Origin of the sequence: Piscinibacter gummiphilus, from assembly GCF_002116905.1 — a bacterium.
GTDB lineage: Bacteria > Pseudomonadota > Gammaproteobacteria > Burkholderiales > Burkholderiaceae_C > Rhizobacter > Rhizobacter gummiphilus.
On record NZ_CP015118.1, the window covers coordinates 113,014 to 168,791 of the forward strand.

Genomic DNA, 55,778 nt, shown 5'->3' on the forward strand with positions numbered 1-55,778 from the left:
GGTACGTCGCGAGCTTCTCCTCGTGCAATGCGAGGCGGCGGCGCATCTCCTTCTCGAGCCCCACCGGCCCGATCGCGGCCTCGGCGCGCAGGCGCACCATCAGCTCGTCGCGCAGCGGCTTCGGGTCGTCGCCCGCGAGCACCCACCGCTTGAGTTCCTTGCGGCCGGCCGGCAGCAGCTCGTAGTTGCGCTTGCGGCCGCGGCTCTGCTCCACCGCGGTCGACTTCACCCAGCCCGCCTCCTCCAGCCGCGCCAGCTCGCGGTAGATCTGCTGGTGCGTGGCCTGCCAGAAGAAGCCGATGGACCGGTCGAAGCGGCCGGCGAGTTCCAGGCCCGAGCAGGGACGCTCGGCCAGCGAGGTGAGGAGGGCGTGAGGCAGCGACATGGAGGTTCGGCGGCAGGGAAAGCCCGGGGTGCGGCGATTATGCAACTGCTTGCAATAAGCCCGGCGCGGTCCTAGACTTCGGCAAATTGCAACCGGTTGCATAAAGGACGCCGACCATGGACCGCTACCCCCACCTGATGAAGCCGCTCGACCTGGGTTTCACCACGCTGCGCAACCGCGTGCTGATGGGGTCGATGCACGTGGGCCTCGAGGAGGCGCCCCGCGGCTTCGAGCGCATGGCGGCGTTCTACGCGGAGCGCGCGCGCGGCGAGGTGGGCCTGATCGTCACGGGCGGCATCTCGCCGAACGAGCAGGGCCGCCCGGCACCGGGTGGCGCCATGCTGGCGACGGAAGAGGAGGCGAACCGCCACCGCGTGGTGACGCAGGCCGTGCACGCCGAGGGCGGCAAGATCGCGATGCAGATCCTGCACTTCGGCCGCTACTCGTACCAGCCGTCGCAGGTGGCCCCGAGCGCGCTGCGCGCGCCGATCAACCCGCACGTGCCGCACGCGCTGACCACCGAGGAGGTGTACGCCACCATCGACGACTTCGCCCGCTGCGCCGCGCTCGCGCAACACGCCGGCTACGACGGCGTGGAGGTCATGGGCTCCGAGGGCTACCTGATCAACGAGTTCATCGCCGCGCGCACGAACCACCGCGACGACGAATGGGGTGGCGCGTACGCGAACCGCATGCGCTTCCCCGTGGAGATCGTGCGCGGCGTGCGGGAGCGTGTGGGCCCGAACTTCATCATCGTGTACCGCCTGTCGATGCTGGACCTCGTCGAGGGCGGCTCCACGCTCGAGGAAGTGATCCAGCTTGCGCAGGCCATCGAGGCGGCCGGCGCCACCATCCTCAACACCGGCATCGGCTGGCACGAGGCCCGCATCCCCACCATCGCGACGAAGGTGCCTCGTGCGGCCTACGCGTGGGTCACGCAACGCGTGATGGGCCGGGTGGGCATCCCGCTGGTGGCCACCAACCGCATCAACACCCCCGAGGTGGCCGAGCAGCTGCTGGCCGACGGCGTGTGCGACATGGTGTCGATGGCGCGCCCGCTGCTCGCGGATGCGTTCTTCGTGCGCAAGGCGCGCGAGAACCGCGCCGACGAGATCAACACCTGCATCGGCTGCAACCAGGCCTGCCTGGACCACACCTTCGGCGGCAAGATCACGTCGTGCCTCGTGAACCCGCGGGCGTGCCACGAGACCGAGATGCCGGTGACGCCGGCCGCGACGCGCAAGAAGATCGCCGTGGTGGGTGCGGGCCCGGCCGGCCTGGCCTTTTCGGTGACGGCCGCGGAGCGTGGCCACGACGTGGCGTTGTTCGATGCCGCCAGCGAGATCGGCGGGCAGTTCAACATCGCGAAGCAGGTGCCGGGCAAGGAGGAATTCCACGAGACGCTGCGCTACTACCGCAGACAGCTCGACGTCCACGGCGTGCAGCTGCACCTCGACACCCGCGTCGAGGCCGACCGGCTGCTCGCCGGTGGCTACGACGAGATCGTGCTCGCGACCGGCGTGACCCCGCGCGTGCCCGACATCCCGGGCATCGACCACCCGAAGGCCGTAGGCTACCTCGACGTGCTGCGCGACGGCGCCGAGGTGGGCGCGAACGTGGCGGTGGTGGGCGCGGGCGGCATCGGCTTCGACGTCACCGAGTACCTGATGCACCTGGGCCGGAGCGCCAGCGTGGCGCCGGACAAGTTCTACGCCGAATGGGGCATCGACACCACCTACGCGCAGGCGGGTGGCATCCGCGAACCCGAGATCGAGTCCGCACCGCGGAAGGTCCACTTGCTGCAGCGCAAGTCATCGAAGGTGGGCGACGGACTCGGCAAGACCACGGGTTGGATCCACCGCACGTCGCTGAAGGCGCGGCGCGTGGCGATGACCTCGTCGGTCACCTACGAACGCATCGACGATGCCGGCCTGCACGTCACCGTCGAGGGCCAGCCGGCGGTGCTGCCGGTGGACCACGTGGTGATCTGCGCGGGCCAGGAGCCCCAGCGCGAACTGCTCGGCGCGCTGCAGGCGGCCGGGCGCGAGGTGCACCTCATCGGCGGCGCCGACGTGGCTGCCGAACTCGATGCCAAACGCGCGATCCTGCAGGGCACTCGCCTCGCGCTGTCGCTGTGACGATCCGTCCACCAGGAGAAGACATGACCCCCGTCCCTCACCACGTCCGTCCCGCCGTCGCCAAGTCGCTCGAGACCTGGCACCACCTCGTCGCCAGTGGCGACATGGCCGGCCTGCCGCCGCTCGTGCGTCCCGACGCGGTGTTCCGCTCGCCGATGGCGCACGCGGCCTATGAATCGGCGCCCGCGCTGGTGCTGGCACTGTCCACGGTGATCAAGGTGTTCGAGGACTTCGAGTACCACCGCCAGCTGGTGGCCGACGACGGCCTGAACGTGGTGCTCGAGTTCAGCGCGCGCGTGGGCGACAAGAAGCTCAAGGGCATCGACCTGATCCGCTTCGACGAGGAGGGGCGCATCGCCGAGTTCGAGGTGATGGTGCGGCCGCTGAGCGCGCTGCAGGCGCTGGGGGCCGAAATGGGCGCCCGCCTGGGCCAGCAGCTGCCGGCCTTCAAGGCCAAAGCCTAGAACGACCCGAACACCGTCCCGAGGCCGATCACGGCCACGAGGGCCAGCAGCGCCCCCACGATCGCGACCATCACGATGTCGAAGTAGCTCTCGCGGTGCGTGCAGCCGCACACCGCGAGCAGGGTGACCACCGCGCCGTTGTGCGGCAGCGTGTCGAGCGTGCCGGCGCCGATCACCGCGACGCGGTGCATCAGGGCGGGGTCGATGCCGTTGGCGTCGGCGATCTGCAGGTAGGTGCTGCCCAGCGCGTCGAGTGCGATGGTCAGGCCGCCCGAGGCCGAGCCGGTGAGGGCGGCCAGCAGGTTCGTGGACACCGCGAGTGACACGAGCGGGTTGCCGCCGATGCCCAGCACCGCGTCGCGCACCGAGATGAAGGCGGGCATCGCCGCCACCACCGCGCCGAAGCCCACGAGGCTCGCGACCGACAGCACCGGCAGCACCGACGCGTTCGCCCCCGCGCCCACGGTGGCGCGCAGCGCGGGCACGTTGCGGAAGGTCAGCGCCACCTGCACCACGATGGCCGCGCACAGCGCGACGATCACCGACCACACGCCGCCGAGCGAGCCCACGGTGATGCCGCCGAAACGCACCTCGGCGAGGTACGAGGTGTCGAGGCGGGGCAGCACCACCATGGACATCAGCAGGTTGACGACGACGACCACCGCGATGGGCAGCACCGCGACGGCGATGCCCGAGCGCGCGGAGCCCGCCTCGCTGTGCGCCATCTCGGCGGGGTCGAAGGTACCGGCGGTGTTGGCGCGTTCGCGCACCACGGGGTCGTCGGCGGCCTGGGCCGGGTGGTCGGCGCCGCGCTGGCCGAAGCCTTCGCCGGCGCGGCGTGCGCGGCCCTCGGCCCGCTGCAGCCACAGCAGGCCGAAGCCCAGCATGATGGCCGACGCGACGATGCCGAGGCCCGGTGCCGCGAAGCCGGTGGTGCCGAACACCGGCATCGGGATGGCGTTCTGGATGGCCGGCGTGCCGGGCAGCGCCGACATCGTGAACGTGGACGTGCCGAGCGCGATGGCCGCGGGCATCAGGCGGCCTGGGATGCCGGCCGCGCGGAACAGCGCCTGCGCCATCGGGGCCAGCACGAAGAAGGCGACGAAGAGGCTCACGCCGCCGTAGGTGACGAGCGCGCCCGCGACCACCACCGCCAGGATCGCCCGCTTCGGGCCCAGCACGTCGGTGAGGAACGCGGCGATGGACTGCACCGCGCCGCTGTCGTCCATCAGCTTGCCGAAGATGGCGCCCAGCAGGAACAGCGGAAAGAACTGCGCGACGAAACCGGCGGCCGAGCCCATGAACGTGATGGTCCAGTGCGCGAGCAGCGGTTCACCCGCGAACAGCGCGGCGATGACGGCGGCGGCCGGCGCGAGCACCAGCACGCTCCAGCCGCGGTAGGACAACCAGATCAGCAGGCCGAGGCCGAGGAGGATGCCGAGGAGGCCCATCGTGTCACACCCCTTTCAGGAGGTCGTCGAGGTCGAAGGAGGAGCGGTGGCCCACGTCGTCGCCGTGGTCGGCGAGGAACCGGTCCGCCGACCGCCGGCCCTCGTCGCGCAGCTGGCACAGGAAGGCCCACTCGGCGATCATCTTCGACGACTCGCCGAGGTCGGCCAGCACGGCGGCGTTCATGGCTCCGGCCGAGGTGCCGGAGATGCCTTCGATGTCGATCCAACCCGCCTCCAGCAGGCGGTCGAGCACGCCCCACGTGAACGCACCGTGCGAGCCGCCGCCTTGCAGCGCGACGTCGACGGGCACCGGGGGCCGTTTGCGAGCGGTCATCGTGCGGGTCCTCCCCCGTGGACTGGACGGTGCAGTCTACTGCCGGGTCCCGCGGACAGGCCAATACGCGGATGCGCGCATGGGGCATTGCAGGCGTAAACAAACTTTCCTCCGGTGCTTGACGGTGTAGTAAAGACTATTTACGATTCGCTTCCGCTCGAACCCGTGCCGCGCCTTGCGGTGCACTCCGGCGCCCCCGCGGTGCCGGCCTCCGTTCCAGATCAAGAAACCCGTGGAGCATCGCTCCGGGGAGGAAATCGGCCGCGACGATTGGGCGGCACCGGAACCCGTCACCGGAAACATTCGACCCGAGCCCGTCCGGCACGCCCCGCGTGCCACAAGGCGCGGGTGCGTCCAGCACCGTCGAGGGAGGCGCGGCGTGCCGCGCCCCGTCACGATGCCAGGGTCCCACAGGAGTAGAAGCATGGCGATCATCCAGCGTGTCACCGTGAAGCAGAACGAGCGCGGCGTGGTGCTGCGCGATGGCGATGTCCACCGGCTGCTGCCGCCCGGGCACCACTGGCTGGTGTCGTGGCGGGGGGCGCTGCGGGTCGATCGGGTCGACGTCGCCGGTTCCCCCGACGTGCCGCCCGAACTGGCCGCGTGGCTCGCCAGGGCCCGTCGGCACCCGGCCGACGGACTCGCGGACGTGCTGCAGGTGCTGGTGCCCGACCACGCAGCCGGCCTGCTGCGCGTGGACGGCACCGTGGTGCGCCGGCTCGCGCCGGGCCCGCACGCCTTCTGGCGGCTCCGCCACGAAGTGGCCGTTGACCTCGTCGACCTGCGCCTCCAGTCGATCGACGTTTCCGGGCAGGACCTGCTGACCCGCGACCGCCTGCCGTTGCGCGTGGAGCTGTCGGCGACGTGGCACGTGGCCGACCCCGTCTGCGCGGTCGCCCAGCTGCACGACCCTGTGGCGCACCTCCGCCGTGAACTTCAGTTCGGCCTGCGCGCGGCCGTGGGCACACGCACGCTCGACGAGTTGCTCGAGGACCGCTCCGCCCTCGACGATCTGGTGGCCGGCCACGTGCGCGGGCGCCTCTGGGCGCACGGCGTGGTACTGGACACCGCGGGGGTCAGGGGCTTCGTGCCGTCCGGGCTCGCGGGGGTCAGCCCGTGAGCCCCAGGCGTGCGCGCAACTGACGCACTGCCGCCGGGATCGGCGCGATCACCGGCACGTGGAACCGCGGCTGCAACGCCCGGGCGGCCTGCCCGAGCGGACCGCCGCCGATCACCACGGCCTGGGCGCCGTCGAGGTCGATGCAGTGGGCGACCTCCCGCGAAAGCGCCTGTTCGAGCGCGCCTGCGTCCGACGCCAGCTCGCGCGGCGCCCCCGGGGTGAGCCGGGTGCCGGTGTACTGCGCGAGCAGGCCCAGTTCGCCGATGCGTGCCTCGATGAGGTCCACGAGGTCCGGTGTCACCGTCGCGATGCCGAAGCGGCGGCCGCCTTCCGCGGCCTCCATCAGCGAGGCCTCGCAGATGCCCACCGCCGGCACGGGAGACATCGCGCGGATCTCCGCGAGCCCCGGGTCGCCGAAGGCGCTGACGATGACGCCGTCCCAGCCCACGCCCGCCCGCCGCCAGCAGCGCGCCACCTCCTCGCGCGCCTCGGCCATGTCGGCCTCGTCGACGATCATCGGCGCGCCGCAGCGTGCCGTGCTGCCGAAGACGGTGACACCGGCCGGCATCTCGGCCGCTGCGATGTCCACCATCATCGCGGTGGTCGCTTCCGACGTGTTGGGGTTGATGAGCAGGATCGACGTCATCGGCCCGGACCTCAGAACGAATGCCGCAGGCCGAGCGACGTGACGTTCTGGGTCACCCCGGGCGCGCCGTTGCCGTAGAACTTCTGGCTCGCGTTGCCGTCGTTGTGCAGCGACACGAGGTTGGCGAAGAGGGCGGTGCGCTTGGACAGCGCGTAGATGCCCTGCAGGCGCCAGAAGTCGGAATCGTCGCCCGTGCCGCGCTGGTCGCGCGCGACGTAGTCGGCGGTGACGGTGAGCGCGGGCAGTGCGTCCCAGACCACGCCGGCGTCCCACGCGCGGGCCTTGGGCAGGCCGAGGGCCTCCGGGTCGCTGTCGGCGAAACCGGCGTGCAGGCGCACCTTGCCGATCTGCCAGCTGACACCCACGGCCGTCTGCGTGTCCTCGCGGCCGGCGGCGTTCTTCGCCTTGCGCCAGGTGGCGCCGATGTCGAACGGGCCGAACACCTGCGTGGCGCCGAGTTCCACGGTGCGTCCCGACGAACCCTCGCCGGGCGCGGCCAGGGCCTGCAACGTGAAACCGCCGAGCGTGGGCGAGACGTACTTCGCCGCGTTGTCCACCAGGTCGCTGATGTAGCCGAACTCGCTGAACTGGAACACCGTGTACCCGCCACCGATGAAGTAGCGGCTCATGATGCCGTCCTCGAGGTTCCACTGGCGGCCGAAGGTCAGCTGGCCGAAGCGCGTGTCCTTGAGGCCCACGAAGCTGCCGCGGTTCCAGAACTTCGCGTTGGCCTGTGCGCCGGTGTCGATCGCGATGGCCGACTCGAAGCCGAACACGGCCGAGAGCCCGCCGCCGAGGTCTTCCGTGCCGCGGAAGCCGAGGCGCGAGTTGGTGACCTTGCTGTTGTCGATGCGGCGGTCGGTGCCGAGTTGCGGAGCGGCCGGCGTGCCGGTGTTGACGTTGGTGACGTTGAGCACTTCGACCGCGGCGATGCCGTAGACGGTGACTTGCGACTGGGCGTGGGCGGCGCCGGCCAGCAGCAGGACGGAGAGGGAAAGGGCGGTGCGTTTCATGGGAGCGGTTCCGGCGCGGTTCACAGGGGCAGGTCGCCGGCCGGACGGCCCAACCACTTGACGGACAGCTTGTCGATCTCGCCGCTCTTGCGGGCCTCGAGGATGATCTGGTTCAGGCGGTCGCGCAGCGCCGTCTCGCCCTTGTTCACGCCGATGAAGTTGGGGCTCTCCTTGAGCAGCAGCTTGAACTCCACGTTCAGCTGCGGGTTCTGCGCCATGATGGTCCCGGCCTCGGCGGCGCTGGTCGCGATCACCTGCACCTGGCCGCTGACGAACGCGGAGACGGTGCCCACGTGGTCCTCGAACCGGCGCACCTCCGTGCCGGCGGGGATCATCTTCGCGAGTTCGGTGTCGGCCATGGCCCCGCGCGTGACCGACACGGTCTTGCCCGACAGGTCGGCCCACGACTTGATGGCCAGCGACTTCGGCGCGAACACGGCCTGGAAGAACGGCGAGTACGCATGCGTGAAGTCCACCACCTGCTCGCGTTCGGGCGTCTTGCCGAGCGTGGAGATCACGATGTCGGCCTTGCGCGTCTGCAGGTACGGGATGCGGTTCGAGCTGTTGACCGGCACCAGTTCCAGCTTCGCGCCGAGTTTCGCGGCGACGTGGTTGGCCATGTCGATGTCGAGGCCCTGCGGCTTCAGGTCCTTGCCGACGAAGCCGTAGGGTGGGTAGTCGGTGGGGATCGCGATGCGCACGGTCTTCGCGCGCTGGATGGTGTCGAGCGCGTTCTGGGCCTGGGCCAGGCCGGTGGCGGCGAAGGTCGCGCAGAAGGCCAGGCCGAAGGCGAGGCGGCGGAAGGTCGGGGTCATGGGCAGGCTCCTTGGAAGGGGTTGACGCCAGGATTTCAGTTTTGGTGCGAAAGTGAAAAACACTTTTCACTAGAAGTCGCCGTTTGCAAACCCCGTGCCACCGCTTCCTGGCAGCGCGTTTTCAGATTGAGCTCATAGGTGAAAAGCAGTGATCGGCGCCGCACGGCCCTCACCGTCGCCTCGCGCCCCACCGGTGCATCACGCCCCGGTGCAGGGCGTCACAGCTCGTCCAGCTCCTCGTGGGCGAGTTCGATCGCGGCCAGGCGCTTGCGGGCCGCGGGCCCGGCGGCCTCGATCACCAGCGAGGCGAGCAGGTCGCACAGCGCCATCACGGCGACGTGGTTGTCGAGCGGCCCGGGCCCGGCGCACTGGCATTCGACGGACCAGGTGGCGGTGGGGCAGTCGGGCGACAGGGTGTCGCTGATGAACAGCAGCTGGGCGCCGGCCCGGGTGGTGCCGTCGATCACGGCGGCCATCTGGCGGGTCTGGCGACGCATCCCGAAGACGATGACGCAGTCGCGCGCGGACAGGCCGGCCAGGTGTTCGCCCAGCGTTTCGCCGGGCCCGGGGATGGCGACCACGCGTGGCAGCACCTGGATGATCTGCCAGCGCAGGTACACGGCGAACGCGTGGCTGCTGCGGCTGCCGAAGATCAGCACCTGGGGCGCGTTGACCAGCGCCTTGACGATGGCCTGCACCTGGGCGGGCGGCAGCCGGTCGAAGGTCTGCTGCAGGTTCTGCTGCGACTGCTGCAGGTGGGTGGCCACCACGCTGCCGCCTTGCCGCGCCGACGAGGCCGCCTGGAACAGCGGCGAGCCCGACTCCCGCTCCTCGCGCACGTGGCGGCGCGCATCGTCGTAGTTCACGTAGCCCAGGCGGCGCACGAAGCGGCTCACGGTGGCGTTCGACACCCCGGCAAGCGACGCGAGTTCGCTCGCCGCGTAGCTGGCCAGTTCACCGGGGAACTCGAGCACGAAGTCGGCGAGCCGGCGTTCGGTGGACGGCAGCCCGTCGAGCTGGCTGCGCACGCGGCGGACGAAGGATTCGGGTGGTCGCATGGAGGGGAGAGGGTGGGCGCCGGCGCCCATTGTGGCCCGGGTCGTGGCCCAATCACCCCAACCCGAAGGAAACCCATGGACCTCCAGACCCTCCAGACCGAACTCCGGCAATTCGCCATCGACCGACGCTGGCCGCCGTTCCACACCCCGAAGAACCTCGCGATGGCGCTGATGGTGGAGGCCGCCGAACTCGCCGAGGTGTTCCAGTGGATGACCCCCGAGGAGTCGGTGGTGGCCTCGCTCGACCCCGCGACGAAGGAGCGCATCGGCGACGAGGTGGCCGACGTGCTGCTGTACCTGGTGCAGCTGGCCGATCACACCGGCATCGACATCGAGGAGGCCGTCGCTCGCAAGCGTGACAAAAACACGCGGAAGTACCCCAAACCCGGATGACGTTCCGCGATGCGGGCGAACCGCTGTTCAGCCATCGGAGGTTTCCCGGAGGGGTGTGATGTGGTTCACGTGTTCACGTTCCACTTCGCAGGGAGGCGTCCGATAACCGGAGACACGGCGAGAGGGAAGCTCGCTGATCCAACAACGCGTGTCCCCGGGGTCCTCCAATGTTCAAGAACGTCTCCATCCGCAAGCGACTGGGCCTCGTGCTCGGCGCCATCCTGCTGCTGTCGCTCGTGACCAGCGTGTTCTCGGTGCTGAAGCTGCGCGAGCTGGGCACCCACATCGACGGCATCGTGAAGGACCAGCTGCTGGTCGAACGCGCCGCCTCCGAATGGCTGATGCACACCACCTCCGGCGTGCAGCGTGCTGCCGCGATCGCCAAGAGCAGCGACACCGCGCTGGTCGACTACTTCGCACCGCACACCGCCGCGGCCGTGAGCCGCACGACCGAGCTGCAGAAGACCATCGAGGACCACATGGACTCGCCGGAGGAGAAGGCGCTGTTCGACAAGGTGAGCGAACTGCGCAAGGGCTACCTCGCCGCGCGCCAGACCGTCGCCGACCTGAAGAAGTCGGGCGACGCCGAAGGCGCGGGCCGTGCCTTCAACGAGAAGTTCGAGCCGGCCTCGAAGGAATACGTCGCGGGCGTGAAGGAAATGGTGGCGGCGCAGCAGGAGCAGCTGGACGCCGCCGCCGCCCGCATCGACGCCCTGCGCGCGCAGACCACGACGCTGCTGATCGCCAGCAGCCTGGTGTCGCTCGTGGTGGGCGTGGTGCTCGCGCTGTCGCTCTCGCGCAGCATCCTCGTGCCGCTGCGTGACGCCGAAGCCGTGGCCCGTGCCATCGCCGACATGGACCTGAGCGGTTCGTCGAAGGGCGCGCACGCCGACGACGAGACCGGCCGCCTGCTGAAGGCCCTCGACGCGATGCGTGTCGCGCTGCGCCAGTCGCTGCAGCAGGTGCGTGGTGTGGTGGACGGCATCTCCACCGCCAGCACCCAGATCGCCACCGGCAACCAGGACCTGAGCACCCGCACCGAACAGACCGCCAGCAACCTGCAGCAGGCCGCCAGCAGCATGGAGCAGCTGACGGTGACCGTGCGCCAGACGGCCGACTCGGCCCGCACGGCCAACCAGCTCGCGGCGTCCGCCGCCGACGTCGCCTCGCGCGGCGGCCAGGTGGTCTCGCAGGTGGTCACGACGATGGAAGAGATCAACGCCAGCTCGCGCAAGATCTCCGACATCATCGGCACGATCGACGGCATCGCCTTCCAGACCAACATCCTCGCGCTGAACGCCGCGGTGGAAGCCGCCCGCGCCGGCGAACAGGGCCGCGGCTTCGCGGTCGTGGCCTCCGAGGTGCGCACGCTGGCCCAGCGCTCGGCGCAGGCGGCCAAGGAAATCAAGGGCCTGATCTCGGCGTCGGTGGAAAGTGTCGAATCGGGCTCGAAGCTCGTGAACGAGGCGGGCGCCACGATGGGCGAGATCGTCGCGAGCGTGCAGCGCGTGACGGACATCATCGGCGAGATCAGCTCGGCCACCAACGAGCAGAGCATCGGCCTCGGCGCGGTCAACGGCGCCGTCACCGACCTCGACCAGATGACCCAGCAGAACGCCGCGCTCGTCGAGGAATCGACCGCCGCCGCCGAAAGCCTGAAGGACCAGGCCGTGAAGCTGTCGGGGGCCGTGGGCACCTTCCGTCTGGGCGCCTGACGCGTCAGACATCCCCTGTCTTGACAGGGGTGGTGGGGCGCCCTGAAACTGAACACATCGGTTCAGTGAAGGAGCGCCCCATGAGCACGACCGCAGCGACGACGATCACCACCCCGCGCCTGGAAACCCGTCCGGCGCGGCCGTGCGTGGTGATCCGCAACCGCGTCACGATGGCGCAACTGCCGACCGACCTCCCGCCTCTGCACGGAGAGCTGGCGCGTTGGCTCGGGGCGCGCGGGCTGGCACCGTCGGGCCCGCCGTTCTTCCGCTACGCGGTGATCGACATGGACGACCTGATGACGATCGACGTCGGCTTCCCGGTGGCGAAGGCCGTCGAGGGCGACGGCCGGGTGCTCGCGGACACGATCGCGGCCGGTTCCTACCTCGTGGCCATCTACCACGGCCACCCGCAGGGCCTGATGCGCGCCACCGGAGAGTTCCTCGACTGGGCCGGCGCCCACGGCATCGTGTGGGACAAGCAGCCCGAGGGCCGCGGCGAGGCCTGGCGTTCGCGCATCGAGTGGTACCTCGACGACAACCGCCCCGACATGAACACGTGGGACACCGAACTCGCGTTCCTGACGCGCTGAGCATGCGACCCCCGCGGTGCTGCATGCACCGCGGCACGGCGTCGCCGGTTCGGGTGCCCTGATTGCATGCACGGCCTGCGCGTGACGCGCAGGCCGTGCAGCGGCACAAAGCGGCGAAATCGTCCGCACCACAAGCACTTGGGAAATACATCGCCGAAAAGCGACGGATTGGCACGGTGCATGCAGAAGCCTCCATGTCTTCTTCCTGGAGGTTCCCGATGTCCCCGTTGTTCCGCAAGCAGCTCGCCCCGTGGCTGCTCACCGTCCCCGCGCTGCTCGGCGCGGCCTTCGCCGCGCAGGCCGAGACCGTCGCCCGCTACGGCATCTCGATGGCCGACATCCCGCTCACCACGGGCCAGCCCGACCGCGGCGCCGGTGCGTACCAGTTCACCGGCCACACGATCTACGACCCGCTGATCGCGTGGGAAGCCAACATCGGCACCCGACCCGGCAAGCTCGTGCCGGGCCTCGCCACCGAGTGGAAGGTGGACCCGAAGGACAACAAGGTCTGGCGCTTCACCTTGCGCAAGGGCGTGAAGTTCCACGACGGCTCCGAGTTCAAGGCCGACGCCGTCGTCTGGAACCTCGACAAGGTGCTCAACGACAAGAGCCCGCAGTTCGACGCCAAGCAGAGCGCCCAGGTTCGCCCGCGCATCCCGTCGATCGCGTCGTACAAGGTGGTGGACGCCTACACCGTCGAGATCGTCACGAAGGACGTCGACGCGCTGTTCCCGTACCAGCTGCCGTGGTTCCTCATCGGCAGCCCCGCGCAATGGGAGGCCCAGGGCCGCGACTGGGCCAAGGTGGCGGTGAAGCCCTCGGGCACCGGCCCGTTCAAGCTCGACAAGCTCGTGCCGCGCGAACGCGCCGACCTCGTGCGCAACGCCGCGTACTGGGACAAGGCCCGCCTGCCGAAGACCGACCGCATCGTGCTCATGCCGATCCCGGACGCACTCACGCGTGCGAACGCACTGCTCAACGGCCAGGTCGACCTGATCGAGACGCCGCCGCCGGACGTGCTGCCGCAGCTGCAGTCGCGCGGCTTCAAGCTCGTGCAGAACGTGACGCCGCACGTGTGGCCGTACCACTTCAGCACGCAGCCGGGCTCGCCGTGGACCGACATCCGCGTGCGCAAGGCCGCCAACCTCGCGGTGGACCGCGAGGCCATCGTCAAGCTGCTCAATGGCCAGGCGTCGGTCGCCAAGGGCCAGCTCGACAAGACCAGCCCGTGGTTCGGCAAGCCGTCGTTCGACATCAAGTACGACCTGCCCGCCGCACGCGCGCTGATGGCCCAGGCCGGCTACACGAAGGCCAACCCGCTGAAGGCGAAGGTCATCATCGCGCAGGGCGGCACGGGCCAGATGCTGTCGCTGCCGATGAACGAGTTCATCCAGCAGAGCCTCGCCGAAGTGGGCATCCAGCTCGAGTTCCAGGTGGTCGAACTGGAGACGCTGTACCTGCACTGGCGCAGCGGCGCCAAGGCCGACATGAACGCCGGCAAGGGCATCACCGCGATCAACCTCGGCTACGTCACCGCGGACCCGTTCTACGCGCTGACCCGCTTCGCCTACAGCAGCTACGTCGCGCCCAACGGCGTGAACTGGGGCGGCTACGAGAACAAGAAGGTGGATGACGCGATCGACAAGATCCGCACGAGCTTCGACGTGAAGGTGCAGGACCAACTGCTCGCCTCGGTGCACCAGCAGATGGTGGACGACGCGCTGATGCTGTGGGTGGTGCACGACACCAACCCGCACGCGCTGTCGCCGAAGGTCAAGACCTTCGTGCAGGCGCAGCACTGGTTCCAGGACTTGACCACGATCGGCATGTGACCCCCGAGTCGGACGAGCCACGACGATGATCGCCTACCTCCTCAAGCGCGTGCTGTACGCGCTGCCCATCGCCCTCGGCGTCACCGTCGTGTCGTTCGCGCTCGTGTACCTCGCGCCGGGCGACCCGCTCAACGCGATCGCCCCGGCGGACGCGCCGGCCGAGGTCATCGAGGCACTGAAGTCCCAGTACGGGCTCGACCGCCCGCTGCCTGTGCGCTACGGCCTGTGGCTCGCGCGTGCGGTGCAGGGCGACCTCGGCGCCTCCATCGCCACCGGCCGCGCGGTGGCCGCCGAAGTGCTCGGTGCGCTGTCCAACACGGTGCTGCTGGCCGGCGTGGCCGCGGCCGTCGGCGTGTTCTTCGGCTGCGTGCTCGGCGGCATCGCCGGGTACCGGCAGGGCGGGGTGGTCGACCGCATCGCCACCGCGCTGTCGGTGGTGGGCGTGAGCATCCCGCACTACTGGCTCGGCCTCGTGCTGACCATCCTCTTTTCCATCCAGCGCCCGTGGTTCCCGGCCATGGGCGCCGGTCCCGGCGGCTCGGGCGAATGGCTGTGGGACCTCGAACACATCCGCCATCTGGTGCTGCCCGCGGCCACGCTGTGCGTGATCCCGATGGGCATCATCACACGCACCGTGCGCGCGCTGGTGGCCGACACGCTGAACCAGGAGTTCGTCGTCGCGCTGCGGGCCCGGGGCCTCGGGCCCTCGGCGGTGTTCCGCCACGTCGCGCGCAACGCCGCGCCCACCGTGCTGGCCGTCGCCGGCCTGCAGGTGGGCTACCTGATGGGCGGCTCCATCCTCGTCGAGACGGTGTTCGCGTGGCCGGGCACCGGCTTCCTGCTCAACACCGCCATCTTCCAGCGCGACATCCCGCTGCTGCAGGGCACGATCCTCGTGCTGTGCCTGATCTTCGTCGCGATCAACCTGCTGGTGGACATCCTCCAGCCTCTCGTCGACCCGCGCATGGGCCGGGCCTGAACCATGTCCGCAGTGCACCCCATGACCGCCTCCGTTTCCCTCTCGTCCGCCGCGGCGCCCAGCCGCAGCTACTGGGCGCTGATGTTCCGCCAGCTGCGGCGCGAGAAGCTCGCGATGGCCGCGGGCCTCGTGCTGCTGCTGATCGTCGGCGCCGCGGTGTTCGCGCCATGGCTCGCACCGGCCGACCCGTTCCAGGCGAGCATGCTCAAGCGCCTGCAGCCCATCGGCACCGAAGGCCACTGGCTCGGCACCGACGAACTGGGCCGCGACATGCTGTCGCGCCTGATGTACGGCGGCCGCCTCTCGCTGCTGCTGGGCGTGATGCCGGTGCTGATGGCCTTCGTGATCGGCACGTCGATCGGCCTGTTCGCCGGCTACGTGGGTGGCCGCACGAACATGCTGATCATGCGCACGCTCGACGTGTTCTACGCGTTCCCGTCGGTGCTGCTGGCCGTGGCCATCGCCGGCGCGCTGGGCCCCGGCATGAGCAACAGCCTGATCGCGCTGACCCTCGTGTTCGTGCCGCAGGTGGTGCGCGTGGCCGAGAGCGTGACCACGCAGGTGCGCGACCTCGACTACGTGAACGCCGCGCGCATGAGCGGCGCGGGCCCGCTGTCGATCATCCGCGTTCACGTGCTCGGCAACGTGCTGGGCCCCGTGTTCGTGTACGCCACGGGCCTCGTGAGCGTCAGCATGATCCTCGCGTCGGGCCTCTCGTTCCTCGGCCTCGGCGTGAAGCCGCCCGAACCCGAGTGGGGCCTGATGCTCAACACGCTGCGTTCGGCCATCTACCTGAACCCGTGGCTCGCCGCCTTGCCCGGCGTGATGATCTTCGTCACGTCGATGGCCTTCAACCTGCTGGCCGACGGCGTGCGGTCGGCCATGGACATCCGCCGATGAACACTTCCCTTGCATCCGCCGACCGCGGTGGCCCCGCGCAGCCGCTGCTGGTGGTGCGCGACCTCGACAAACGCTTCGCCGTGCGCGGCTCGAAACGCCAGCAGGTGCGTGCCGTCGACGGCGTGAGCTTCACCGTCGCCAAGGGCGAGACGCTCGGCATCGTGGGCGAGTCCGGCTGCGGCAAGTCCACCACCGCCCGGCTCATCGCGCGGCTGATGGACCCCGACGGCGGCGAACTGATCTTCGATGGTGAGGGCGTGGGCCAGTTCGGCGGCCTCGCGCTGAAGGACTTCCGCCAGCAGCTGCAGATGGTCTTCCAGGACTCGTTCGCGTCGCTGAACCCGCGGATGACGATCCTCGATGCCGTGGCCTACGGCCCGCAGGTGCACGGCGTGCCGAAGGCCGAGGCCATCGCGCGTGCGCGCGGCCTGCTGGCCCGGGTGGGCCTGTCGCCCGACCAGTTCGGCTCGCGTTTCCCGCACGAGCTGTCGGGTGGGCAGCGGCAGCGCGTGAACATCGCGCGGGCGCTGGCCTTCGAGCCGCGGCTGCTGATCCTCGACGAGGCCGTGGCCGCGCTCGACAAGTCGGTGCAGGCCCAGGTGCTCAACCTGCTGCAGGACCTGAAGGCCGAACGCGGCCTCACCTACCTCTTCATCTCGCACGACCTGCACGTGGTGCACTACCTGAGCGACCGCGTGATGGTGATGTACCTCGGCCGCGTGGTGGAGACCGGCCCGGTGGACCGCATCTTCGGCGCGCCGCGCCATCCGTACACGAAGGCGCTGCTGTCGGCCGTGCCGTCGATGGACCCGGACCACCGCACCACCGTCTCGCCGCTGGCCGGCGACCCACCGAACCCCATCGACCCGCCGAGCGGCTGCCGATTTCGCGACCGCTGCGCCCATGCGCGCGACCTGTGCGCGAGCGCCGCGCCGGTGTTGCGCGAGTCCACCCCGGGGCACTGGACCGCGTGCCACTTCGCCGAGGAGCTGCTGGCATGACGACGTCCCCGATCCTCAGCGTGCGCCACCTGGGCGTCGAGTTCACCGGCCAGCGCCGCGCGTCCGCCATCACCGACCTGAGCTTCGACCTCGCCCCGGGCGAGGTGCTCGCCCTGCTGGGTGAGTCGGGCTCCGGCAAGAGTGTCACGCTGCGCACGCTGCTGCGCCTGCATCCCGCGGCCACCACCCGCATCACCGGCGAGGTCCACGCCGACGGCCAGGACGTGCTGGCGCTGAAGGGCCGCGCGTTGCAGCGGTACCGCGGCGGCACCGTGTCGATGGTGTTCCAGGAGCCGGGCCTCGCGTTCGACCCGGTCTACACGGTCGGCGACCAGATCGCCGAGGCGGTGCGGGCGCACGAGGCGGTGGACCGCCGCGCGGCCCGCCAGCGCGCGCTGGAGATGCTGGAGCGCGTGCAGATCCCGCAGGCGAAGCGCCGGCTCGACGCGTACCCGCACGAGCTCTCGGGCGGCATGCGCCAGCGGGCGATGATCGCGCTCGCGCTGTCGTGCCGTCCGAAGGTGCTGCTGGCCGACGAACCCACCACGGCGCTCGACGCGACGGTGCAGATCCAGATCCTGCTGCTGCTGCGCGAGCTGCAGCGCGAGATGGGCATGGCCGTGATCTTCGTGACCCACGACATCGGCGCGGCCGTCGAGGTGGCCGACCGCGTGGCCGTGATGTACGGCGGCCGGCTGGTGGAGGACGACACGGTGGCCGGGGTCGTGCGTTCGCCCCGGCACCCCTACACCGCGGGCCTGCTCGGCTCGGTGGTGGGCCACGGCCAGCGCGGGCAGCCGCTGCCCACCATCGGCGGCTCGCCGCCGGACCTGGCCGCGCTGCCACCCGGGTGTGCGTTCGCGCCGCGCTGCGCGTCGGCCTCGGCCCGCTGCACGGCCGAGGTGCCGCCGCTCGCCCGGGACGGCGGCGGGGCGTACGCCTGCTGGTTCCCACGCCTGGCGGCCTGAGCGGTGCATGCGCATTCCCGCTGATTTCCGCAGGAGTGCCCGAACTTGCATGCACGGAATCAATCCCGAGTGCCCCGCGGTGCGATGCACAAATTTCAAAAATGCCTTCTGCATCATCGGCTTGCGAAATACATCCAGGGGATGATCCACTCGGGCAACTTGCATGCAAAGATTCGTCCGTCATGCAGTCCGACAGCAGTGCCCCTTTGCCCCTCCGACCTCGTGGTCGCCTGACCGACGAGGTCGGCGAGCGCCTCGCGGAGGACATCGTGCTCGGCCGCCTGGAACCCGGCAGCCGGCTCGACGAGGCCATGCTGGCCACCCGCTACGGCGTGTCGCGCACCCCGGTGCGCGAGGCCCTCAAGCAGCTGGTGACCACGGGCCTCGTGGTGTACCGACCGAACCGCGGCGCGTCGGTGGCGGCCATGACCCCCGAGCAGCTCGACGCGATGTTCGAGACCATCGGCGAACTGGAAGCCGCCTGCGCCCGCCATGCCGCCGTGCGCATGGACGAGGCCGAGCGCCGCGAACTCGCCCGCCTGCACGCCGAGACGCGGCAGGCGCTTCAGTCGAGCGACGTGGACGCCTACGACCGGCTGAACCAGGAACTGCACCTGTGCCTGCTGCACGGCTCGCACAATCCGGTGCTGGTCGACACGGCCAAGTCGCTGCGCGCGCGTGTGGCGCCGTTCCGCCGCACGCAGTTCCGCAACGTCGAGCGCATGGCCGAATCGTTCGCCGAACACGTGGCCATCGTCGAGGCCGTGCTGGCGCGCGACGCCGTCGGCGCGTACCGCGAGATGCGCAACCACCTCTTCTCCGCGCGCGGCGCGGCCGGCCGGCTCGCGCCGGCGTGGACCGCACCGCGCGACGCGTGATCCCCCCGATTCCAACTCCGAGACAGCACCCATGAAACCCATCCTCGGCACCCGTGGCGCGGTCGTCGCATCGCACAGCCTGGCCGCGCAGGCCGGGCTCGACATCCTGCGCGACGGCGGCAACGCCATCGAGGCCACCATCGCGGTGGCCGCCACCCTCGCGGTCGTGTACCCCCACATGACCGGCATCGGCGGCGATGGCTTCTGGCTGCTGCACGAACCCGGCAAGGACATCGTCGGCATCGACGCCTGCGGCCGTGCCGGCAGCCAGGTGACGCCCGCGCTGTACGGCGACGCCGCCAGCATCCCGTGGCGGGGTCCGCTCGCGGCCAACACCGTGGCCGGCACCGTGTCCGGCTGGGGCGCGGCCTACGCGCACAGCCGCGACGTGTGGGGCGGCAAGCTGCCGCTGTCGCGCCTGCTCGAATCGGCGGTGGCGTATGCGCGCGACGGCTTCCCCGTCACGCACAGCCAGGAGGAGAACACCCGCGCGAAGCTGAAGGACCTGGTGAACGTGCCCGGCTTCGCCGACCACTTCCTGCGGGACGGCCAGGTGCCGGTCTACGGCGAACGCCACCGCTTCCCGGCGCTGGCCGCCACGCTCGAACGCATCGGCCAGGCGGGCACCGACGACTTCTACCGGGGCGAACTCGCGAAGTCCATCGCCGCAGACCTGCAGGCCGCCGGCTCCCCGCTGGTCGCGGCCGACCTCGCCGCGCATGCGCCGGAGATCGTCGAGGCGCTGTCGGTCACGCTGAAGGACGGCACCCGCGTCTTCAACCTGCCGCCGCCCACGCAGGGCCTCGCATCGCTGCTGATCCTCGCGATCCACGACCGCATCCGGCAGGAGGGCTGGAGTCCCGACAATGTGGAAGGCATCCATGCGCTGGTCGAGGCCACGAAACAGGCCTTCATCGTGCGCGACCGTGTGGTGACGGACCCGAACACGCTGCCGTCCACGCCGGCCTCGTGGCTGACGGACGAAGCCATCGCGAAGCTCGCGGCCGCCGTGCCCGTCGACAAGGCCAGCCCGTGGCCCGCGCCGGTGAGCGATGGCGACACCACGTGGCTCGGTGTCGTCGATTCGGAAGGCCGCGCGGTCAGCATGATCCAGAGCATCTTCTTCGAGTTCGGCAGCGGCGTGGTGCTGCCCGGCACCGGCATCTGGTGGCAGAACCGCGGCTGCTCGTTCGACCTGAGCCCGGGCAAGCTGCGTTCGCTCGCCCCGGGCCGCAAGCCGTTCCACACGCTGAACCCGGCGATGGCGCAGCGCCCCGACGGCAAGCTCGTCGTGTACGGCACGATGGGCGGGGAAGGGCAGCCGCAGACGCAGGCGGCCGTGCTGTCGCGCCTGATGTACGGCGGCCACAACGTGCGCACCGCCGTGTCGGCGCCGCGCTGGCTGCTGGGCCGCACGTGGGCCGAACAGAGCACCACGCTGAAGATCGAGCGCCGCTACGGCGACGACGTGGTCGAGCGGTTGCGCGCCCTGGGCCATCCGGTCGAGGTGGTCGCGGAGTTCGACGAGCGCATGGGCCACGCGGGGGCGCTGATCCGCCATCCCGACGGGTTGATCGAAGGGGGCGAGGACCCCCGCAGTGACGGGCAGGTGGCCGCGTGGTGAGTGCAGTGACCGTGAAGAAGTCTCCGGGGTTCAAGTTCGACGGTTTCATGAAGGGCATGGTCATCGCGGTCGTGCTGGCCTTCCTGTGGCCCACGCCGGGTGCCCATGGCGGGGTCCTGCATCCCGAGTTGCTCAACAAGGTGGGTGTCGCGCTCGTCTTTTTCCTCAACGGCCTGTCGCTGAGCCTGCCCGCGATGCGCGCGGGCGCGGCGAGCTGGCGCGCCCACCTGCTGATCCAGGGCGCCACGTTCGTGCTGTTCCCGCTGATCGGCGTGGCCGGCGTGTGGGCCTCGCACGGCCTCGTGCCGCACGACCTGCAGCTCGGCTTCTTCTACCTGTGCGCGCTGCCGTCCACGGTGTCGTCGTCGGTGGCGCTGACCGTCGCGGCGCGCGGCAACGTGCCGGTCGCGGTGTTCAATGCCACGCTCTCGAGCCTGATCGGCGTGCTGGTCACGCCGATGTGGATGGGCTGGATGCTCGGCCAGGCCGGCATCGAGTTCCCGATCGGCCCCGTGATCCGCGACCTCGTGCTGTGGGTGCTGGTGCCGCTCGTCGCCGGGCAGCTCGCGCGGCCGTGGTTGGGCGAATGGGCCGCGAAACACAAGTCGCGCCTGCAGTGGGTGGACCGCGGCACGATCCTGATGCTGATCTACACCTCGTTCGCCGACTCGGTGGTGCAGGGCGTGTGGACCCGATTCGGCGTGATGACCGTCGTGGGCACCGCCATCGCCACGCTGGTGCTGTTCATCGTCGTGATGCTGGTGGTGCGTGCGCTCGCGCGCCTCATCGGCCTGAGCGATGCGGACCGCGTGGCCGCGATCTTCTGCGGCTCGAAGAAGACGCTGGCCTCGGGCGTGCCGATGGCGCAGATGATCTTCGGCACGAACCCCGCCCTCGGCCTGATCCTGATGCCGCTGATGCTGTACCACCCGCTGCAGCTCGCGATCGGCGGGGTGCTCGCGCAACGATGGGGTGGCCGCACCGGGTGACTTCCCGGCTTGCATCGGGCGGAGGGATCGGGAACACTTGACCGATCAAGTTTCCCGGTACCCCGATGCAGAAATTCCTTGTCGCCCTCGCGCTCGCCGTGGTCCCGCTGCTGGGCCACGCGGGCGCTCCGGACGGAGCCGCCTGGCTCCGCCACGCCACCGACGACCTGCTGCCGTACTGGCGCCAACCCGCCGCCCTCGGGTCGCCCGTCGGGCGTTTCCCCACCTTCCGTTGCATCGACGGCGGCGCGTACGACGCCGCCAAGCCGTGCAAGGAACTGGCACGGGCGCCGGGTTGGATCCGCGCCGAACTGGGCCGCGAGTACGTGCGCATGCAGTCGCGCCAGACCTTCGCGTACGCGGTGGGCTTCCACCTGACCGGCGACCCGGCGCTGCTGGCCGCCGCGAAGGCGGGGTCGGCCGACATCCGTGCCCGTGCGCTGGACCCGGCCACCGGCAGCGCCGCCACGTTCCACGACCGCGACGGTCGCGCTCAGCCCCCGGTGGGCGAACGCACCGCGCAGGACCTCGCGTACGCCGCGCTCGCGATGGCGGCCGTCTACGACCTGACCCGCGATTCGGCCACGCTCGACGACCTGGACCGCCTGCACCGCCACCTGATGGGCCACTTCGACGCGGAACGAGGCGAGATGCGCTGGACGCTGAAGGGCCCCGAGGCGGGCAAGCGGGAACTCGTGGCCCAGCTCGACCCGCTCAACGCGTACATGGTGCTCGTGACACCGCTGCTCGAGGGCGAACGCCGCCAGCGCTGGCTGGCCGACATGGGCCGGCTGGTCGGCACCATCCGCACGCACTACTGCGCGGGCCAACAACCCCGCTGCCGCGGCACGCTGGACGCGGGCGGTGAGGTGCCGGGCGCGCGCCACAACGACTACGGCCACAGCGGCAAGGCCTACTGGATGGTGCTGCTCGCCGCGCGGATCCGGGGCGATGCGGACGCGGCCGCGTGGGCCGAGGCCAAGGGCCACGCCGTGCTGGCCGAGGCCTTCCAGGAGGACACCGGCGCATGGGCCTCGCGCTGGACCGCCGACGGCCAGGACACGAGCCAGCAGTGGTGGATCTCCGCCGAACTCGACCAGCTTGCATCGACCCTCGCGCTGGGCGACCGGCGCTACCTGGGCTACCTCGAACGCACCGGCCCGTACTGGCTCACGCACTTCGTGGACCGCGAACACGGCGAGGTGTACGGCTGGCTGTCGCCGTCGGGCGAGCCGGGAGACGCGCTGAAGCAGCACCAGTGGAAGAACGGCTACCACTCGCTGGAACACGCGCTGATCGGGTACCTCACCGCGCAGGCGCTGGCGAGGCAGCCGGCGACGCTGTACTACGCGTTGCCGAAGGGGACGAAGGCGCCGCTGGCGCCGTACGTGTTCCCGGGGCGGGAGCGTGGGCGGGAGGAGGTGAAGGGGGGCGTGTTGAAGGTGACGTTCGACGTCGGGCCCTGAGGGCGAAAAGAACCGTCACCCCGGCGAACGCCGGGGCCCACTCGTCCCGGGGCGCGCCTCGGCCCCGGTGGATCCCGGCGTCCGCCGGGATGACCCTTTACGAGCGCACCTTCCCCGCCTGCGCCACCGCCAGCGCCGTCATGTTGACGATGCGCCGCACCGTCGCCGACGGCGACAGCACGTGCACCGGCGCCGCGGCGCCCAGCAGCACCGGGCCCACGGTCACGCCGTGGCCGCCGGTCATCTTCAGCACGTTGAACAGGATGTTCGCCGCGTCGAGGTTGGGCAGCACGAGCACGTTGGCCGCACCGGTCAGCGTGGACGACGGCAGGGCCTTCAGGCGCAGGTCTTCGCTCAGCGCCGCGTCGCCGTGGATCTCGCCGTCGGCCTCCACGTCGGGGCAGCGGTGGGCGAACAGGTTGCGCGCCTCGCGCATCTTCAGTGCCGACGCGCGCTTGCTGCTGCCGTACATCGAGTGCGACAGGAAGGCCACCTTCGGCGGCAGGCCGAAGTGCTTGACCTCGTCGACCGCCATCTCGGCGATGTCGGCGAGCTGGGCCGCGTCGGGTTCGTCGTGGATGAAGGTGTCGGTGATGAACAGCGTGTGCTGGTCGAGCAGCAGCGCGTTCATCGCGGCGAAGGTGCGGGCGCCCTGGCGCAGGCCGATGATGTCGCGCACGTGTTCGAAGTGAGCGTCGTAACGGCCCACGAGGCCGCACAGCATGCCGTCGGCATCGTTCAGGTGCACCATCAGCGCGGCGATCACGGTGTTCGAGCGGCGCACGATCGACTTGGCCGTCTCGGGCGACACGCCGTTGCGGCCGTTGAGCTGGTGGTAGGCCTCCCAGTACTGGTTGAAGCGGGCGTCGTCGCCCGGGTTCACCAGCTCGAAGTCGCGGCCCGGCTGCAGGCGCAGTCCGGCGCGTTCGATGCGCGCGGCGATGACCTCGGGGCGGCCGATCAGGATCGGGCGCACGAGCTTCTCGTCGAGCGCGATCTGCACGGCGCGCAGCACACGTTCCTCTTCACCCTCGGCGAACACGATGCGCTTCGGCGCCGAGCGGGCGGCGCGGAACACCGGCTGCATGATCATGCCGGTGTGGGTCACGAAACGGGTCAGCGAGTCGCGGTAGGCCTCGAGGTCCTCGATGGGGCGTGCGGCCACGCCGGAGGCCTTGGCGGCTTCGGCCACGGCCGGCGCGATGCGCAGGATCAGGCGCGAGTCGAACGGCGTGGGGATGAAGTAGTCGGGACCGAAGCGCAGCTCGCGGCCGTCGTACGCGGAGGCCACCTCGGCGCTGATCTCGGCCTTGGCCAGCGCGGCGATCTCCTTCACGCACGCGATCTTCATCTCGTCGGTGATGCGCGTGGCGCCGCAGTCGAGCGCGCCGCGGAAGATGTACGGGAAACACAGGACGTTGTTGACCTGGTTCGGGTAGTCGGACCGGCCGGTGGCGATCAGGCAGTCGGGGCGCGCGAGCTTCGCGAGTTCCGGGCGGATCTCGGGCTCGGGGTTGGCGAGCGCGAGGATCAGCGGCTTGTCGGCCATGGTCTTGACCATCTCGACCGTGAGCACGCCGGCGGCCGAGCAGCCGAGGAACACGTCGGCGCCCTTGACGACGTCGGCGAGCGTGCGCGCGTCGGTCTTCTGCGCGTAGCGCTGCTTCGAGGCGTCGAGCTTGTCGGCGCGCTGGTCGTGGATCACGCCCTTGCTGTCGCAGACGAACACGTTCTTCGGCGAGACGCCGAGCGTGACCATCATGTCGAGGCACGCGATGGCCGCCGCGCCGGCGCCCGACACCGCCACCTTCACCTCGCCGATGGCCTTGCCCACCAGTTCGAGGCCGTTGATGAGCGCGGCGCTGGAGATGATGGCCGTGCCGTGCTGGTCGTCGTGGAAGACGGGGATCTTCATGCGCTCGCGCAGCTGGCGCTCGATGTAGAAGCACTCGGGGGCCTTGATGTCCTCGAGGTTCACACCGCCGAGCGTGGGCTCGAGGGCGGCGATGATCTCGACGAGCTTGTCGGGGTCGCGTTCGGCCAGTTCGATGTCGAACACGTCGATGCCCGCGAACTTGCGGAACAGGCATCCCTTGCCCTCCATCACCGGCTTGCCGGCCAGCGGGCCGATGTCGCCGAGGCCGAGCACCGCGGTGCCGTTGGTGACCACGCCGACGAGGTTGGCGCGCGACGTGAAGTCGGCGGCGAGCGCGGGGTTCTCCTCGATCGCGAGGCACGCGTAGGCCACACCCGGCGAATACGCGAGCGAGAGGTCGCGCTGGTTCGACAGCGGCTTGGTGGGCACCACGGCGATCTTGCCGCGCACGGGGCTGCGGTGGTATTCGAGCGCGGCGTCGCGCAGCGCGGATTCGGCGGGAGACAGCGGCTTGCTGCCTTTGGTGATGTCGGACATCGGAACTCTCCAGGGGCGGCCGGGCGCAAGGGGCGCTCGCGGCGGGAACGGCTTCGATTCGGTGCGCGGATGCCGGGGGGTGGGGCAGCGATCGCGGCGCGCGGGGAGCATCGGGTCGCGATGGCAGCCTGGGCGTCGTCAGGGGCGCGGGGTGGGGCACTGATTCTGTCACCTCTTGGCCGGTTCGGACAGCCCGCGACCTCCCCGAACGAAACCAGGTGTGCGCAGGGCGTTTCAGGGGAAGCCTTGGGGTAGAGTCGCCGCTTCGGGCCCTTTCTTCCGCATGTCCCCCCGCGCCTGCACCGTTTCGCTGAACCCCGCCATCGACCGCACCTTGTGGGTCGACCGGCTCGCGCCCGGGCACACGCACCTCGCCACCGGGGAACACCGCCAGGCGGGTGGCAAGGGGTTCAATGTCGCGGCGGGCCTGGCCTCGCTCGGTGTGCCGGTCGCGATGTGCGGCTGGCTCGGACGCGAGAACGCCGGGGTTTTCGAGGCGGCGTTCCAGGCGCGGGGCATCGCCGACGCCATGGACCGGGTGTCCGGCCACGTCCGCGAGAACCTGCAGCTCACCGACACCGCCCGCCAGCAGACCACCTCGGTGGACCTGCCCGGCATCGCCTTCGACCCCGCCACGCTCGCCGCGGCGGAACAGCAGCTCGACCGAACGCTCGCCGCGCGCGTGGCCCCGGGCGACTGGTGCCTGCTCACCGGCAGCCTGCCGCCCGGCGTGGACGCGGGCACGCTCGAACGCCTGTCGCGTTCGCTGTCGGCCGCCGGGGCCCGCCTCGTCGTCGACACCGGCGGCGAGGCCCTGGCCGACCTGCTGCGCCGCCTGGCCGGCACGCCACGTGCCATGCCCGTCTTCGTGAAACCGAACCGCGACGAACTCGAAGCCCTGTGCGGCCGGTCGCTGCCCACGGTGCCCGACGTCGTGGCCGCCGCGCGCGGCGTGGTGGCCCAGGGCGTGCCACACGTGCTGGTGTCGCTGGGCGCCGACGGCGCGGTGCTCGCGACCGCGGCCGGCACCTGGACCTGCGCCGTCCCCGCCGTGCCCATCTGCACCACGGTGGGGGCGGGCGACGCGGTGGTCGCCGGCACCACCGCGGGGCTGATGGCGGGCCTGCCCTTCGACGCCGCCGCCCGGCGCGGCCTCGCCTGCGCGGCCTGGCGCATCCAGCGCCGCACCCCCGACCTCCCGCCGCGCGACACGCTCGATGCCGACGCCGCGGCCTACCGACTCATCCCCTCGCCATGAAAACCTCCATCAGCAAGACCACGCGGCTGTGCATGTCGCTGTCCGCCCGCCCGGGCAACTTCGGCACGCGCTTCCAGAACTTCCTGTACGACGCGCTCGACCTCGACTTCGTCTACAAGGCCTTCACCACAAAGGACCTGGCCGCGGCCGTGGGCGGCATCCGTGCGCTGGGCATCCGCGGCTGCGCGATCTCGATGCCGTTCAAGGAGGCCGTGATCCCGATGCTCGACGCGCTGGACCCGTCGGCCGGCGTGCTGCAGTCGGTCAACACCATCGTCAACGACGACGGCTTCCTGCGCGGCTACAACACCGACTACCTCGCGGTGCGCCACCTGCTCGATGCGCACCAGGTGCCGCGCGACCTGCGCGTGGCGGTGCGCGGCAGCGGCGGCATGGCCAAGGCCGTGACGTGCGCACTGCGCGATGCCGGCTTCAAGGACGGCGTGGTCGTCGCCCGCAACGAGGCCACCGGCCGCGCCCTGGCCGGCAGCTACGGCTACGCGTGGCAGCCCGACACCTCGGGCCTCGCGGCCGGCCTGCTCGTCAACGTGACCCCCATCGGCATGTCCGGCGGCGAGGAATCCGGCGACCTCGCGTACAGCCTGTCCCTGATCGATGCCGCCCACACGGTGTTCGACGTCGTGGCGATCCCGGTCGAGACGCCGCTCATCGTGGCGGCTCGCGCGGCCGGCCGCCCGGTGATCACCGGCGGCGAGGTGATCGCGCTGCAGGCGCTGGAACAGTTCGTGCTGTACACCGGTGTGCGACCCGACCCCGAGCTCGTCGCCGAGGCCGCGGCCTTCGCCCGGGCCGCCTGACGGCCAGGGGCGTGCTCGGGGGCAGTTAAACTTCGGCCCTTTCACACGCTCCTTCCATGGCTGCAGCTTCGACCGGTACGCCGTCCGCCCTCTTCGACCTGAAAAGTGCCGCCCTGACGGCGATGGCGTTGGTGCTGAAGTCCACCGACCTGGCCGCGCTCGCCTCGGCCCTGGAAGAACGTTTCGGCAGCACCCCGTCCCTCTTCGATTTCGACCCCGTCGTGATCGACCTGGCCGCGGTGCGTGAATCCGAAGCCGCGATCGACTTCACCGCGCTGGCCGCACTGCTGCGCCAGCACCGCCTGCAGCCGGTGGGTGTGCTCGGCGGCAGCGAGGACCAGATGGCGCAGGCGCTGGCCGCCGGCCTCGGCGACACGCCCGCGCTGACGCAGGCGCCACCTGCACCGAAACCCGCGACGCCCGAACCGGAATCGCCGGCCCCGGCACCCGTGCTCGAGGTGCCACCGCCCGTGTGGCCCGTCATCCCGTCCGGCGCGCTCGTGGTCGACAAGCCGCTGCGCTCCGGCCAGCAGGCCTACGCCAAGGGCCGCGACCTCGTCGTGCTCGCGGTCGTGAGCTTCGGCGCCGAGGTGATCGCCGACGGCAACATCCACGTGTACGCCCCGCTGCGCGGCCGCGCCATCGCGGGCGCCAAGGGCGACACCAGCGCACGCATCTTCAGCATCTGCATGGAGCCGCAGCTGGTCTCCATCGCCGGCACCTACCGCACCACCGAGACGGCGCTGCCGGCCGAGGTGCTGGGCAAGCCCGCGCAGGTGCGGCTCGACGGCGAGCGCCTCGTGGTCGAGGCGCTGAAGCTCTGAACAAGAAACAACCGAATCAACCAACAAGGATCGACAAACCGATGGCCAAAATCGTCGTGGTGACCTCCGGCAAGGGAGGGGTGGGCAAGACCACCACCAGTGCGAGCTTTGCATCCGGGCTGGCGCTCGCCGGGCACAAGACCGCCGTGATCGACTTCGACGTCGGTCTGCGCAACCTCGACCTGATCATGGGCTGCGAACGCCGCGTGGTGTACGACCTGATCAACGTGATCCACAACGAGGCGAACCTGAACCAGGCGCTGATCAAGGACAAGCAGTGCGACAACCTGTTCGTGCTGGCCGCCTCGCAGACGCGCGACAAGGACGCGCTGACGCAGGACGGCGTCGAGCGCGTGCTGAAGGAACTCGCCGAGATGGACTTCGAGTACATCGTCTGCGACTCGCCGGCCGGCATCGAGACCGGCGCGCTGATGGCGATGCACTTCGCCGATGAAGCGCTGATCGTCACGAACCCCGAGGTCTCCTCGGTGCGCGACTCCGACCGCATCCTCGGCATGCTGTCGTCGAAAACCAAGCGTGCCATCGAAGGCCAGGACCCCATCAAGGAACACCTGCTGATCACGCGCTACAACCCGTCGCGTGTGGTGGGCGGCCAGATGCTCTCGCTGGAGGACATCCAGGAGATCCTGCGCACGCCGTTGATCGGCGTGGTCCCCGAATCCGAGTCCGTGCTGGACGCGTCCAACCAGGGCCTGCCGGCCATCCACCTGAAGGACACCGACGTGGCGGAAGCCTACAAGGACGTGGTCGCACGGTTCCTTGGCGAGGAACGCCCGATGCGGTTCACCGATGCCGAAAAGCCCGGGTTCTTCAAGCGCCTGTTCGGCGGGAGGTAAGCAACGATGTCGTTTCTCTCGTTTCTTCTCGGGGAGAAAAAGAAGACCGCCAGCGTCGCCAAGGAGCGGCTGCAGATCATCCTCGCGCATGAGCGCAACGGCCGCTCGGCATCGTCCGACTACCTGCCGCAGCTCCAGCGCGAACTGGTGGCGGTGATTTCCAAGTACGTGTCGATCAAGCCCGAGGACATCAAGGTGAACCTCGAGCGCACCGACAACCTGGAAGTGCTCGACATCAAGATCGAGCTCCCGGACGCAGCTCGCTGACGCGTCGCACCGGTTGACGCGCGGGCGTTCGCCCGCGAAGATGCCCGCGTGCAAAAGGTCTTTCCCTCCTCCTGCTGATCGCATGGACGCTCCGGCGTCCATGCCCCCGCAGCCGCGCTGGCCGTGAGGCCGGGCGCGGGTTCCCGTCACGGCCGCCCGCCGCTGGACCGGCCTTCCGGAAAGACCTTCGTCATGACTTCTTCCCTCCTCACGGTGTCCGGTGTCTCCGGCCACCTGGGCCGCTTCGCGGCCTCGCACCTCCTCGACCTCGGCGTGCCGCACCTGCGTGGCACCAGCCGCACCCCATCACACGCGTCGGACCTGGCCGCGCGCGGCCTGGACGTGCGCCTCGCCGACTTCGGCGACCCGCGCTCGCTCGACGACGCCTGGGGCGGTACCGGCCGGCTGCTGCTGGTCAGCACCGGTGCCGAACACGCGGGCCCGCGCCGCGTGCGGCAGCAGCTCGCTGCACTGGATGCGGCCCAACGGGCCGGTGCGCACCACGTCGTCTACACATCGCTGCAGCGCGCCGGCGATTCACCGCTGAAGGCCCTGGTGGCCGACCATGCGGCAACCGAGGCCGCGCTGCGCGACGCGCCGATGGCCCACACCGTGCTGCGCCATGCCTTCTACCTGGAGATGCTGCTGACCACGTTGCCGCCCGCGATCGCGAGCGGACGCTTCGTCACCGCCGCCGGCGGCGGGGCCATCGCCTACGTGGCGCGGGCCGATTGCGCGCGCGCCGCGGCCGAGGCGCTGCGCCAGCCCTTCGACGGGCGGCGGACGCTGGACGTGACCGGTCCCGCCGCGGTCACCGCCGACGACCTGGTGGCGACCGCGAACGAGGTGCTGGGCACGTCCATCACCGTCGAGCGGGTGGACCCCGATGACCTGCAGCGGCGGATGGCGGCCGCGGGCTTGCCGCCGCCGCTGGCCGCGGTGCTCGCGGACATCGACCGCGGCGTGGCGAGGGGCGCCATGGACACGGTCTCCGGCGGGGTCGAGGCCCTGACCGGGACCGCACCCGAAGGTGTGGCGGCCTTCCTCGCCCGTCATCGCGAGGTGCTGCTGCCGCCGGCCGGCCAACGCGGCTGACCGACCGGTGACGCGGGGGGAGGGAACGGCCTCAGCAGGTCTGTTCCAGCTCCCCGTCGAAGTCCATCAGCACGCTGGCCAGCTCCAGCGCCCGCCACAGGTGCGGTGGCATTTCCATGATCTTTTCCGGCGTGCGGGCCCGCGCGGTCCACGCGCGGATCTCGGCATGCTGGCGGGGGGTCAACAGGTTCAGCGAGAGCATCACGTCGAGCGTCTGCACAGGGCCTCCCTTCCGGACGGCGAAGGGGGCCGTCGCGTGAAACCACTATCGCATGATTGATGCCAGCCGTGTGTGTCAGGGCGTGCAAGAGTTCGCGGAGGGCAATGGCCCGTCGACCCCGGCGCGGGGCGCCCCGGTACCATGGGCCGATGAACCCTTCGCGCTTCGATGACCTGGTCGCCGCGGCTTCCCGCGGCGATCTCCCGACGCTGCAGAACCTCCTTCGCGAATCGGGTCGGGCCGACCTCGATCGGGTCGACGGAAACGGTTGCACGGTTCTCACGGCGGCCATCCCGAGTCCCCGTGCCGGTCTCGATGTCCTGCAGTGCCTGGTGGACCATGGCGCGGACGTGAACCGCTGGGGCCTGGTCGACAGTCCGTACGGCCGCATTCGTGCCGCCCCGGCAATGGCTGCGCTGCGTCGTGGCGATCCAGCGGTGCTGCGTTGGATCATCGCTGCCGGGGCAGATCTTCGGTGGGCGGCCCAGGACGGGCACTGCACCGCACTGACCTCGGCCGTCTATGCCGGAGGGAGTCGTCTCGTCGAGCAATTGACCTTGTTGATCGCCCATGACGCTCCGCTGGACGGGGAGTCGTCGCATGGCGAGTCGGCGCTCAGCGTGGCGGCGAACCGGGGGCGATTCGATGCAGTGCATTGCCTGCTGGAGGCCGGAGCCGACCCCGCACCGCTTCGGTGGACGCCGTTGATGACGGCGGTCGCGCTCGGCACGCTCGCCGACGTGCATGCGCAGATCGACGCCGGTGCCGCCCTGGAGGTGCCGGACGCCTGGGAGCGCACGGCCTGGCACATCGCCATCCAGTCCGGAGACATCGACAAGGCGGCGCTGGTCAGGGACCGCGGATCGAACATCCACGCCCGCGGGCGATGTGGACGTCCGCCATTGTTCGATGCCGTCGAGTGTGGGCACCTGGCGATGCTGCGGTGGTTGATAGAGCTCGGTCTGGCGGTCGACGAGGCCGACGAGTTCGGAGGTCGGGCCCTGGCGCATGCGGCCGAATGCGACAACGTCGAGGCGGCAGCGTTGCTGATCGCGTCCGGGGCTGCGCTGAATCCATCCGAGGGCGGCCACCTCCACCCGCTCTACAACGCGTCGTCGCGCGCGATGGTCAACCTGTTGCTGGATGCCGGCGCGGATCCGCGGGAGTTGCGCGACGAGTCTCGCCGCTTGATGGTGGGACTGCCCGCGGAGGGCGACAGTTCGGCGCTGCATGCCGTCACGCCAGACCAGTTCGCCCAGGGCGCGAAGCGCACGTTCGGCACCACCAACCCGACCCGGGTGAACCTCCCGTTCCGCATGGCCATGGTGACGTCGGGCGTCACGGCGTATGCGGCAGGCGACTGGTTCACGGACGGAGGGTTCGACCGGGAGCCCATCTGGTGCGCGCACCGCTTCGGGACCTCGGTGTCACGGCTGGCGGACGGCAGGATCGTCTGGGTCGCGGGCGAACACGAGGACGCCTACGACCCCGACTTCTGCATCTACAACGATGTGATCGTCTTCGCACCCGACGGAGGGATCGAGATCTTCGACTACCCCGAGTCGGTGTTTCCGCCAACCGACTTCCACACGGCCACCGTGGTGGGCGATGCGATCTGGCTGATCGGCAGCCTCGGCTACCACGGCCGGCGCCAGCCGGGTCCCACGCAGGTGATGCGTCTCGACACGGTGACGATGGCCATCGAGCAGGTGAGCGCGTCGGGGCCGTCGCCAGGGTGGTTGTCGGGGCATCGCGCCCACCTGCGTTCGCCGGCTGAGATCGTGGTCAGCGAAGGCAACGTGCTGTCCGCGCGCTCGCCGGACGAACAATGGGAACCGCTGGCCCGGGTGCATGTGTTCGACACCGTGTCGTGCCGATGGCGCTTGGAGGAGGCCGGGTAGGCCCCTTTTGCCGTCAGGTCGACAGGAACGCCACCCCGAACTGCCCGCCATCGCGCTCGATGGCGATCAGGCGGTCGATGTTCGGGTGCTTGCCGGGGTTCGCTCGGGCATCGGCCGTGTGTTCGGCGTAGAGCGACAGGCCTTCGCGGGCCGCGTCGGCGTTGATGGTGCCGAAGCGCTGCGTGAGGGCGTGGTACACGGCCACCGACCCCGCCTGGCCCGGCTTGTTCTCGAGCGTGGCGACCAGCTGGCCCTTCGTGTCGAAGAGCTGCAGGCCGGTCAGGTGCGTGATGGGGGGAAGTTGCTTGAGGTTGTCGGCGAAGGCCATGGCGGGTCGGTCCGGAACGGGAAAACCGCATTTTCGGTCAGAACGCGTGGGGCATCGTCGCGTTCAGGGTGGCGGCCACCTCCTCGATCAGCTCGCCCATGTCCATCGGCTTGGCGATGTGGGTGATGAACCCGGACGCGAGCGCGCGGGCGCGGTCGTCCGGGCCGGCGAACGCGGTGAGCGCGATGGCCGGCAGGTCGCCGCCGCGGTGCGGCCCCATCGCGCGGATGCGGCGCAGCAGCGCGTGGCCGTCCTCGTCGGGCATGCCGATGTCGCTGATCAGCAGGTGGGGGCGGTGCGACTCGACCAGTTCCGCGGCTTCGGCGCCGGACCGGACGGCGTACACCGTGGCCCCGCAGGCCTCGAGTTCGTGCTGCAGCAGTTCGCAGAGGTCGGGTTCGTCGTCGACGACGAGGATGCGCATGCCCGAGAAATCGTGGCCCGTCCTTGCGCACGGGGTGTCCGCGTCGGCTTCGTGCGTTTCACCGCTGGCCTGCGCGCCCCCGTCGGCCGGGGGAAGGTGGATCTCGAACCGTGCACCCCGCCCGGGCCCGTCGCTCGCGGCCGTCACCGCGCCGCCGTGCAGCTCCACGAGGTTCTTCACGATCGCGAGGCCCAGGCCCAGGCCGCCGTGGGCCCGGGTGGACGAGGCGTCGCTCTGGCGGAAGCGGTCGAACACGAACGGCAGGAACGCGGCGGGGATGCCCTGGCCCGAGTCCTCGACCACGAGTTCGACCCGGCCGGCTTCGTGCCCGAGTGTCACCACCACGCGTCCGCCTGCGGGCGTGAACTTGAACGCGTTGGAGAGCAGGTTCCAGACGATCTGCTGCAGCCGGCTCGCGTCCCCTCGCACCATCGGCCGCAGCGGTCCGCGCCGCACGTCCACGGTCAACTGCTTGGCCTGCGCGGTGGGCTCGAGGGAGGCGAGCACCGTGTCGGTCAGCGTGGAGAGGTCGACCAGCTCCATGTCGAGGCGCAGGTTGCCGGAGATGATGCGGCTCATGTCGAGCAGGTCGTCGATCAGCCGGGACTGCGTGCGGGCATTGCGTTCGATGGTCTCGACGGCCCGCCCGTTCTCGGCCGCGGCCGAGCGGCGCAGCACGTGGGTCCAGCCGATGATGGCGGCCAGCGGCGTGCGCAGCTCGTGCGACAGCGTGGCGAGGAACTCGTCCTTCATGCGGCTCGCATGTTCGGCCTGCAGGCGGGCCGCGCGTTCGGCGGCCAGGAGGCGCTCGCGCTGCACCTCGAGCGCCTTCTGGGCGCTGATGTCGATGGTGATGCCGTCGAAGCGCACCGCGGGCCGGCCCGCCGGGCCGTGGGCCATGCCCTTGGCGCGCAGCCAGCGGCAGGCGCCGTCCGGCGATTCGGTGCGGTACTCCACGTCGTAGGGCTCGCGGTGTTCGATGGCGCGCTGGAGTTCGGCCCGCACGCGCGCCCGGTCGTCCGGGTGCACGATCGCGAAGAAGCGGTCGGCGTCGATGCGGTCGGTGCTCTCGGGGGCGAGCCAGAAATGCGCCCTGCAGGTCGGGTTCCATTCGATCTCGCCCAGGGGCAGCGGGCAGTGGAAGGTGCCCAGCTCGGCCGCGGTCAGTGCGAAGGCGAGGGCATCGGTGGCCTCGCGCGTGGCGGCCTTGGCGCGCTGCTCGGCGTCGAAGAGCAGCGCGGCCTTCGTGGCGGCGTGCTCCTGTTCCTCGAGATGCCGGCGGGTCTCGTATTGCCGGCGCCGGCCGCGCAGCGCCGATTGCGCGGCGCTCAGCAGCGTCTCGGCGTGCAGGGGCCGTTCCAGCAGCATGACGTTGCCCAGGCGGTCGAGGACGGCCTGGGCGTGCTGCGGGCGCGCACCGTGGTGCTTCGCCGCCAGCACCACGCAGGGGAAATCCGACCACGGCGACTGGGCCGCGAGCCGGCCGGACAGCATCGTGACGAACGGCGGTGTGAGTGCCTCTTCCGTGATGATCGCGAGGCCGGCGCCTTCGTCGTACGCCGCACCGAAGGCGCCGGAGGACGGCGTCTGCAGCGCGTCGAGTCCCGCCGAGGCGAGCACCTGGCACACCACCGCGGCGTCGCGGCCCCAGGGAGCGAGCACGAGGACCCGGTTCTCGTGCGATGTCACCCTGTGCCCCGGTCGAGGGGCGGCTGCAGCATCGCGGTGCCCCCGCGGTAGGTGGGCAGGCCGCTCAGGATGCTTTCGAAGTCGGCGAGCACCGCACCGACGCGCACGCCGGTCGGTCCGAGCTGGAACTCCCGGATGGCTCGCTCGTGGGGTGATACCCGACTCTTCACGCAGGTGACGGCCGAATGGATCTGCCCCTTGTTCTCGAAGAAACGGAGCGCGAGGATCACGTCGCTCAGGTAGCTCAGGTCGACATCGCTGCGCGATTCGCCGACGAGCCCGTGCTGGCCCAGCAGCACGAGCGTGGTCACACCCTGCTGGTTGAGGTAGGTCAGCAGTTCGTGCGCGTGCAGCACCATGTGCGGCTGATCCGGCATGGCCTTGATGTAGGCGTTGAAGCTGTCGATCACCACGAAGCGGCTCTTGTGCAGGCGCACGGCGTCGACCACGCGGGAGGCGAATTCGCCAGGCGACAGCGCAGCGGGGTCGACTTGCGAGAGTTGCAGCTGGCCGGATTCGAGGGCGGCGGACAGGTCGAGACCGAGCTGGCTGCTGCGGGACAGCAAGGTGGCGAGGCCTTCTTCGAAGAGGAAGTAGCTGGCCGCCTCGCCGCGCCGCAGTGCCGCCAGCATGCAGCTCACCGCGGTGGTGGTCTTCCCGATGCCCGACGGGCCGATGACCAGCGTGTTGGTGCCCGGGCACAAGCCGCCCCCGAGCAGGGCATCGAGCTCCGGCGTGCCGGTGCTGAGAGGCCGAGGATCGAAGGCCATGTGGTGTTCGGACGCGACGAGCCGCGGAAACACCTTCATGCCGCCGGTGTCCAGCGTCAGGTCGTGCGAGCCGCCCTGGAACTTCATGCCACGCATCTTGACGATGCGCAGGCTGCGGCGCTCGATGCCGAAGTCCTGCGCGTCCTGGGTCAGCGACACCACGCCGTGGGCGATGCTGTGCAGCTGCGCGTCGCCTTCCTGCGACGTCTTGTCGTCGAGCAGCAGCACCGTGCAGCGCCGGCCCGCGAAGAAGTGCTTCAGCGCGAGGATCTGCCGGCGGTAGCGCAGGGGCTCGTCCGCGAGCAGCCGCATCTCCGAGAGGCTGTCGAACACCACCCGAGTCGGGTTCATTCCTTCGACCATCTCGACCACGCGCTGGATCGTCTCGCCCAATTCGATCTCGGACGGCATCAGCACCGACTGGCGGTCCTGGGGTTCCAGCGACATTTCGCTCACGAGTTCGTGGACCTCGATGCCCTCCAGCGTCCAGCCGTGGGACGCCACCACGGTGCGGAGCTCGGCAGCCGTCTCCGACAGCGTGATGTAGAGGCCCGTCTCGCCACGGGGAACGCCCGCGCGCAGGAACTGAAGCGCCAGCGTGGTCTTGCCGGTGCCGGGTGTGCCCTCCACCACGTAGAGGCTGCCTGCGGCGAAACCACCCCCGAGGATCGCGTCGAGTCCTGAAACGCCGGTCGACACCCGTTGCGGAACATCACCCGAATACATGGCGCCCCGTCACTTCATGCGGACTTCGCCGTGTTCGCCCAGCTCCGTGGGTGGCTGGCCGGTGACCGCGGCCTTGGCCATCTTGTAGAGCTGCACGAGCTTGCTGTCCTTCACGTCCCAGTAGTTCGCGTGGGTGATGCGCACTTCGAGCAGCGCGAGGTCGGGGTCGTTGATGCCGCCGGGGAACCAGGCCTCGGTGGCCTTCGACCACAGCTGCTCCTTCTTCGCGGGGTTCTCGACCACGGCGGCGTCGCCCGAGACGGAGACGTAGCTGTCGTCGCCCGGGTCCGCGTAGGCGATGTTGACCTGGGGCTGGGTGGCGATGTCGGTGACGATCTCGCTGCGGCGCGAGACGAAGAACCACAGGCTCGACTGCTCGTCGAGTTCGGAGTTCTGCGTGGTCATCGGGCGGGAATGCAGGTGGCCGTTGCTGTGCCGGGTGGTGAACATCGCGAACTTGATGTCCTCGATCAGTTCCCACAGCAGGTCGCGGTCGTGCGTGGTCCGGGTCATGTCGATGCCTTTCGCTCTGACGTGGCGGCAGCCACGGAATGGATGTTTTCCATTCCACCAAAAGACGGGCCGCCAGGGTGTCAGGGGCAGACGGAAGGCCCTGTAGGACGCCTCCGAATCAACCCTGCCAGACGCCCCAGCCCTTCTCGCGCAGCGCGATGCCCAGCTCCACCTCCATCTCGCACGCCCCGTGGTACGGCATGGGGTTGTAGACCTCGTACAGCTGGGGCAGCAGCCGCAGGCCGTGCGCCTGCACATACCGGTTGGCCTGCACACCTGCCTTGTGGCGGTCGAAGCGGGTGTCCGGGTCGAGCCCGGTCATGCCCACGTAGACGAACGGCATGCCCAGCTGGTAGTCGGGGTTCGCACGGCGGAAGCGCGCGTGGTTCCACACCGTGTCGTCGAGTTCGACGACGTACACGTTGTAGTGGTGGCGGGGATTGCGGCGCGGCATGCGTTGCCAATTGTGACGGTTGCGAAGCCCGTGAATTGCGCCACGACCACCCCGTTGTTCATTCAAGCACGCAGGCTGACAGCCGAATAAAGTTCACCTGCAAGTTCAACAGGAAGCACCATGGACTCTGTTCAATCCGTCCTCGATTCCAACACCCTGCGCCAGCAGCTGATGTCCGACCACCCGATGCACCGCATCAAGGCGCTGCACGCGCTGGAAGTGGCCCGTGCCGCCACGCCGGAGCAGCAGGCCGCGGCCCGCTTCGCCTCGCGCGGCATCCCGTTCTACTCCGCCCAGGACCCGCACTACCGCGCCTGGGTCGACAAGGCCGTCGGCCACTGGGAACGCGTCGCCGGCCACGCCTGAGCGTTCTTACAATGGGGGTCCTTCGCAGGCCCCCATGCACGACGACATCCCTCCCGATCCCGATCCCACCGAGCGGTTCCTCGACCTGGTGGGCACGAGCCTCGCCGAGTCGCGCCTCTCGCGCCTCGTGCTGTCGAAACACCGCGGCCCGGACGACACGCTCCAGCGCGTGACCGTGCGGCCGGTGGTGCTCAAGGGTCAGCTGCACCTGTCGTTCGTCGCCAGCCACACCACCCGCGACCTCACGCAGAACCTCGCCCCCGAGGCGGGCCTCGCCCACCTGCGCGCGCTGATCGACGGGCACTTCTCGCACGTCCACCTCCTCACCACCACCGAGGAGGTGCAGCTGCTCGTGAGCCGCAAGGGCAAGCGCACGCTGCTGCGCAAGAAGCTCGCGCAGGAGGCCGCACCGGCCGCGCCCGCCGGGCACGACCGCGAGAAGCAGCGCTGGATTCCCATGGACCGCCCGTTCCTGGTGGGGCTCGGCGTCACCGACGCGGCCCACCACGTGATCCCGGCCATGTCGCGCAAGTGGAAGCAGATCAACAAGTTCGTCGAGGTGTTCGACGGTGCCGTGGCGGCCTCGCCTCTGGCGGCCACCGACCCGTCGCGCCCGCTGCACGTGGTGGACTTCGGGTCGGGCAAGGGCTACCTCACCTTCGCGGTGCACGACCACCTGCAGCGCGCGCTGGGCCGCAACGCACGGGTGACCGGCGTCGAACTGCGCCAGGAGCTGGTGTCGCTGTGCAACGGCGTGATCGACCGCCTGGGTCTGGCCGGCCTGCACTTCGACGCGGGCGACGTGCGCACGTACACGCCCCCGGCCATCGACGTGATGATCGCGCTGCACGCCTGCGACACGGCCACCGACCACGCCATCCACCTCGGGCTGCGGGCGAACGCGTCCATCATCCTGTGCTCGCCGTGCTGCCACAAGCAGATCCGCCCGCAGCTGCTGAGCCCGCACCCGCTGCGGCCCATCCTGCAGCACGGGGTGCACCTGGGGCAGGAGGCCGAGATGCTCACCGACGGGCTTCGCGCGCTGCTGCTCGAATCGGCGGGCTACGACACCCAGGTCTTCGAGTTCGTGTCGCTCGAGCACACGAACAAGAACAAGATGATCCTCGCCGTGAAGCGGGCGGCCCCGAAGCCGAACGACGAGGTGTTGGCGCAGATCCGGGAGATCAAGGCGTTCTACGGCATCCGCGAGCACGCGCTCGAGACGCTGATGAAGGCCGCCGCCGCGCCGGCCTGAGCGGCCGACTCAGCGGGACGGCACGCAGGGCGGCGGCAGCGGCGTGCCCTTGCGCGACCCGTAGCGGTGCGCGTACACCCACGTGAACTCGGCGCCCATCAGGAAGATCTGCGCCGAGTAGTACACCCACAGGAGCAGCACCGCGAGCGAACCGGCGGCCCCGAAGGCCGACGACACGCCGCTGCGCCCGATGTAGAGGCCGATCAGCATCTTGCCGATGGCGAAGAGCCCCGAGGTGACCCCCGCGCCGATCCAGACGTCGCGCCACGCGACGGCCACCCGCGGCATGAACTTGTAGATCATCGCGAACACGCAGGTGATGAACGCGAAGCTGAGCAGGAAGTTCAGGCCCTGGGCCACCATCACCCAGCCGCCGAAGGCGGGCGACCACCATTTCTCGAAGGCGGCCAGCGCCGCGCTGACGACCAGCGAGACCATCAGCAGGAAACCGAGGCCGAGGATCATGCCGAACGAGAGCAGCCGGGCGCGCAGCAGCCCGAAGAGGCCGGTGGCGCCGCGGGCGGGGGCGCGCCAGATGCGGTCGAGGGCACTCTGGAGTTCGGCGAAGACGGTGGTGGCGCCGACCAGCAGCACGCCGAGGCCGATCAGCGTGGCGAGCACGCTTTCGGCGGGTTTGTTGGCGCTCTGCAAGAGTCCCTGCACCGCCGCGGCGCCCTGTGCGCCGACCAGGTGCTCGATCTGCCCGAACACCTCGCCCCGGGCCGCTTCCTGGCCGAACACCAAGCCGGCGACCGACACCACGATCAGCACCAGGGGTGCGATCGAGAACATCGTGTAGTAGGCGAGGGCGGCCCCCATGCTGGGCGCGTAGTCGTCGCTCCAGCTGGTGACTGCGTCGCGGGCCAGCTGCCAGAGGGCGTCGAGGCGCGGGGGCAGCGTCACATCCTCTTAGGCGTGGACCGGACTCCGCAGCGGGCGAACCATGCGGGACGAGGAGGAGGGCGGGGTGCCGCGGGCGTCGGTCGCCTGGCACAGGCGGTAGGCGACGCTGGAACGGATGGCCAAGAGCACGAAAGCACGAAGCATGGATGAACCTCCTGGTGTGCAGTACAGCGTTCGGGGAAACACGGATTCGGCACGGAGTGTGAAGCTGTTGTCAGCTTAGGCAATCCGCAACAACCCGTCGGTCAGCACATGCAAGGTCCGTGCGTGGGACGGGTCTGACACCGAAAACCGCAGCAAACCCGCGCCAGGGCTCACTGCGCGGGGTGGCCGCCCCGCATCTTCTGCACCACCGACTCCACTTCCTGGAGAAACGCCTCGTAACGAATCGGCTTCGTGATGTACGCGTCGCAGCCCGCCTCGCGCATGATCTCGGCGTCGCCCTTCATCGCGAAGGCGGTGAGCGCGATGATCGGGATGTCGCAGGTGCGGCTGTCTTCCCGCAGCAGCCGGGTGGCTTCCAGGCCGTCCATGTCGGGCAGCTGGATGTCCATCAGGATCAGGTCGGGCTGGCGGGTGCGGGCGAGGGACAGGCCCTCGGCGGCCGTTTCCGCCTCCAAGGGCTCGTGGCCCGCGCGCTTCAGGATGGCCACGGTCAGCACCATGTTCACCGGGTTGTCCTCGACGATCAGGATGCGGAGCATCGTGCGGTCTCGTGCAGGTGGAGGGGCGGGGCTGTCATGGGCATCGAGGGGCGGGGCCGGCCCGGAACTCCGGCCACCGTATCGCCATTAGCGCAAATCTCGGGCGCCGTGGCATCTGTCAGCCCTTACAGTTGACCGTCCGGGATGCGCGCCATGAAGGTGTGCGCCCGCTTACGCAAAATGATCCGGGGAGAAGCACGTTGATGAACCTCCGACTCGTCCTGTTCGAGTGGGCGGCCGGCCGGGGGCTGGACGCCCGGGCCAGCCGCCGTCTGCAGCACCTTGCGGGATTCGGGGCCGAGCCGGGCGGGTTGGGCCCCGGCCTGGCCCGCGGCTTCGCGGTGCTGGCCGCGGCGCTCGCGGGGTTCGCGCTCGTGATGTGGGTGGCGGCCAACTGGGACACCTTCGGGCGGGGCGGCCGGTTCGCCCTCGCCCAGGGGGCGCTGGCCGTGCTGGGCCTCGGGGCCTGGGCGTGGCCCGCGGCCCGGGCGCCGCTCGGCCTCGCCGCGCTGTTCGCCATCGGCGCGCTGTTCGCGCTGTTCGGCCAGACCTACCAGACCGGCGCCGACCCGTGGCAGCTGTTCGCGCTGTGGGCGCTGCTCGCGCTGCCGCTGTGTTTCGGCGTGCGCAGCGACGTGGTGTGGACGCCCTGGGTGGTGGTCGCGATGGCCGGCGTGTCGCTGTGGGCCTCCGCCCACACCGGGCAGCGTGTCTGGCGCGGCCTCGATGGCGCGGGCACCACGGTGCACCTCGCCGCCTGGGCGATGTCGCTGCTGCTGGTGCTGGCCATCGGGCCCGCGTGGCGCGGCCGCACCGGGGCGGGACCGTGGGCGCTGCGCACGGCGATCACGCTCGCGGCCTTCGGCATCACCCTGTCCGCGCTGATCGGCCTGTTCGGCGACGACGTCGACCCGCTGTACCCGCTGGGCCTGCTGCTCGCCGGGGGGGCGGTCTGGGGGCTGTCGCAGCGGGTCGCCTTCGACGTCTATGCGCTGAGCGCGGTGGTGCTGGCGTTCGACGCGCTGCTGGTCTGTGGCCTCGGACGGCTGCTGTTCGACGGCGCGGACGCGGAACCGATCTCGGCGTCGCTGCTCCTGAGCGTGGCGGCGGCCGGCCTGCTGGCCGTGTCGGTGCGCTGGGTGATGCGGGTGTTCCACCGCCTGGGGGCGGTGCGATGAGCCGGCTGTCTGCCGTGATCGCCGCCGCGGCCGCCGAAGGCCTCGTCACGGACACCGCGCCGCCCCAGGTGAACGAGCGGCCCTGGCCGGTGGTGCTGCTCACCGCGTTCGGCGCGTGGTTCGCGGCCGTGCCGCTGTGCCTGTTCCTGGGGCTGCTGCTCGATGTGCCGCTGCGTTCCGGGGCGGGGTTGTACGTGGTGGGCGGCGTGAGCCTCGTGGGGGCGGTGGCCGTGCTGCGTTCGAAGCGGGTGGCGCTGTTCCTGGAACAGCTGGCCGTGCCGTGGCTGCTGGCCGGCGGGTCGCTCCTGTCGCTCGGCCTGGTCCGCGACCTGCCGTTCCGCGGCGCGATGGCGGTCCTCGCCTTGCTGTCCGTGGCGGTGGCCGTCGCGGTGCCGCGGGCCTGGCTGCGGGCGTGCCTCGGCGCGGCCACGGCCGTGTTCATCGGCCTGGCGCTGGCCGCGGAAGGCGGGGCCGTGGGCGGGTGGTGGACGCTGCAGGCGCTGCTGGCCGTGGCCCTGTTCGTGGTCGCGCTGGAAGACCGCCTGCGGCCGGCCGCGGCCGCGGCGCTGGAGGCCGCGCTGCCCGGCTGGCTCGCCGCGACCCTCGCGGGCCTGGCGGTGTGGAGCGGCTGGACCTTCATGGCCGGCAGCGTGATGCCGGGGGTCGCCGGCGGGACGCTCGCCCGCGCCGACACGCTGCTGCAGGGCCTGTCGGCGGTGTTCGCCGTGGCGGCCGTGGGGCTCGTCGCGCGCCGGTGGCCCGCAGTGCGCCGGCCCGCCCTCGCGGTCGCGGCCGCCGCGATCGTGGGGCTCGCCGGCACGATGGCCGCGCTCGGCAGCGTGCTGCTCGCCGTGGCGGCGTGTGCCGTGACGGGCCGCTGGCGGCTGCTGGGCCTCGCGGCGTTGGCCGCGGCGTGGATCATCGGGGCCTTCTACTACCAGCTCGACTGGGGTCTGGCGGACAAGGCGCTGTTGCTCGCCGCCGCCGCAGCGGTCTTCGGCGGCGTGGCCTGGCGCCTGGGGGTTCCCGGGCTCGCCCGCCGCACGCCGGCCGGCACGCCGCCGCGCCGCTTCGGCCTGCCGGCGGTGCTGGTGCTGGTGACCGTGGGGCTGTCGCTCGCCGTGGTCAACGTCGGCATCGCCCGCAAGGAGGCGGTGATCGCCCATGGCCGCACCGTGCTGGTCGAACTCGCGCCGGTGGATCCGCGATCGCTGATGCAGGGCGACTACATGCGCCTGAACTTCCGGTTGCCGGCCGTGCCCGTAGAGCCCGGCCCGGGCGACCTGCCGCCGCACGTGGTGATGCAGGTGGACGAGCGCGGCGTGGCCACGCCACTGCGAATCGAGCTGGCCGGCGAGGAGGCTCCGGTGCTGTCCCCGTCGGACGTGCGCATCGCGCTGGTCCCGAAGGACGGCCGCTGGGTGCTGGTCACCGACGCCTGGTTCTTCAAGGAAGGCCATGCGGAGCGCTTTGCCACCGCGAAGTATGGAGAATTCAGGGTCACCGCCGACGGCGAGGCCCTCCTCGTCGGCCTCAGGGACGCCCGGCTGTCCCCCATCTCCCCATAAGGTCCCCGCATGTCCGCCACGCTCGACTCCCTGATCGACCAGCTCGTTGCCGCCCGCCGCGAGCGCCGCACCGTCGACGCCACCCCGTTCGAGCCCGTCATCCGCAACGCCGACGACGCCTACCTCGTGCAGGCCGCGCTCGCCAACGAGTTCGACTGGTTCGGCGAAGAAGTGCCGGGCTACTGGAAGTCGGGTGGCCCGTCGCGCACGGCCACGCTGGGCCATTCGGCCCTGCCGCCGGCCGGCGTCTGGCGCAGCCCCGCCACGCTCGGCGACTGGCCGTTCGCCCTCGGCGGGATCGAGGCCGAGGTGGCCCTGCGCGTCGGGGTCGACGTGGACGCCGACCGTGCCGCCGACCTGGACGTCGACAGCGCCTCCGGCCTGATCGACGCGATGACCGTGTCCATCGAACTCGTCGATTCGCGCTGGACGCAGGGCTTCAAGGCGCCGAGCCTGCTGCGCCTGGCCGATCTGCAGCTGCACGCCGCCCTGGTGCTGGGCGACTGGGTGCCGTACGTGCGGCGCGACTGGTCCGCCCAGCGGTGCCGCGTCACCCTCGGGACCCGCGGCACGTCCGAGTTCACCGGCTCGCACGCCCTGGGCGACCCGGCCTGGGTGCTGCCCGAGTGGCTGCGCCACGCCACGGCCGACGGCCGCGTGGTGCCCGCCGGCACGGTGGTCACCACCGGCACCTGGTGCGGGCTGCTGATCGCCCAGCCGGGGGACCTCGTGTCGGTCGAGTTCGACGGCATCGGCCAGGCGTCCGTGCAGGTCTAGGAGTCTGGGCGGCAGAGAGAAGGGCTCGCGCCTAGGGGGTGTATGCATATGCCGGGATGTGCTTTGTGCGCATCCCGCGCATCGGCGACACTGTCGAATCCCTCGGCTCTGTGGGCCCGTTGGCCGGGCGCGGCCTGTCCACCGGTTATGCTCGCGGGTTGGCCTTCGCGCCAAAGCCTCCTGTTCCCTTGCCACGACCCATGAGCAATTTCTACGAAGCCAAAGTCCTGACGGTCCACCACTGGACCGACCGGCAGTTCTCGTTCACGACCACCCGCGACCCGGGCTTTCGCTTCCAGAGCGGCCAGTTCACCATGATCGGCCTCAACGTCGACGGCAAGCCGCTGCTGCGCGCGTACAGCGTCGTCAGCCCGCACTGGCACGAGGAACTCGAATTCCTGAGCATCAAGGTGCCCGACGGCCCGCTCACGTCGCGCCTGCAGCACCTGAAGGTCGGCGACACGGTGCTGATCGGCCGCAAGGCCTCGGGCACGCTGCTCACGCAGAACCTGCTGCCCGGCAAGAACCTGTGGCTGCTGTCCACCGGCACGGGCCTCGCGCCCTTCATGGCGATGATCCGCGACCCCGAGGTGTACGAGCTCTACGAGAAGGTCATCCTCGTGCACGGCTGCCGCCAGGTCGCCGAGCTGGCCTACGACAAGGTCATCGAGGACGAACTGCCCGCCAACGAGTTCTTCGGCGAGCAGGTCACCGAGAAGCTGCTGTACTACCCCACGGTCACGCGCGAGGAGTTCCGCAACCAGGGCCGCATCCCCGTGCTGCTCGAGTCGGGCAAGCTCGCGGCCGACCTTGGCCTGCCGCCCGTCAGCCTCGAGAACGACCGCTTCATGCTGTGCGGCAGCCCCGAGATGCTGCGCGACAGCAAGACGATCTTCGAGAAGCTCGGCATGAAGGAAGGCAACATGAGCACGCCGGGTCACTACGTGATCGAGCGGGCGTTCGTGGACAAATGATCTTCTGACGCACAGCAAAAAGGGCGCCCTGCGAGGGCGCCCTTTTTCATGGGTCACGCGGACGTCACTGCGCCTTCGGCTCCGTCCAGCCCCCACCCAGCGCCTTGTAGAGCGCAACGCGGTTCTGCACCTGCGCCGTCTGCACCTGCACCAGCGCGAGCTGGGCCGTGTAGAGCGAGCGCTGCGCGTCCAGCACGTCGAGGTAGCTCGACGCGCCGTTGCGGTAGCGCAGGTCGGCGAGCTTGAAGCGCGCTTCCTCCGACGCCGTGGCGGCTGCGGTGGCGCGGGCCTGCTCGTCGAGGTTGGCGCGGCCGGCGAGGGCATCCGCCACTTCACGGAAGGCCGTCTGGATGGCCTTCTCGTACTGCGCCACGGCGATCTCGCGGTTCACCTTCGCCACGTCGAGGTTGGCCTGGTTGCGGCCCGCATCGAAGATCGGCAGCGTGATCGACGGCGTGAACGACCAGACGCCGGTGCCGCTCTTGAACAGCCCCGACAGCTCGGTGCTGGCGGTGCCGCCGTTGGCGGTCAGCGTGATGCGCGGGAAGAACGCCGCGCGGGCCGCGCCGATGTTGGCGTTGGCCGCGATCAGCTGCTGCTCGGCCTGGCGCACGTCGGGCCGGCGCGCGAGCACCTCCGACGGCACGCCGGCGGGCAGCTCGGCCACGAGGCCCTGGCCGGTCAGTTCGAGGCCGCCCGGCAGGTCCGACGGCACGCCCTGGCCCAGCAGCAGCGCCAGCGCGTTCTCGTCCTGCGCGCGCAGGCGGGTCTGCAGCGCGTGGGACGCCCGCGCGTTCTCGAGCAGCGACTCGCTCTGGCGGAAGTCGAGCTCCGACGCCGCGCCGTTGTCGAACTTGAGCTTCGTCAGCTTGAACGAGTCTTCCCGCGTGGTGAGCGTCTCGCGCGTGACCTTCAGGGCCGCCTCGTCGCCGAGCATCGTGTAGTACAGCTGGGCCACCTGCGAGATCAGGCTCATCTGCACCGACTTGCGGGCTTCCTCGGTGCCGAGGTAGTTCGCGAGGGCCACATCGCTCAGGCTGCGCACGCGGCCCCACAGGTCCAGCTCGTAGCCGGACACCGAGGCGCCCACGGTGTAGAGCTCCTTCACGTCGTAGTTCTGCCGCTGCAGGTTCATGCCGACGTTGACCGTCGGGAACAGGTCCGCGCGGCGGATCTGGTAGGTGGCGCGTGCCGCCTCGATGTTGAGCACCGCGACCCGCAGGTCGCGGTTGTTCTTCAGCGCGATGTCGATCAGCTGCTTGAGCCGCGCATCGGCGAAGTACGCCTGCCAGTCGATGTCGGTGGCGGGTGCCGAGGGGACACCGCTGGCGGCGGCATCGGGGAACGCCGCAGCCACCGGGGCGGCGGGGCGTTCGTACTTCGGGGCCATGGACGTGCACGCGCCGAGGAAGGCGAGGGCGGCCGTGGCGACCGCGGTGTTCATCAGACGCCGCTTACTCATGCGAGCCTCCTTGGGGCAGCGCCGGGGCGCTGCCATCGTCGATTTCATGGGCGTACTTCTTCCGCTGGCGTTCGCTGCCCTTGAAGATGCTGCGCACCACCACGAAGAAGATGGGAACGAAGAGCACCGCGAGGACCGTGGCCGTGACCATGCCGCCGAGCACGCCGGTGCCGATGGCGCGCTGGCCGGCCGAACCGGCGCCGCTGGCGATGGCCAGGGGCAGCACGCCCAGCATGAAGGCGAGCGAGGTCATGATGATCGGGCGGAAGCGCAGGTGCGCCGCCTCGAGCGTGGCCTCGATCAGGCCCTTGCCCTGCGCGTGCAGGTCCTTCGCGAACTCGATGATCAGCACCGCGTTCTTCGCGGACAGGCCGATGATGGTGATCAGGCCCACCTTGAAGTACACGTCGTTCGACATCCCGAACAGGGTGCCGCCGAGCAGCACGCCCAGCACGCCGAGCGGCACCACCAGGATCACCGCGAGCGGGATGGACCAGCTCTCGTACAGCGCGGCCAGGCACAGGAACACGGCCATCAGCGAGAACGCGAACAGCACGACCGCGGTGGAGCCCGAGAGCTTCTCCTCGCGCGACAGGCCCGTCCACTCGAAGCCGAAGCCCGGGGGCAGCTGCGCGGCGAGCTTTTCCATCTCGGTCATCGCGTCGCCCGAGCTGTAGCCCTTCGCGGCTTCACCGGTGATGCGCATCGTGGGGTAGCCGTTGTAGCGGATGGTCTGCATCGGGCCCGTGATCCACTTGGTGGTGGCGAACGCCGACAGCGGCACCGGCTGGCCCTTCGCGTTGACCGCGTTGATGCGCAGCAGGTCGTCCGGCTGCATGCGGGTGGGCGCGTCGGCCTGCACCACGACACGCTGCAGGCGTCCGGCGTTCGGGAAGTCGTTCACGTAGATCGAGCCCAGCGCCGTCGAGATGGCCGAGTTGATCGAGTCGAACGGCACGCCGAGCGCGTTGGCCTTCTGGCGGTCGATGTCGAGCTGCAGCTGCGGCGCGTCTTCGAGGCCGTCCGGACGGACACCCGTCAGGACGGGGCTCTTCGAGGCCATGCCGAGCAGCTGGTTGCGGGCGGCCAGCAGCGCGTCGTGGCCGAGGCTGCCGCGGTCCTGCAGGCGGAAGTTGAAGCCGGAGCCGGTGCCCAGTTCGGGGATCGGCGGCGGGCTCAGGGGGTAGATGAACGCGTCCTTCACGCCCATCAGCGCGCCGAATGCGCGGCCGGCGATGGCGGAGGCCTGGTGTTCGGCGCCCTTGCGCTCGTCCCAGTCCTTCAGCGTGATGAACGCGAGCGCGGCGTTCTGGCCCGTGCCCGAGAAGCTGAAGCCCAGCACGCTGACCATGCTCTGCACTTCGGGCTGCTTCAGGATGTAGCCCTCGACCTGCTTCATCACGTCGAGCGTGCGGTTCTGCGTGGCGCCCGGGGGCAGCTGCACGTTCACGAGCATCGTGCCCTGGTCTTCCTGCGGCAGGAACGACGTGGGAAGGCGCTGGATCAGCAGCACCACGACGCCGATGATGGCCGCGTAGATGATCAGGTAGCGCGCCGCCTTGCGCAGCAGCTTGGCGATGAAGCTCTCGTAGCCCTTGGCCGTGCGCGAGAAGCCACGGTTGAACCAGCCGAAGAAGCCGGTCTTCTCGTGGTGGTGACCGGCCTCGACCGGCTTGAGCAGCGTGGCGCACAGCGCGGGCGTCAGCGACAGCGCCATGAACGCGGAGAACAGGATGGACGTCACCATCACCGCCGAGAACTGGCGGTAGATGTTGCCCACCGCACCCGCGAAGAACGCGAGCGGCACGAACACCGAGACCAGCACCACGGTGATGCCGATGATGGCGCCGGAGATCTGGCCCATGGCCTTGCGCGTGGCGGCCAGCGGCGACAACCCTTCCTCGCTCATGATGCGTTCGACGTTCTCGACGACCACGATCGCGTCGTCCACCACGATGCCGATCACGAGCACCATGCCGAACATCGTCAGCACGTTGATCGAGAAGCCGAGGGCCAGCAGCACCGAGAACGTGCCGAGCAGCGTCACCGGGACGACGATGGTCGGGATCAGGGTGTAGCGGATGTTCTGCAGGAACAGGTACATCACGAGGAACACCAGCACCACGGCCTCGATCAGCGTCTCGACCACCTGCTTGATGGAGATGTCGACGAAGCGCGAGCTGTCGTACGGGATCGTGTACTTCACGCCCTGCGGGAAGTATTTCTGCAGTTCGTCGAGCCGCGCGCGCACCGCCTTGGCCGTGGCCATGGCGTTGCCGGTCGGGGCGAGCTGCACGCCGATGCCGGTGGACGGTTCGCCGTTCAGGCGCGCCGACGTGGCGTAGGCCTGGGCACCGAGTTCGACGCGGGCGACGTCCTTGATCTTCACGGTGGAGCCGTCGGCGTTCGCGCGCACGATGATCTCGTTGAACTGCTCGACGTTGCTCAGCTGGCCTTTCACGACCACCGTCGCGAAGATCGCCTGGTCCTTCGTGTTCGGCAGGTCGCCGATGGTGCCGGACGACACCTGGGCGTTCTGCGCGCGGATCGCGTTGGTCACGTCGGCCGACGACAGGCTGTAGCCGACGAGCTTGGCCGGGTCGATCCACACGCGCATCGCGCGTTCGGTGCCGAACAGCTGGGCCTGGCCGACGCCGGCCACCCGCTGGATCTCGGGCAGCACGTTGCGCGAGGCGTAGTCACCGAGGGCGATCGGGTCGTACGCCGGGTTCTCCGACGACAGGATCGCGAACAGCAGGAAGTTGGCGCGCGACTTGTCGACGCGCACGCCCTGCTGCGTCACGGCCGCGGGCAGGCGGGGCGTGGCGCGGCCGAGGCGGTTCTGCACGTCCACCTGGGCGAGGTCCGGATTCGTGCCGGGCTGGAAGCTGAGCGTGATCGAGCCGGTGCCGTCCGCCTGCGCGACCGACTCCATGTAGATCAGGCCCGGCGAACCGTTCATCTCGCGTTCGATGACGCTCAGCACCGCGTCCTCGAGCGTCTGGGCGGACGCGCCGGGGTAGGCGGTGGAGACGACGATCGACGGCGGGGCGACGGGCGGGTACTGGGCGATCGGCAGCTGCGTGATCGAGACGCCACCCAGCACGAGGATGAACAGCGCGATCACCCACGCGAAGATCGGGCGGTCGATGAAAAACTTGGCCATGGGATCGACCCCTTACTGCGCGGACGCGGCCGAAGCGGCGGGGGCTGCCGCCGAGGCGGCACCGGCCGGGGCGCTCGCACCCTTGGCCCATGGCACCGGCTTGACCGGCGCGCCCGGCACCATCATCTTCTGGAAGCCTTCGACGATGACCTTCTCGCCCGGCTTCAGGCCGTCCTGCACCAGCCAGTTCGTGCCCTGGGCCGAACCGATCTTGATGGTGCGCTTCTCGGGCTTGCCGTCGGCGCCCACCACCAGCACGGTGTCGCCCTGGCTGCCGCGGGTGACGGCCTGCTGGGGAATCACGATGCCGGCGGGCAGCTCGGCCTGGGACAGGCGCACGCGCACGTACTGGCCGGGCAGCAGCAGGCCGTCCGGGTTCGGCACTTCGGCGCGCAGCGTGATCTGGCCGGTGGTGCTGTCGACCGTCAGGTCCTGGAACAGCAGCTTGCCCTGGCGCGGCAGTTCGGTGCCGTCGTCGAGCACCACGCGCACGGCGGCGGAGCCGTCGCCGGCGCCGCGCAGCTGGCCGGCGGCCATGGCCTTGCGCAGGCGCAGCACCTCGTTCGTCGACTGCGTGAAGTTCACGTAGACCATGTTGGTCTGCTGCACCACGGCCAGTTGGGTGGCTTCGGTGGCGCTGACCAGCGCGCCTTCGGTGACCAGCGCGCGGCCGATGCGACCGGCGATGGGAGACGTGACCGACGCGTAGCCCAGGTTGATGCGGGCCGTGGCGATGGCGGCCTTGCCGGAGGCGACGTCGGCCTCGGCCTGCTTCTGCGCGGCCACCGCGTTGATGTAGTCCTGCTTGCTGATGGCGTTGGCGTCCAGCAGCGGCTTGTAGCGCTCGGCCTGCGCGGCGGCCTGGGTCAGGTTGGCCTGGGCGCGGGCCAGCGAGGCCTGGGCGCTTTCGTACGAGGCCTGGTACGGCGCGGCGTCGATCTGGAACAGCGCCTGGCCGGCCTTGACCTCGCTGCCTTCCTTGAAGAGGCGCTTCAGCACGACACCGTTGACGCGAGCGCGCACTTGCGCGACACGCAGTGGTTCGACCCGGCCGGGCAGTTCGGTCTGCAGCGCGACGGCCTGTTCGGCGATGGTCACGACACCGACTTCGGGCGGCGGCATGCCGCCGCCGGGTGCGCCGCCCCCATGGGGAGCACCGTCCTTGGCGCCACACGCGGCGAGCAGGACAACGAGGGACGCGAGGGTGGCCGTCAGGCCCGCGCGATGAAGGGCTGGAGAAGCCAAGACGTTTTTCAACGCAGACATGCGATACCTTCCGGATGAGCGCCGAGGGGCGCTGGAACGAGGGAAAACCCCGCAGTCGGAAACGCGGCCGGACGAGAATGAACGGTGGAGTTTCGGGCGGGTTTGAGCTAGTATACATACATCGTTGAATGTATGTAAGCGACCTTTTCGACGTTTTTACATGAAGCGCTGGCCGGATCTGCCGGCCGCCACAATCCCAGCGAGACAGAACGAAGATGGTCCGGAGAACCAAGGAAGAAGCCCAGGAAACCCGCAACCGCATCATCGATGCGGCCGAGCGGGTGTTCCTCGAACGCGGCGTATCGCGCACGTCGCTGAACGAGATCGCGGCCGCCGCGGGCGTGACCCGCGGGGCCATCTACTGGCACTTCCAGGACAAGTCCGACGTCTTCAACGCGATGATGATGCGGGTGACGCTGCCGCTCGAGGAGGCCTTCCGCCGCATCGACGACCCCCTCGCGAATCCGGTGCTGGTGCTGCGCGACAGCTTTGCCGATGCTTTCGCGCGCGTGGTGCGCGACCCCCAGCTCCGCCGCGTGTTCGAGATCGCGATCAACAAGGTGGAGTACGTCGAGGAGACGAAGGCGGTACGCGACCGCCACATCAGCCATCGGGGCGAAAAGCTCGAGCAGATGGAGCGGGCGATGGCGATCGCCGCCACCCGGGGCCTCGTGCGGGGCGACGTGCCGGCATCGGTGGCGGCCTGCGGTCTTCATGCGTTGATCAGCGGCCTGTTCCAGAACTGGCTGCTCCAGCCCGAGGCCTTCGACCTGAACGCGGTGGGCCTGCAGGCGTTCGACACCTTCGTGGCCGGCCTCGGGTTCAAGCCGGACTGACATCGTGTCCGGCCCCCGGCCGCGTCAGGCGCCGGTGGCGAGCCAGTGCACGCTGAAGAGGCGTGCGTCGTCCACCCACACCGGCCCGGGCGTGAAGCCCGCGCGGCGCGCCATCTGGCGGAAGCCCTCCACCGTGTACTTGTGCGAGTTCTCGGTGTGCAGGCTTTCCCCTTCCGCGAACTCGAAGCACTGGTCGGCCACCGTGACGGTCTGCGCGCGCCGGCTCACGAGGTGCATCTCCACGCGCTGCTGCAGCGGGTCGTAGAAGGCGTAGTGGTCGAAGGCCGCGACGTCGAAGTCGGCACCCAGCTCGCGGTTCGCGCGCACGAGCAGGTTGCGGTTGAACGCGGCCGTGACTCCGGCGGCATCGTTGTAGGCGCGGTGCAGCGTGGCCGGGTCCTTGACGAGGTCGACCCCCACCAGCAGCCCGCCGCCCGGCAGGCATTGCGCGGCCTGGCGCAGGAAGCGCACGGCCGCGACCGGCCCGAGGTTGCCGATGGACGAACCGGGGAAGAAGCCCACGCGCCGCTCGGCAGCGGGCAGCGACAGCGGCCGCGTGAAATCGGCCGCGATGGGCAACACCTCCAGGCCGGGGTACTCGGCGCGCAGCGGCGCGGCCGACTGGTGCAGGTGTTCGGCGGAGATGTCCACAGGAATGAACCGGCCCGGACGCTCCCAGGCATCCAGCAGCAGCCTCACCTTCGTGAGCGAGCCCGCGCCGAACTCGACGAGGTCGGCCCCGTCGGCGAAGTGGCTGGCCATGTCGGGACCGTGGTCGGCCAGCAGGCCGAACTCGGTGCGCGTCGGGTAGTACTCGGGCAGGTCGCAGATGCGGTCGAAGAGGCGCGAGCCGGCCGTGTCGTAGAAGAACTTCGGCGAGATCGAGCGGGGCCGCGCCGACAGCGCGGCGACGAGTTCGCGCTCGAAGTCGCTCGGCGGACCGCTGCGTCGTTCGGGGACGTTCAATGCGGTCAGGGGCATCGTGGCACTCATGGTCACCTCGTTTCTTCTTGGTCAGGCGTCATGGGCAAGCCGCAGTCCCGAGAACTGCCAGCGGGCCGAGGGAGGGAAGAAGTTGCGGTACGTGGGACGGATGTGGCCGGGTGGCGTGGCGATGCTGCCGCCGCGCAGGACCACCTGGCCCATCATGAACTTGCCGTTGTACTCGGCGGCCGCGCCATCGAAGGGCTTGAATCCGGGGTAGGGGTCGTAGGCCGACCGGGTCCATTCCCACACCTGGCCCGTGGCCCGCAGGCCGGCCGCCGCCGCGGTCTCCCATTCGAACTCGGTGGGCAGGCGCGCGCCGGCCCAGGCCGCGTAGGCGGCCGCTTCGTACAGGCTCAGGTGTGTGGCGGGGGCGGCGAGGTCGAGCGGCACCTGGCCGTGCAGCGTGAACGCGGTGGGCGCGCCGGTGTTTCCGTCGGCCCAGTGCAGCGGCGCCTCCCAGCCCTGGGCCTGCACCTGGGCCCAGCCGTCGCTGAGCCACCACTGCGGGTCGCGGTAGCCGCCGGCGCGCACGAACTCGAGGTACTCGCCGTTGGAGACCGGCCGGTCGGCCAGGCGGAACGGCCGCAGCAGCACCGCGTGCGGCGGGCCTTCGTTGTCGAACGCGAAACCGGGGCCGCGGTGGCCGATGGTGACGGTGCCGCCGTCGAACGTGCGCCAGTCCATCGCCGAAGGCACGGCAGGCATGGGTGCCTCGGCCCGGTACGCGGGACGCAGCGGGTTCTGCGACAGCAGGTGCAGCACGTCGGTGAGCATCAGCTCCTGGTGCTGCTGCTCGTGGTGAAGGCCGAGGGTGATCGTGGGTTCGGCGCGGGCGAGCGTGTCGGTGTCCGCCGAGTCGAGCAGCCTGCGCATCGCGGTGTCGACCGCGTCGCGGTACGCGCGCACCTCGTCGGCCGACGGGCGGGTCAGCAGCCCGCGGGCCGGGCGCGGGTGGCGCGGGCCGAGGGCCTCGTAGTACGAATTGAAGAGGAAGGCGAACCGTTCGTCGAAGGGCCGGTACCCGGGAAGGAAAGGCGTGAGCACCAGCGTCTCGAAGAACCACGTGGTGTGCGCGAGGTGCCACTTGATGGGGCTCGCATCGGGCATCGACTGCACGCACTGGTCCTCGGCCGACAGCGGCTCGGCGAGCGCCAGCGAATGCGCGCGCACCGCGTCGAACCCGAGGGCCAGCGGCGAGCGCGTGCCGGTGCGGGGCACCGGGGCGGAAGCTGTGAACGGCAAGGTGAGGGGCCCTCCGGGTGGAAGCGGTTCACCTTAGCAGCGGGCGATGACCGCTGCAATCGCCCGGATGCTGGATTTGGCGACGCCCCGAACAATGGATGCCGTCCGATTGCGGCCCCTGGCGCGACGTGCTATCGCGCCAGTCCATGTCAGTAGAGCACCCGGCAACGGATCGTGTCGGGCACCTGGCACAGCGCATCGAGCGCGGCCGAGCGGGTCGCGTCCTCCACGTCGATCACCACGTAGCCGACGTCGTCGTTCGTGCGCAGGTACTGCGCCGCGATGTTGATGCCGGCGCTCGACAGGCGCTCGTTCACGCGCGCCATCACGCCCGGCACGTTGCGGTGGATGTGCAGCAGCCGGCTGCGTCCCGCATGTTCGGGCAGTGCGACATCGGGGAAGTTCACGGCCGATGTGGTGGAGCCGTTGTTGCTGTAGCGGATCAGCTTGGCCGCCACTTCCTTGCCGATGTTGGCCTGCGCCTCGGCGGTGGAGCCGCCGATGTGCGGCGTGAGGATCACGTTGTCGAAACGCGTGAGCGGCGACGTGAAGACCGCGTCGTTGCCGGTGGGCTCGACCGGGAACACGTCGATGGCGGCGCCGTGCAGGTGCTTCGATTCCAGGGCGGCGGTGAGCGCGTCGATGTCGACCACGGTGCCGCGCGAGGCATTGATCAGGTGCGAGCCCGGCTTCATGCGGGCGATCTGCGCGGCGCCGATCATGTCCTGCGTCTGCGGGGTCTCGGGCACGTGCAGGCTCACGACGTCGGCCTGCTGCAGCAGCGCATCGAGGTTCGGCGCCTGGCGCGCGTTGCCGAGCGGCAGTTTCGCCTCGATGTCGTGGAACACCACCGACATGCCGAGGTGTTCGGCCAGCACGCCGATCTGCGTGCCGATGTGGCCGTAGCCGACGATGCCGAGGGTCTTGCCCCGCACCTCGTACGAGTTGGCCGCGCTCTTGACCCAGCCGTTGCGGTGCAGGATCGCGTTCTTCTCGGGGATGCCGCGCATCAGCAGGATCAGCTCGGCGAGCACGAGTTCGGCCACGCTGCGCGTGTTCGAGAACGGCGCGTTGAAGACCGGGATGCCGCGGTGCATCGCCGCGTCGAGGTCGACCTGGTTGGTGCCGATGCAGAAGCAGCCCACCGCCGTGAGCTTCGGCGCGGCGGCGAACACCTCGGCGGTCAGGAAGGTGCGCGAGCGGATGCCGAGGAAATGGGCGTCGGCCAGGGTCTCGCGCAGTTCGTCGCCGGCCAGCGCCTTCGGCGAGGTCACGATGTTGGAGTAGCCGTCCTGCTTCAGCGCCTCGACGGCCGAGGGGTGGATGCCCTCGAGCAGGACGAACTTGAGCTTCTCTTTCGGAACGGACAGGCGCGGGGTCATCGAGGGGTCTCCAGGTGGGACCTCCGAGATTACCCCGGGGCCCAAGACCCCACGAGACCGCTTAGTTCGCCGGGCGGGGCAGCGAGGCGGCGGCCCATTGGCGGGCCTGCCGCTGCGCATGCCATTCGGTCACGCGGCGGGCGGCTTCGAGTTGCGATTGGCGAACGGCGTCGCCGGTGGACGTGGTGGGGGTGGCGTTCGGTTGCATGGACGACACCTTAGGGACGCCACCTGCCGCGGTCAGTCGGCGATCGGCGTCCAGCCGTGTCGGCGTTGTCCTACGCCATCGCCCCGGCCAGCAGTTCGTACCCGCGCAGCCGGGCCACGGGGTCCGGCACGTTCGACACCAGCATCACCTCCGACGCCTCGCAGTGGCGCGCGCGGCGGGTGACCTCC

General features: G+C 70.2%; 53 protein-coding genes (2 of these 53 only partly in view). 29 read left to right on the forward strand and 24 right to left on the reverse strand.

Annotation, left to right across the window (positions count from 1 at the left end; genetic code table 11):
• Positions 1-385, reverse strand: partial view of a PadR family transcriptional regulator gene (locus tag A4W93_RS00480; RefSeq protein ID WP_085748744.1) — the 5' portion only. The gene continues 143 nt to the left of window position 1, outside the view; 385 of the gene's 528 nt are visible here — the first part of the coding sequence; it begins with the start codon at positions 383-385; its stop codon lies beyond the left edge, outside the window.
• 116 nt (positions 386-501) lie between these two features.
• Between A4W93_RS00480 and A4W93_RS00485 the strand changes: the two genes are divergently transcribed.
• Together A4W93_RS00485 and A4W93_RS00490 are read left to right on the forward strand one after the other, a co-directional pair.
• Positions 502-2,523: an oxidoreductase gene (locus A4W93_RS00485; RefSeq protein ID WP_085748745.1), complete on the forward strand. Its 2,022-nt coding sequence runs from the start codon at positions 502-504 to the stop codon at positions 2,521-2,523.
• 23 nt (positions 2,524-2,546) lie between these two features.
• Positions 2,547-2,987, forward strand: a complete 441-nt coding sequence (locus tag A4W93_RS00490; RefSeq protein ID WP_085748746.1) for a nuclear transport factor 2 family protein — start codon at positions 2,547-2,549, stop codon at positions 2,985-2,987.
• Here A4W93_RS00490 and A4W93_RS00495 read toward each other — a convergent pair.
• Together A4W93_RS00495 and A4W93_RS30595 are read right to left on the reverse strand one after the other, a co-directional pair.
• Positions 2,984-4,438 (reverse strand): GntP family permease, encoded by a 1,455-nt coding sequence (locus A4W93_RS00495; RefSeq protein WP_085748747.1) that lies wholly within the window; start codon positions 4,436-4,438, stop codon positions 2,984-2,986. The genes A4W93_RS00490 and A4W93_RS00495 overlap by 4 nt on opposite strands.
• A 4-nt stretch (positions 4,439-4,442) precedes the next feature.
• Positions 4,443-4,772 carry a patatin-like phospholipase family protein gene (locus A4W93_RS30595; RefSeq protein WP_257790069.1) on the reverse strand — a complete coding sequence of 110 codons (330 nt, stop codon included), beginning with the start codon at positions 4,770-4,772 and terminating at the stop codon, positions 4,443-4,445.
• Positions 4,773-5,196: 424 nt separating this feature from the next.
• Here A4W93_RS30595 and A4W93_RS00505 point away from each other — a divergent pair, with 424 nt between their 5' ends.
• Positions 5,197-5,892 (forward strand): SPFH domain-containing protein, encoded by a 696-nt coding sequence (locus tag A4W93_RS00505; protein ID WP_085748748.1) that lies wholly within the window; start codon positions 5,197-5,199, stop codon positions 5,890-5,892.
• Here the strand turns inward: A4W93_RS00505 and A4W93_RS00510 are convergent.
• The 4 genes from A4W93_RS00510 to A4W93_RS00525 all read right to left on the reverse strand — a co-directional run bounded on the left by A4W93_RS00510 (position 5,882) and on the right by A4W93_RS00525 (position 9,424).
• Complete coding sequence (locus tag A4W93_RS00510) at positions 5,882-6,538, reverse strand: aspartate/glutamate racemase family protein (RefSeq protein ID WP_085748749.1); 657 nt, start codon at positions 6,536-6,538, stop codon at positions 5,882-5,884. The genes A4W93_RS00505 and A4W93_RS00510 overlap by 11 nt on opposite strands.
• Before the next feature lie 11 nt (positions 6,539-6,549).
• On the reverse strand, positions 6,550-7,551 hold the full coding sequence (locus A4W93_RS00515) for a porin (RefSeq protein WP_085748750.1): 1,002 nt from the start codon (positions 7,549-7,551) through the stop codon (positions 6,550-6,552).
• Between the two features lie 20 nt (positions 7,552-7,571).
• A complete protein-coding gene (locus tag A4W93_RS00520; protein WP_085748751.1) occupies positions 7,572-8,366 on the reverse strand; it encodes a transporter substrate-binding domain-containing protein in 795 nt (264 codons plus the stop codon).
• Between the two features lie 218 nt (positions 8,367-8,584).
• A complete protein-coding gene (locus tag A4W93_RS00525; RefSeq protein WP_085748752.1) occupies positions 8,585-9,424 on the reverse strand; it encodes a MurR/RpiR family transcriptional regulator in 840 nt (279 codons plus the stop codon).
• 75 nt (positions 9,425-9,499) lie between these two features.
• On the opposite strand from A4W93_RS00525, the gene A4W93_RS00530 reads away from it, so the two are divergent.
• The 12 genes from A4W93_RS00530 to A4W93_RS00585 all read left to right on the forward strand — a co-directional run bounded on the left by A4W93_RS00530 (position 9,500) and on the right by A4W93_RS00585 (position 22,759).
• The gene (locus A4W93_RS00530; protein WP_085748753.1) at positions 9,500-9,817 is read left to right on the forward strand and encodes a nucleotide pyrophosphohydrolase; all 318 of its coding nucleotides are present in this window, start codon (positions 9,500-9,502) and stop codon (positions 9,815-9,817) included.
• Positions 9,818-9,984: 167 nt separating this feature from the next.
• Positions 9,985-11,532, forward strand: coding sequence for a methyl-accepting chemotaxis protein (locus A4W93_RS00535; RefSeq protein WP_085748754.1), 1,548 nt, complete (start codon positions 9,985-9,987; stop codon positions 11,530-11,532).
• Positions 11,533-11,612: 80 nt separating this feature from the next.
• Entirely contained in the window at positions 11,613-12,122 is a 510-nt protein-coding gene (locus A4W93_RS00540; RefSeq protein ID WP_085748755.1) for a GyrI-like domain-containing protein, read from the forward strand.
• A gap of 218 nt (positions 12,123-12,340) precedes the next feature.
• Positions 12,341-13,954, forward strand: a complete 1,614-nt coding sequence (locus A4W93_RS00545; RefSeq protein WP_085748756.1) for an ABC transporter substrate-binding protein — start codon at positions 12,341-12,343, stop codon at positions 13,952-13,954.
• Between the two features lie 25 nt (positions 13,955-13,979).
• Complete coding sequence (locus A4W93_RS00550; protein ID WP_085748757.1) at positions 13,980-14,933, forward strand: ABC transporter permease; 954 nt, start codon at positions 13,980-13,982, stop codon at positions 14,931-14,933.
• A 21-nt stretch (positions 14,934-14,954) separates the two neighbouring features.
• The gene (locus tag A4W93_RS00555; RefSeq protein WP_085748758.1) at positions 14,955-15,833 is read left to right on the forward strand and encodes an ABC transporter permease; all 879 of its coding nucleotides are present in this window, start codon (positions 14,955-14,957) and stop codon (positions 15,831-15,833) included.
• Positions 15,830-16,834 (forward strand): ABC transporter ATP-binding protein, encoded by a 1,005-nt coding sequence (locus A4W93_RS00560; RefSeq protein WP_085748759.1) that lies wholly within the window; start codon positions 15,830-15,832, stop codon positions 16,832-16,834. Before A4W93_RS00555 ends, A4W93_RS00560 begins: the two co-directional genes overlap by 4 nt.
• Positions 16,831-17,802 (forward strand): ABC transporter ATP-binding protein, encoded by a 972-nt coding sequence (locus A4W93_RS00565; protein WP_085748760.1) that lies wholly within the window; start codon positions 16,831-16,833, stop codon positions 17,800-17,802. The genes A4W93_RS00560 and A4W93_RS00565 overlap by 4 nt, the downstream gene beginning before the upstream one ends.
• Positions 17,803-18,008: 206 nt before the next feature.
• Positions 18,009-18,680: a GntR family transcriptional regulator gene (locus tag A4W93_RS00570; protein WP_237357654.1), complete on the forward strand. Its 672-nt coding sequence runs from the start codon at positions 18,009-18,011 to the stop codon at positions 18,678-18,680.
• 31 nt (positions 18,681-18,711) lie between these two features.
• Positions 18,712-20,304, forward strand: a complete 1,593-nt coding sequence (locus A4W93_RS00575; protein ID WP_085748761.1) for a gamma-glutamyltransferase family protein — start codon at positions 18,712-18,714, stop codon at positions 20,302-20,304.
• Positions 20,301-21,293 (forward strand): bile acid:sodium symporter family protein, encoded by a 993-nt coding sequence (locus tag A4W93_RS00580; RefSeq protein WP_218919181.1) that lies wholly within the window; start codon positions 20,301-20,303, stop codon positions 21,291-21,293. Before A4W93_RS00575 ends, A4W93_RS00580 begins: the two co-directional genes overlap by 4 nt.
• A 65-nt stretch (positions 21,294-21,358) precedes the next feature.
• The gene (locus tag A4W93_RS00585) at positions 21,359-22,759 is read left to right on the forward strand and encodes an AGE family epimerase/isomerase (RefSeq protein ID WP_085748762.1); all 1,401 of its coding nucleotides are present in this window, start codon (positions 21,359-21,361) and stop codon (positions 22,757-22,759) included.
• 97 nt (positions 22,760-22,856) lie between these two features.
• Here A4W93_RS00585 and A4W93_RS00590 read toward each other — a convergent pair whose 3' ends face one another.
• Positions 22,857-25,172 (reverse strand): NADP-dependent malic enzyme, encoded by a 2,316-nt coding sequence (locus A4W93_RS00590; RefSeq protein ID WP_085748763.1) that lies wholly within the window; start codon positions 25,170-25,172, stop codon positions 22,857-22,859.
• A 283-nt stretch (positions 25,173-25,455) separates the two neighbouring features.
• On the opposite strand from A4W93_RS00590, the gene A4W93_RS00595 reads away from it, so the two are divergent.
• The 6 genes from A4W93_RS00595 (at position 25,456) to A4W93_RS00620 (ending at position 30,291) form a co-directional block, all read left to right on the forward strand.
• Positions 25,456-26,430 (forward strand): 1-phosphofructokinase family hexose kinase, encoded by a 975-nt coding sequence (locus A4W93_RS00595; RefSeq protein WP_085748764.1) that lies wholly within the window; start codon positions 25,456-25,458, stop codon positions 26,428-26,430.
• The gene (locus A4W93_RS00600) at positions 26,427-27,248 is read left to right on the forward strand and encodes a shikimate 5-dehydrogenase (RefSeq protein WP_085748765.1); all 822 of its coding nucleotides are present in this window, start codon (positions 26,427-26,429) and stop codon (positions 27,246-27,248) included. The genes A4W93_RS00595 and A4W93_RS00600 overlap by 4 nt, the downstream gene beginning before the upstream one ends.
• Before the next feature lie 56 nt (positions 27,249-27,304).
• The gene (gene minC / locus A4W93_RS00605; protein WP_085748766.1) at positions 27,305-28,072 is read left to right on the forward strand and encodes a septum site-determining protein MinC; all 768 of its coding nucleotides are present in this window, start codon (positions 27,305-27,307) and stop codon (positions 28,070-28,072) included.
• Between the two features lie 41 nt (positions 28,073-28,113).
• A complete protein-coding gene (minD, locus tag A4W93_RS00610; protein WP_085748767.1) occupies positions 28,114-28,929 on the forward strand; it encodes a septum site-determining protein MinD in 816 nt (271 codons plus the stop codon).
• Between the two features lie 6 nt (positions 28,930-28,935).
• Positions 28,936-29,196: a cell division topological specificity factor MinE gene (gene minE, locus A4W93_RS00615; RefSeq protein ID WP_085748768.1), complete on the forward strand. Its 261-nt coding sequence runs from the start codon at positions 28,936-28,938 to the stop codon at positions 29,194-29,196.
• A gap of 192 nt (positions 29,197-29,388) precedes the next feature.
• Complete coding sequence (locus A4W93_RS00620) at positions 29,389-30,291, forward strand: NAD(P)H-binding protein (RefSeq protein WP_085748769.1); 903 nt, start codon at positions 29,389-29,391, stop codon at positions 30,289-30,291.
• Positions 30,292-30,322: 31 nt separating this feature from the next.
• On the opposite strand, the gene A4W93_RS00625 is transcribed toward A4W93_RS00620, so the two are convergent.
• On the reverse strand, positions 30,323-30,511 hold the full coding sequence (locus A4W93_RS00625) for a hypothetical protein (RefSeq protein WP_099959830.1): 189 nt from the start codon (positions 30,509-30,511) through the stop codon (positions 30,323-30,325).
• Between the two features lie 149 nt (positions 30,512-30,660).
• Here A4W93_RS00625 and A4W93_RS00630 point away from each other — a divergent pair, with 149 nt between their 5' ends.
• Positions 30,661-32,412: an ankyrin repeat domain-containing protein gene (locus A4W93_RS00630; RefSeq protein ID WP_169726490.1), complete on the forward strand. Its 1,752-nt coding sequence runs from the start codon at positions 30,661-30,663 to the stop codon at positions 32,410-32,412.
• A 13-nt stretch (positions 32,413-32,425) separates the two neighbouring features.
• Here A4W93_RS00630 and A4W93_RS00635 read toward each other — a convergent pair whose 3' ends face one another.
• From A4W93_RS00635 to A4W93_RS00650, 5 genes are all read right to left on the reverse strand, one after another.
• Positions 32,426-32,740, reverse strand: a complete 315-nt coding sequence (locus A4W93_RS00635) for a DUF2322 family protein (RefSeq protein WP_085748771.1) — start codon at positions 32,738-32,740, stop codon at positions 32,426-32,428.
• Between the two features lie 37 nt (positions 32,741-32,777).
• The gene (locus A4W93_RS00640) at positions 32,778-34,826 is read right to left on the reverse strand and encodes a PAS domain-containing hybrid sensor histidine kinase/response regulator (protein ID WP_157131555.1); all 2,049 of its coding nucleotides are present in this window, start codon (positions 34,824-34,826) and stop codon (positions 32,778-32,780) included.
• A gap of 23 nt (positions 34,827-34,849) precedes the next feature.
• Entirely contained in the window at positions 34,850-36,349 is a 1,500-nt protein-coding gene (locus A4W93_RS00645; RefSeq protein WP_099959831.1) for an ATPase domain-containing protein, read from the reverse strand.
• A 9-nt stretch (positions 36,350-36,358) separates the two neighbouring features.
• On the reverse strand, positions 36,359-36,862 hold the full coding sequence (locus tag A4W93_RS29390; RefSeq protein WP_099959832.1) for a pyridoxamine 5'-phosphate oxidase family protein: 504 nt from the start codon (positions 36,860-36,862) through the stop codon (positions 36,359-36,361).
• Between the two features lie 118 nt (positions 36,863-36,980).
• On the reverse strand, positions 36,981-37,316 hold the full coding sequence (locus A4W93_RS00650; RefSeq protein WP_085748773.1) for a hypothetical protein: 336 nt from the start codon (positions 37,314-37,316) through the stop codon (positions 36,981-36,983).
• A 120-nt stretch (positions 37,317-37,436) separates the two neighbouring features.
• Between A4W93_RS00650 and A4W93_RS00655 the strand changes: the two genes are divergently transcribed.
• Together A4W93_RS00655 and A4W93_RS00660 are read left to right on the forward strand one after the other, a co-directional pair.
• Complete coding sequence (locus tag A4W93_RS00655) at positions 37,437-37,682, forward strand: hypothetical protein (protein ID WP_085748774.1); 246 nt, start codon at positions 37,437-37,439, stop codon at positions 37,680-37,682.
• Between the two features lie 34 nt (positions 37,683-37,716).
• The gene (locus A4W93_RS00660; RefSeq protein WP_085748775.1) at positions 37,717-38,937 is read left to right on the forward strand and encodes a class I SAM-dependent methyltransferase; all 1,221 of its coding nucleotides are present in this window, start codon (positions 37,717-37,719) and stop codon (positions 38,935-38,937) included.
• A 9-nt stretch (positions 38,938-38,946) separates the two neighbouring features.
• Here the strand turns inward: A4W93_RS00660 and A4W93_RS00665 are convergent, their stop codons facing one another.
• A complete protein-coding gene (locus A4W93_RS00665; RefSeq protein WP_085753990.1) occupies positions 38,947-39,834 on the reverse strand; it encodes a YihY/virulence factor BrkB family protein in 888 nt (295 codons plus the stop codon).
• A gap of 320 nt (positions 39,835-40,154) precedes the next feature.
• Entirely contained in the window at positions 40,155-40,544 is a 390-nt protein-coding gene (locus A4W93_RS00670) for a response regulator (protein WP_085748776.1), read from the reverse strand.
• A gap of 203 nt (positions 40,545-40,747) precedes the next feature.
• Between A4W93_RS00670 and A4W93_RS00675 the strand changes: the two genes are divergently transcribed.
• From A4W93_RS00675 to A4W93_RS00690, 4 genes are all read left to right on the forward strand, one after another.
• Positions 40,748-41,722: a DUF2157 domain-containing protein gene (locus tag A4W93_RS00675; RefSeq protein ID WP_085748777.1), complete on the forward strand. Its 975-nt coding sequence runs from the start codon at positions 40,748-40,750 to the stop codon at positions 41,720-41,722.
• Complete coding sequence (locus A4W93_RS00680; protein WP_085748778.1) at positions 41,719-43,290, forward strand: GDYXXLXY domain-containing protein; 1,572 nt, start codon at positions 41,719-41,721, stop codon at positions 43,288-43,290. The genes A4W93_RS00675 and A4W93_RS00680 overlap by 4 nt, the downstream gene beginning before the upstream one ends.
• Positions 43,291-43,299: 9 nt before the next feature.
• A complete protein-coding gene (locus A4W93_RS00685; protein ID WP_085748779.1) occupies positions 43,300-44,067 on the forward strand; it encodes a fumarylacetoacetate hydrolase family protein in 768 nt (255 codons plus the stop codon).
• A gap of 200 nt (positions 44,068-44,267) precedes the next feature.
• Positions 44,268-45,041 carry a ferredoxin--NADP reductase gene (locus tag A4W93_RS00690; RefSeq protein WP_085748780.1) on the forward strand — a complete coding sequence of 258 codons (774 nt, stop codon included), beginning with the start codon at positions 44,268-44,270 and terminating at the stop codon, positions 45,039-45,041.
• Positions 45,042-45,105: 64 nt separating this feature from the next.
• On the opposite strand, the gene A4W93_RS00695 is transcribed toward A4W93_RS00690, so the two are convergent.
• The 3 genes from A4W93_RS00695 to A4W93_RS00705 are packed head-to-tail and all read right to left on the reverse strand — an operon-like array spanning position 45,106 to position 50,935.
• A complete protein-coding gene (locus A4W93_RS00695) occupies positions 45,106-46,503 on the reverse strand; it encodes an efflux transporter outer membrane subunit (protein WP_085748781.1) in 1,398 nt (465 codons plus the stop codon).
• Positions 46,496-49,669 carry an efflux RND transporter permease subunit gene (locus A4W93_RS00700; RefSeq protein WP_085748782.1) on the reverse strand — a complete coding sequence of 1,058 codons (3,174 nt, stop codon included), beginning with the start codon at positions 49,667-49,669 and terminating at the stop codon, positions 46,496-46,498. The genes A4W93_RS00695 and A4W93_RS00700 overlap by 8 nt, the downstream gene beginning before the upstream one ends.
• 12 nt (positions 49,670-49,681) lie before the next feature.
• A complete protein-coding gene (locus tag A4W93_RS00705; RefSeq protein ID WP_085748783.1) occupies positions 49,682-50,935 on the reverse strand; it encodes an efflux RND transporter periplasmic adaptor subunit in 1,254 nt (417 codons plus the stop codon).
• Between the two features lie 215 nt (positions 50,936-51,150).
• On the opposite strand from A4W93_RS00705, the gene A4W93_RS00710 reads away from it, so the two are divergent.
• A complete protein-coding gene (locus A4W93_RS00710) occupies positions 51,151-51,771 on the forward strand; it encodes a TetR family transcriptional regulator (protein ID WP_085748784.1) in 621 nt (206 codons plus the stop codon).
• Positions 51,772-51,795: 24 nt separating this feature from the next.
• On the opposite strand, the gene egtD is transcribed toward A4W93_RS00710, so the two are convergent.
• The 5 genes from egtD to A4W93_RS00730 all read right to left on the reverse strand — a co-directional run.
• On the reverse strand, positions 51,796-52,764 hold the full coding sequence (gene egtD / locus A4W93_RS00715; protein ID WP_085748785.1) for an L-histidine N(alpha)-methyltransferase: 969 nt from the start codon (positions 52,762-52,764) through the stop codon (positions 51,796-51,798).
• Between the two features lie 21 nt (positions 52,765-52,785).
• Positions 52,786-54,000 (reverse strand): ergothioneine biosynthesis protein EgtB, encoded by a 1,215-nt coding sequence (gene egtB, locus A4W93_RS00720; RefSeq protein ID WP_407081700.1) that lies wholly within the window; start codon positions 53,998-54,000, stop codon positions 52,786-52,788.
• A 149-nt stretch (positions 54,001-54,149) separates the two neighbouring features.
• On the reverse strand, positions 54,150-55,382 hold the full coding sequence (gene serA / locus A4W93_RS00725; protein ID WP_085748786.1) for a phosphoglycerate dehydrogenase: 1,233 nt from the start codon (positions 55,380-55,382) through the stop codon (positions 54,150-54,152).
• Between the two features lie 61 nt (positions 55,383-55,443).
• Positions 55,444-55,590: a hypothetical protein gene (locus A4W93_RS29395; protein ID WP_157131556.1), complete on the reverse strand. Its 147-nt coding sequence runs from the start codon at positions 55,588-55,590 to the stop codon at positions 55,444-55,446.
• A 70-nt stretch (positions 55,591-55,660) separates the two neighbouring features.
• Positions 55,661-55,778: the final stretch of an LLM class flavin-dependent oxidoreductase gene (locus tag A4W93_RS00730; protein ID WP_085748787.1), read on the reverse strand. It continues 875 nt past the right edge of the window; the window shows 118 of its 993 coding nt (coding positions 876-993); its start codon lies off the right edge, out of view; its stop codon occupies positions 55,661-55,663.

Bases quoted from the DNA above. Each gene is read 5' to 3' on its own strand.
- A4W93_RS00540 (WP_085748755.1), top strand. From the start codon at position 11,613: ATGAGCACGACCGCAGCGACGACGATCACCACCCCGCGCCTGGAAACC.
- A4W93_RS00645 (WP_099959831.1), bottom strand. From the start codon at position 36,349: ATGTATTCGGGTGATGTTCCGCAACGGGTGTCGACCGGCGTTTCAGGA.
- A4W93_RS00590 (WP_085748763.1), bottom strand. From the start codon at position 25,172: ATGTCCGACATCACCAAAGGCAGCAAGCCGCTGTCTCCCGCCGAATCC.
- A4W93_RS00535 (WP_085748754.1), top strand. From the start codon at position 9,985: ATGTTCAAGAACGTCTCCATCCGCAAGCGACTGGGCCTCGTGCTCGGC.
- A4W93_RS00710 (WP_085748784.1), top strand. From the start codon at position 51,151: ATGGTCCGGAGAACCAAGGAAGAAGCCCAGGAAACCCGCAACCGCATC.
- A4W93_RS00560 (WP_085748759.1), top strand. From the start codon at position 15,830: ATGAACACTTCCCTTGCATCCGCCGACCGCGGTGGCCCCGCGCAGCCG.
- minD (WP_085748767.1), top strand. From the start codon at position 28,114: ATGGCCAAAATCGTCGTGGTGACCTCCGGCAAGGGAGGGGTGGGCAAG.
- A4W93_RS00620 (WP_085748769.1), top strand. From the start codon at position 29,389: ATGACTTCTTCCCTCCTCACGGTGTCCGGTGTCTCCGGCCACCTGGGC.
- A4W93_RS00670 (WP_085748776.1), bottom strand. From the start codon at position 40,544: ATGCTCCGCATCCTGATCGTCGAGGACAACCCGGTGAACATGGTGCTG.
- A4W93_RS00635 (WP_085748771.1), bottom strand. From the start codon at position 32,740: ATGGCCTTCGCCGACAACCTCAAGCAACTTCCCCCCATCACGCACCTG.
- A4W93_RS00650 (WP_085748773.1), bottom strand. From the start codon at position 37,316: ATGCCGCGCCGCAATCCCCGCCACCACTACAACGTGTACGTCGTCGAA.
- A4W93_RS00695 (WP_085748781.1), bottom strand. From the start codon at position 46,503: ATGAGTAAGCGGCGTCTGATGAACACCGCGGTCGCCACGGCCGCCCTC.
- A4W93_RS00510 (WP_085748749.1), bottom strand. From the start codon at position 6,538: ATGACGTCGATCCTGCTCATCAACCCCAACACGTCGGAAGCGACCACC.
- A4W93_RS00600 (WP_085748765.1), top strand. From the start codon at position 26,427: ATGAAAACCTCCATCAGCAAGACCACGCGGCTGTGCATGTCGCTGTCC.
- A4W93_RS00555 (WP_085748758.1), top strand. From the start codon at position 14,955: ATGACCGCCTCCGTTTCCCTCTCGTCCGCCGCGGCGCCCAGCCGCAGC.
- minE (WP_085748768.1), top strand. From the start codon at position 28,936: ATGTCGTTTCTCTCGTTTCTTCTCGGGGAGAAAAAGAAGACCGCCAGC.
- A4W93_RS00490 (WP_085748746.1), top strand. From the start codon at position 2,547: ATGACCCCCGTCCCTCACCACGTCCGTCCCGCCGTCGCCAAGTCGCTC.
- A4W93_RS00550 (WP_085748757.1), top strand. From the start codon at position 13,980: ATGATCGCCTACCTCCTCAAGCGCGTGCTGTACGCGCTGCCCATCGCC.
- A4W93_RS00525 (WP_085748752.1), bottom strand. From the start codon at position 9,424: ATGCGACCACCCGAATCCTTCGTCCGCCGCGTGCGCAGCCAGCTCGAC.
- A4W93_RS00565 (WP_085748760.1), top strand. From the start codon at position 16,831: ATGACGACGTCCCCGATCCTCAGCGTGCGCCACCTGGGCGTCGAGTTC.
- A4W93_RS00495 (WP_085748747.1), bottom strand. From the start codon at position 4,438: ATGGGCCTCCTCGGCATCCTCCTCGGCCTCGGCCTGCTGATCTGGTTG.
- A4W93_RS00545 (WP_085748756.1), top strand. From the start codon at position 12,341: ATGTCCCCGTTGTTCCGCAAGCAGCTCGCCCCGTGGCTGCTCACCGTC.
- A4W93_RS00630 (WP_169726490.1), top strand. From the start codon at position 30,661: ATGAACCCTTCGCGCTTCGATGACCTGGTCGCCGCGGCTTCCCGCGGC.
- A4W93_RS00595 (WP_085748764.1), top strand. From the start codon at position 25,456: ATGTCCCCCCGCGCCTGCACCGTTTCGCTGAACCCCGCCATCGACCGC.
- A4W93_RS00575 (WP_085748761.1), top strand. From the start codon at position 18,712: ATGAAACCCATCCTCGGCACCCGTGGCGCGGTCGTCGCATCGCACAGC.
- egtD (WP_085748785.1), bottom strand. From the start codon at position 52,764: ATGAGTGCCACGATGCCCCTGACCGCATTGAACGTCCCCGAACGACGC.
- A4W93_RS00585 (WP_085748762.1), top strand. From the start codon at position 21,359: ATGCAGAAATTCCTTGTCGCCCTCGCGCTCGCCGTGGTCCCGCTGCTG.
- serA (WP_085748786.1), bottom strand. From the start codon at position 55,382: ATGACCCCGCGCCTGTCCGTTCCGAAAGAGAAGCTCAAGTTCGTCCTG.
- A4W93_RS00690 (WP_085748780.1), top strand. From the start codon at position 44,268: ATGAGCAATTTCTACGAAGCCAAAGTCCTGACGGTCCACCACTGGACC.
- A4W93_RS30595 (WP_257790069.1), bottom strand. From the start codon at position 4,772: ATGACCGCTCGCAAACGGCCCCCGGTGCCCGTCGACGTCGCGCTGCAA.
- A4W93_RS29390 (WP_099959832.1), bottom strand. From the start codon at position 36,862: ATGACCCGGACCACGCACGACCGCGACCTGCTGTGGGAACTGATCGAG.
- A4W93_RS00520 (WP_085748751.1), bottom strand. From the start codon at position 8,366: ATGACCCCGACCTTCCGCCGCCTCGCCTTCGGCCTGGCCTTCTGCGCG.
- A4W93_RS29395 (WP_157131556.1), bottom strand. From the start codon at position 55,590: ATGCAACCGAACGCCACCCCCACCACGTCCACCGGCGACGCCGTTCGC.
- A4W93_RS00660 (WP_085748775.1), top strand. From the start codon at position 37,717: ATGCACGACGACATCCCTCCCGATCCCGATCCCACCGAGCGGTTCCTC.
- A4W93_RS00675 (WP_085748777.1), top strand. From the start codon at position 40,748: ATGAACCTCCGACTCGTCCTGTTCGAGTGGGCGGCCGGCCGGGGGCTG.
- A4W93_RS00530 (WP_085748753.1), top strand. From the start codon at position 9,500: ATGGACCTCCAGACCCTCCAGACCGAACTCCGGCAATTCGCCATCGAC.
- A4W93_RS00655 (WP_085748774.1), top strand. From the start codon at position 37,437: ATGGACTCTGTTCAATCCGTCCTCGATTCCAACACCCTGCGCCAGCAG.
- minC (WP_085748766.1), top strand. From the start codon at position 27,305: ATGGCTGCAGCTTCGACCGGTACGCCGTCCGCCCTCTTCGACCTGAAA.
- A4W93_RS00700 (WP_085748782.1), bottom strand. From the start codon at position 49,669: ATGGCCAAGTTTTTCATCGACCGCCCGATCTTCGCGTGGGTGATCGCG.
- A4W93_RS00685 (WP_085748779.1), top strand. From the start codon at position 43,300: ATGTCCGCCACGCTCGACTCCCTGATCGACCAGCTCGTTGCCGCCCGC.
- A4W93_RS00680 (WP_085748778.1), top strand. From the start codon at position 41,719: ATGAGCCGGCTGTCTGCCGTGATCGCCGCCGCGGCCGCCGAAGGCCTC.
- A4W93_RS00515 (WP_085748750.1), bottom strand. From the start codon at position 7,551: ATGAAACGCACCGCCCTTTCCCTCTCCGTCCTGCTGCTGGCCGGCGCC.
- A4W93_RS00505 (WP_085748748.1), top strand. From the start codon at position 5,197: ATGGCGATCATCCAGCGTGTCACCGTGAAGCAGAACGAGCGCGGCGTG.
- A4W93_RS00485 (WP_085748745.1), top strand. From the start codon at position 502: ATGGACCGCTACCCCCACCTGATGAAGCCGCTCGACCTGGGTTTCACC.
- A4W93_RS00705 (WP_085748783.1), bottom strand. From the start codon at position 50,935: ATGTCTGCGTTGAAAAACGTCTTGGCTTCTCCAGCCCTTCATCGCGCG.